46 protein-coding genes and 4 tRNA genes (2 of these 50 only partly in view) are annotated in these 57,671 nt (G+C 42.5%); 33 read left to right on the top strand and 17 right to left on the bottom strand.

What is annotated here, in order from left to right; translation table 11 throughout:
* From FG24_RS10620 to epsA, 9 genes are all read left to right on the top strand, one after another.
* Window positions 1-894: the 3' portion of a glycosyltransferase family 4 protein gene (locus FG24_RS10620; protein WP_036303325.1), read on the top strand. It extends 324 nt beyond the left edge of the window; the window shows 894 of its 1,218 coding nt (coding positions 325-1,218); its start codon lies off the left edge, out of view; the stop codon is at window positions 892-894.
* 9 nt (window positions 895-903) lie between these two features.
* Window positions 904-1,758, top strand: a complete 855-nt coding sequence (locus FG24_RS10615; RefSeq protein WP_036303323.1) for a dTDP-4-dehydrorhamnose reductase family protein — start codon at window positions 904-906, stop codon at window positions 1,756-1,758.
* A gap of 27 nt (window positions 1,759-1,785) precedes the next feature.
* Entirely contained in the window at window positions 1,786-2,796 is a 1,011-nt protein-coding gene (locus FG24_RS10610) for a polysaccharide biosynthesis protein (RefSeq protein WP_036303321.1), read from the top strand.
* Entirely contained in the window at window positions 2,789-3,919 is a 1,131-nt protein-coding gene (wecB, locus tag FG24_RS10605) for a non-hydrolyzing UDP-N-acetylglucosamine 2-epimerase (protein ID WP_036303319.1), read from the top strand. Before FG24_RS10610 ends, wecB begins: the two co-directional genes overlap by 8 nt.
* Window positions 3,919-4,869 (top strand): UDP-glucose 4-epimerase family protein, encoded by a 951-nt coding sequence (locus FG24_RS10600; RefSeq protein ID WP_036303317.1) that lies wholly within the window; start codon window positions 3,919-3,921, stop codon window positions 4,867-4,869. Before wecB ends, FG24_RS10600 begins: the two co-directional genes overlap by 1 nt.
* Window positions 4,870-5,009: 140 nt before the next feature.
* Window positions 5,010-5,570, top strand: a complete 561-nt coding sequence (locus tag FG24_RS10595) for a sugar transferase (protein ID WP_036303315.1) — start codon at window positions 5,010-5,012, stop codon at window positions 5,568-5,570.
* Between the two features lie 43 nt (window positions 5,571-5,613).
* Window positions 5,614-7,503 (top strand): polysaccharide biosynthesis protein, encoded by a 1,890-nt coding sequence (locus FG24_RS10590; protein ID WP_036303313.1) that lies wholly within the window; start codon window positions 5,614-5,616, stop codon window positions 7,501-7,503.
* Window positions 7,504-7,660: 157 nt separating this feature from the next.
* Window positions 7,661-8,203, top strand: coding sequence for a hypoxanthine-guanine phosphoribosyltransferase (locus FG24_RS10585; protein ID WP_036303311.1), 543 nt, complete (start codon window positions 7,661-7,663; stop codon window positions 8,201-8,203).
* 215 nt (window positions 8,204-8,418) lie between these two features.
* Complete coding sequence (gene epsA, locus FG24_RS10580; protein ID WP_036303309.1) at window positions 8,419-9,243, top strand: XrtB/PEP-CTERM-associated transcriptional regulator EpsA; 825 nt, start codon at window positions 8,419-8,421, stop codon at window positions 9,241-9,243.
* A 160-nt stretch (window positions 9,244-9,403) separates the two neighbouring features.
* Here epsA and FG24_RS10575 read toward each other — a convergent pair.
* Window positions 9,404-9,488, bottom strand: a tRNA-Leu gene (locus FG24_RS10575).
* Between the two features lie 64 nt (window positions 9,489-9,552).
* On the opposite strand from FG24_RS10575, the gene rnr reads away from it, so the two are divergent.
* Window positions 9,553-12,060 (top strand): ribonuclease R, encoded by a 2,508-nt coding sequence (rnr, locus tag FG24_RS10570; protein ID WP_051901521.1) that lies wholly within the window; start codon window positions 9,553-9,555, stop codon window positions 12,058-12,060.
* Complete coding sequence (rlmB, locus tag FG24_RS10565; protein WP_036303307.1) at window positions 12,057-12,809, top strand: 23S rRNA (guanosine(2251)-2'-O)-methyltransferase RlmB; 753 nt, start codon at window positions 12,057-12,059, stop codon at window positions 12,807-12,809. Before rnr ends, rlmB begins: the two co-directional genes overlap by 4 nt.
* Window positions 12,810-12,938: 129 nt before the next feature.
* Here rlmB and mqo read toward each other — a convergent pair whose 3' ends face one another.
* The 6 genes from mqo to FG24_RS10535 form a co-directional block, all read right to left on the bottom strand.
* Window positions 12,939-14,420, bottom strand: a complete 1,482-nt coding sequence (gene mqo, locus FG24_RS10560) for a malate dehydrogenase (quinone) (protein ID WP_036303305.1) — start codon at window positions 14,418-14,420, stop codon at window positions 12,939-12,941.
* Window positions 14,421-14,689: 269 nt separating this feature from the next.
* Entirely contained in the window at window positions 14,690-16,336 is a 1,647-nt protein-coding gene (locus tag FG24_RS10555) for a cytochrome c3 family protein (protein WP_036303303.1), read from the bottom strand.
* Window positions 16,337-16,440: 104 nt separating this feature from the next.
* Window positions 16,441-17,271: a hypothetical protein gene (locus FG24_RS10550; RefSeq protein WP_036303302.1), complete on the bottom strand. Its 831-nt coding sequence runs from the start codon at window positions 17,269-17,271 to the stop codon at window positions 16,441-16,443.
* Between the two features lie 12 nt (window positions 17,272-17,283).
* Window positions 17,284-19,785, bottom strand: coding sequence for an FAD-dependent oxidoreductase (locus FG24_RS10545; protein WP_036303300.1), 2,502 nt, complete (start codon window positions 19,783-19,785; stop codon window positions 17,284-17,286).
* A gap of 67 nt (window positions 19,786-19,852) precedes the next feature.
* Window positions 19,853-20,695, bottom strand: a complete 843-nt coding sequence (locus tag FG24_RS10540) for a sulfite exporter TauE/SafE family protein (RefSeq protein WP_036303298.1) — start codon at window positions 20,693-20,695, stop codon at window positions 19,853-19,855.
* Window positions 20,696-20,731: 36 nt separating this feature from the next.
* A complete protein-coding gene (locus tag FG24_RS10535; protein ID WP_036303293.1) occupies window positions 20,732-24,709 on the bottom strand; it encodes an EAL domain-containing protein in 3,978 nt (1,325 codons plus the stop codon).
* Window positions 24,710-25,115: 406 nt separating this feature from the next.
* Here FG24_RS10535 and FG24_RS10530 point away from each other — a divergent pair, with 406 nt between their 5' ends.
* The 6 genes from FG24_RS10530 (at window position 25,116) to FG24_RS10505 (ending at window position 30,574) form a co-directional block, all read left to right on the top strand.
* Window positions 25,116-25,541, top strand: a complete 426-nt coding sequence (locus tag FG24_RS10530) for a c-type cytochrome (protein WP_036303292.1) — start codon at window positions 25,116-25,118, stop codon at window positions 25,539-25,541.
* Window positions 25,542-25,565: 24 nt separating this feature from the next.
* Window positions 25,566-26,939: a cbb3-type cytochrome c oxidase subunit I gene (locus tag FG24_RS10525; protein WP_036303291.1), complete on the top strand. Its 1,374-nt coding sequence runs from the start codon at window positions 25,566-25,568 to the stop codon at window positions 26,937-26,939.
* 123 nt (window positions 26,940-27,062) lie between these two features.
* Complete coding sequence (locus FG24_RS10520) at window positions 27,063-27,647, top strand: cytochrome c oxidase subunit 3 family protein (RefSeq protein ID WP_036303289.1); 585 nt, start codon at window positions 27,063-27,065, stop codon at window positions 27,645-27,647.
* A 2-nt stretch (window positions 27,648-27,649) separates the two neighbouring features.
* The gene (locus tag FG24_RS10515; RefSeq protein ID WP_051901520.1) at window positions 27,650-27,910 is read left to right on the top strand and encodes a cytochrome C oxidase subunit IV family protein; all 261 of its coding nucleotides are present in this window, start codon (window positions 27,650-27,652) and stop codon (window positions 27,908-27,910) included.
* 37 nt (window positions 27,911-27,947) lie between these two features.
* The gene (locus tag FG24_RS10510; protein ID WP_036303288.1) at window positions 27,948-28,742 is read left to right on the top strand and encodes a CbbQ/NirQ/NorQ/GpvN family protein; all 795 of its coding nucleotides are present in this window, start codon (window positions 27,948-27,950) and stop codon (window positions 28,740-28,742) included.
* Window positions 28,742-30,574 carry a nitric oxide reductase activation protein NorD gene (locus FG24_RS10505; protein ID WP_036303284.1) on the top strand — a complete coding sequence of 611 codons (1,833 nt, stop codon included), beginning with the start codon at window positions 28,742-28,744 and terminating at the stop codon, window positions 30,572-30,574. Before FG24_RS10510 ends, FG24_RS10505 begins: the two co-directional genes overlap by 1 nt.
* Here FG24_RS10505 and FG24_RS10500 read toward each other — a convergent pair.
* Entirely contained in the window at window positions 30,571-31,212 is a 642-nt protein-coding gene (locus tag FG24_RS10500; protein WP_235189765.1) for a Crp/Fnr family transcriptional regulator, read from the bottom strand. The two genes, FG24_RS10505 and FG24_RS10500, sit on opposite strands and share 4 nt — an antisense overlap.
* Window positions 31,213-31,394: 182 nt before the next feature.
* Here FG24_RS10500 and FG24_RS10495 point away from each other — a divergent pair, with 182 nt between their 5' ends.
* The 3 genes from FG24_RS10495 (at window position 31,395) to msrB (ending at window position 34,127) form a co-directional block, all read left to right on the top strand.
* Window positions 31,395-31,895: an Rrf2 family transcriptional regulator gene (locus tag FG24_RS10495; protein WP_369797036.1), complete on the top strand. Its 501-nt coding sequence runs from the start codon at window positions 31,395-31,397 to the stop codon at window positions 31,893-31,895.
* Window positions 31,896-32,013: 118 nt separating this feature from the next.
* On the top strand, window positions 32,014-33,216 hold the full coding sequence (hmpA, locus tag FG24_RS10490) for an NO-inducible flavohemoprotein (RefSeq protein WP_036303281.1): 1,203 nt from the start codon (window positions 32,014-32,016) through the stop codon (window positions 33,214-33,216).
* A 470-nt stretch (window positions 33,217-33,686) separates the two neighbouring features.
* Entirely contained in the window at window positions 33,687-34,127 is a 441-nt protein-coding gene (msrB, locus tag FG24_RS10485; protein WP_036303279.1) for a peptide-methionine (R)-S-oxide reductase MsrB, read from the top strand.
* 150 nt (window positions 34,128-34,277) lie between these two features.
* Here the strand turns inward: msrB and FG24_RS10480 are convergent.
* The 4 genes from FG24_RS10480 to queF all read right to left on the bottom strand — a co-directional run bounded on the left by FG24_RS10480 (window position 34,278) and on the right by queF (window position 35,296).
* Window positions 34,278-34,353: transfer RNA gene (locus tag FG24_RS10480), tRNA-Glu, on the bottom strand.
* 94 nt (window positions 34,354-34,447) lie between these two features.
* Window positions 34,448-34,523, bottom strand: a tRNA-Glu gene (locus FG24_RS10475).
* Between the two features lie 77 nt (window positions 34,524-34,600).
* Window positions 34,601-34,676, bottom strand: a tRNA-Ala gene (locus tag FG24_RS10470).
* 173 nt (window positions 34,677-34,849) lie between these two features.
* Window positions 34,850-35,296 (bottom strand): preQ(1) synthase, encoded by a 447-nt coding sequence (gene queF, locus FG24_RS10465; protein WP_036303277.1) that lies wholly within the window; start codon window positions 35,294-35,296, stop codon window positions 34,850-34,852.
* Between the two features lie 76 nt (window positions 35,297-35,372).
* Here queF and smc point away from each other — a divergent pair, with 76 nt between their 5' ends.
* From smc to FG24_RS10425, 8 genes are all read left to right on the top strand, one after another.
* Complete coding sequence (gene smc / locus FG24_RS10460) at window positions 35,373-38,924, top strand: chromosome segregation protein SMC (protein WP_036303276.1); 3,552 nt, start codon at window positions 35,373-35,375, stop codon at window positions 38,922-38,924.
* A gap of 34 nt (window positions 38,925-38,958) precedes the next feature.
* Window positions 38,959-40,470, top strand: a complete 1,512-nt coding sequence (locus tag FG24_RS10455; RefSeq protein ID WP_036303275.1) for a cell division protein ZipA C-terminal FtsZ-binding domain-containing protein — start codon at window positions 38,959-38,961, stop codon at window positions 40,468-40,470.
* Window positions 40,471-40,488: 18 nt separating this feature from the next.
* Window positions 40,489-42,516: an NAD-dependent DNA ligase LigA gene (gene ligA / locus FG24_RS10450; RefSeq protein ID WP_036303272.1), complete on the top strand. Its 2,028-nt coding sequence runs from the start codon at window positions 40,489-40,491 to the stop codon at window positions 42,514-42,516.
* 2 nt (window positions 42,517-42,518) lie between these two features.
* Complete coding sequence (gene cysQ, locus FG24_RS10445) at window positions 42,519-43,331, top strand: 3'(2'),5'-bisphosphate nucleotidase CysQ (protein WP_036303269.1); 813 nt, start codon at window positions 42,519-42,521, stop codon at window positions 43,329-43,331.
* Window positions 43,332-43,366: 35 nt separating this feature from the next.
* Window positions 43,367-44,269, top strand: coding sequence for a tetratricopeptide repeat protein (locus tag FG24_RS10440; RefSeq protein WP_036303267.1), 903 nt, complete (start codon window positions 43,367-43,369; stop codon window positions 44,267-44,269).
* Between the two features lie 167 nt (window positions 44,270-44,436).
* Complete coding sequence (gene msrP / locus FG24_RS10435) at window positions 44,437-45,435, top strand: protein-methionine-sulfoxide reductase catalytic subunit MsrP (protein ID WP_036303266.1); 999 nt, start codon at window positions 44,437-44,439, stop codon at window positions 45,433-45,435.
* A 17-nt stretch (window positions 45,436-45,452) separates the two neighbouring features.
* Window positions 45,453-46,118, top strand: a complete 666-nt coding sequence (locus FG24_RS10430) for a sulfite oxidase heme-binding subunit YedZ (protein ID WP_036303263.1) — start codon at window positions 45,453-45,455, stop codon at window positions 46,116-46,118.
* A 69-nt stretch (window positions 46,119-46,187) separates the two neighbouring features.
* A complete protein-coding gene (locus FG24_RS10425) occupies window positions 46,188-46,712 on the top strand; it encodes an HvfX family Cu-binding RiPP maturation protein (RefSeq protein WP_036303260.1) in 525 nt (174 codons plus the stop codon).
* Window positions 46,713-46,801: 89 nt separating this feature from the next.
* On the opposite strand, the gene FG24_RS10420 is transcribed toward FG24_RS10425, so the two are convergent.
* Entirely contained in the window at window positions 46,802-47,626 is an 825-nt protein-coding gene (locus FG24_RS10420; protein ID WP_235189764.1) for a DUF3034 family protein, read from the bottom strand.
* Window positions 47,627-47,796: 170 nt separating this feature from the next.
* Here FG24_RS10420 and FG24_RS10415 point away from each other — a divergent pair, with 170 nt between their 5' ends.
* Genes FG24_RS10415 through FG24_RS10405 form a run of 3 tightly spaced genes read left to right on the top strand, consistent with a single transcriptional unit; the run spans window position 47,797 to window position 51,249 of the window.
* Window positions 47,797-48,234 carry a group I truncated hemoglobin gene (locus FG24_RS10415; protein WP_036303259.1) on the top strand — a complete coding sequence of 146 codons (438 nt, stop codon included), beginning with the start codon at window positions 47,797-47,799 and terminating at the stop codon, window positions 48,232-48,234.
* A gap of 40 nt (window positions 48,235-48,274) precedes the next feature.
* A complete protein-coding gene (locus tag FG24_RS10410; RefSeq protein WP_036303255.1) occupies window positions 48,275-48,883 on the top strand; it encodes a methylamine utilization protein in 609 nt (202 codons plus the stop codon).
* A gap of 20 nt (window positions 48,884-48,903) precedes the next feature.
* Window positions 48,904-51,249 carry a bifunctional diguanylate cyclase/phosphodiesterase gene (locus tag FG24_RS10405; RefSeq protein WP_036303253.1) on the top strand — a complete coding sequence of 782 codons (2,346 nt, stop codon included), beginning with the start codon at window positions 48,904-48,906 and terminating at the stop codon, window positions 51,247-51,249.
* 429 nt (window positions 51,250-51,678) lie between these two features.
* Here FG24_RS10405 and FG24_RS10400 read toward each other — a convergent pair whose 3' ends face one another.
* The 4 genes from FG24_RS10400 to FG24_RS10385 form a co-directional block, all read right to left on the bottom strand.
* Window positions 51,679-52,698, bottom strand: coding sequence for an NADP-dependent oxidoreductase (locus FG24_RS10400; RefSeq protein WP_369797035.1), 1,020 nt, complete (start codon window positions 52,696-52,698; stop codon window positions 51,679-51,681).
* Between the two features lie 31 nt (window positions 52,699-52,729).
* Entirely contained in the window at window positions 52,730-53,110 is a 381-nt protein-coding gene (locus tag FG24_RS10395) for a hypothetical protein (RefSeq protein ID WP_036303248.1), read from the bottom strand.
* A gap of 8 nt (window positions 53,111-53,118) precedes the next feature.
* The gene (locus tag FG24_RS10390) at window positions 53,119-53,952 is read right to left on the bottom strand and encodes an oxidoreductase (RefSeq protein WP_036303246.1); all 834 of its coding nucleotides are present in this window, start codon (window positions 53,950-53,952) and stop codon (window positions 53,119-53,121) included.
* A gap of 106 nt (window positions 53,953-54,058) precedes the next feature.
* A complete protein-coding gene (locus FG24_RS10385) occupies window positions 54,059-54,634 on the bottom strand; it encodes a TetR/AcrR family transcriptional regulator (protein WP_235189763.1) in 576 nt (191 codons plus the stop codon).
* Window positions 54,635-55,160: 526 nt separating this feature from the next.
* On the opposite strand from FG24_RS10385, the gene FG24_RS12830 reads away from it, so the two are divergent.
* Window positions 55,161-56,495, top strand: a complete 1,335-nt coding sequence (locus FG24_RS12830) for a CHASE domain-containing protein (RefSeq protein WP_036303241.1) — start codon at window positions 55,161-55,163, stop codon at window positions 56,493-56,495.
* Window positions 56,440-57,671 carry the 5' portion of a diguanylate cyclase domain-containing protein gene (locus FG24_RS12825; protein ID WP_235189762.1) on the top strand. The gene runs 337 nt beyond the window's last position, so 1,232 of the gene's 1,569 nt are visible here — the first part of the coding sequence; its start codon is at window positions 56,440-56,442; its stop codon lies beyond the right edge, outside the window. The genes FG24_RS12830 and FG24_RS12825 overlap by 56 nt, the downstream gene beginning before the upstream one ends.

The raw sequence follows: 57,671 nt of genomic DNA, 5'->3' as shown, positions 1-57,671 counted from the left end.
GTTTATGCCCCGTCACCAATATTTCAGGCTATTCCAGCTTCATTTTTAGGGTGGATAAAAGGTCTGCCAGTAGTGCTGTGGGTGCAAGATTTATGGCCCCAGAGCGCGGAAGCTACAGGCTATGTAAAGTCTCATTTTTTATTAAAACTATTAGAGAGGTTTGTGCAGTTCACTTATCTGCATACGGATTTATTGTTAGTTCAATCTAAAGCTTTTATTGAGCCTGTATCAAAGCTGGCGCCCAACATACCCATCGCATATTATCCAAACTCTGTTCAAAAAGAGTTTTACTCACCACAAGCTATTGATACTCCACATGTTGAGTCACTTCAATCAGGATTTACAGTTTTATTTGCTGGTAATGTAGGCGCAGCGCAAGCCATGCAGACTATTGTCGCTGCAGCAGAAAAACTACAGTCATACGCTGAGATTAAAATAGTAATTTTGGGGAGTGGTAGCAAATTAGATTGGGTTGCAGAACAAATCGTTGAAAAAAAATTAACTAATTTGTATCTGGAAGGTAGGTTTCCAGTTGAAACCATGCCTATATTAATGAGGCAGGCTTCCGCCTTACTGGTTACTTTAACAGACCAGCCAATTTTTGAATTAACTGTACCTAATAAAATACAGGCTTACTTGGCTGTAGGTAAGCCTGTTATCGCTTGTTTGAACGGTGAGGGGGCGCGGTTGGTAGATGAAGCAAAGGCTGGAGTTGCCGTACGAGCTGAGGATGGTGAAGGGTTGGCTAATGCAATTGTAAGCCTTTATCAAATGTCAGAACTTGAGCGTGAACAAATGGGTACTAATGGCCGAGCCTATTTTAAGCAGCACTTTGATGAGGAAATGTTAACGACTGTACTAATTAAACATTTTGAAAAGTTGATTTTAAGTTAAGGGTGGAAATTGAAAGTTTTAGTGTTGGGATCAAGTGGATTAATAGGTAGCACTACTTTACATGTGATGTCAGAACGTTCTGATTGGCAAGTTTACGGCTCAATTCGCTCAGATGGCATAAGGCCTTTTTTACCTAAGATTAGCGCAGACAAACTTATCAGCAATTTAGATGTAGATAATTTGTCTTCAATTATTCAGACCATCAGTGAAATAAGACCTGATGTGGTAATTAATTGTATAGGGGCAACAAAACATAAAAAAGAGGGAAATAGCCCATTCAATGCCATAGCATTGAATGCCTTGTTACCACACCAGTTAGCACAAATATGTGATTTAGCTGGATCAAGATTTATTCACATTAGTACAGATTGTGTATTTTCAGGTAAGGATGGTTTTTATTCAGAATCAGCTTTTGCTGATGCTGATGACGTATATGGCAGAAGTAAAGCGCTTGGTGAGGTGACTTACGGTGGTGCCTTGACATTAAGAACCTCAACAATTGGACATGAATTACAGTCAAATTATGGATTGTTAAATTGGTTTTTATCTCAAAAATCATCTTGTAAAGGTTTCAATAAAGCAATCTTTTCAGGCTTACCTACAGTCGTGTTTGCTCAAGTAATTAGAGATGTTGTGCTAAAAAATACGCAATTAACAGGTTTATATCATGTCGCCGCACAGCCTATTAATAAATATGATTTACTTAAAATGATTGCTAAGGTATATAAAAAAGAAATTAATATTGAAGCTGATGACAGTTTAATTATTAATCGTTCTTTAGACGCAAGCATGTTTAATCAAGTAACAGGGTACAATCCGCCTACTTGGCAAAGTTTGATTGAAACAATGTATCAATACAAATAAATTTAAAACAGTTGGACTCAATATTATATGTTTAATAATAAAGTATTAATGATTACTGGTGGCACAGGATCATTTGGCAATACTGTGCTCAAACGATTTTTATCTACGGATGTGCGTGAAATTCGCATTTTTAGTAGAGATGAGAAGAAGCAAGAGGAAATGCGAATTGCATTAAATGACCCTAAACTTAAGTTTTATATAGGTGATGTCCGTGATTACGACAGTGTTTATCACGCGATGAAGGGTGTTGATTATGTATTCCATGCTGCGGCACTGAAGCAGGTTCCATCTTGTGAGTTCTATCCATTGGAAGCTGTGCGCACTAATATTTTGGGTTCTGAGAATGTGATGGAAGCCTCAGTTGCACGAGGCGTGTCAAGAGTTGTAATGTTAAGCACAGATAAAGCTGTTTATCCAATTAATGCAATGGGAATATCTAAGGCAATGATGGAAAAGTTCATGGTCGCCAAAGCTCGCATGCAGAACGAAGGTGAGACCGTGCTGTGTGCAACAAGATATGGCAATGTTATGGCCTCAAGAGGCTCTGTTATTCCACTCTTTGTTTCACAACTTAATGAGGGGAAGCCCTTAACTGTTACAGACCCGAATATGACTCGTTTTTTGATGTCACTTGAAGACTCCGTGGACTTAGTCCTCTATGCATTTGAACATGGTCAGCAGGGTGATATTTTTGTTCAAAAAGCACCTGCCTCCACTGTTGCGGATTTAGCTCAGGCATTAAAAGAGTTGCTAAATAAAAATAACCCGATTCATGAAATTGGAACTCGTCACGGTGAAAAGCTTTATGAGTCGTTAATCTCACGTGAAGAGATGGCTAAGGCTGAAGATATGGGCGCATACTACCGAATTCCAGCTGATAATCGAGATCTTAATTACGCACAATTTTTTAGTGAAGGTGAAGAAAAGATTTCACATCAAGATGATTACACTTCACACAATACTGAGCGCCTGAATGTGGATCAAGTAAAAACACTATTATTGAAACTAGATTTTATTAAGGAAGAACTAAATGCTTAAAGTGATGACCATTGTGGGAACAAGGCCAGAACTAATTAAAATGAGTCGTGTGATAGCTGAGTTTGATCAACATACTAAGCATTTGTTGGTACACACAGGGCAGAACTATGATTATGAGTTAAATCAATTATTTTTTGATGATCTAGGTATCCGTAAGCCAGACTATTTTTTAGAAGCAGTTGGTGAGAATGCAGCTCAAACAATTGCAAGAGTAATAGAGAAGTCTGATGAAGTAATGGAAAAGGAGATGCCAGACGCGGTGATGCTTTATGGCGACACAAACTCTTGTTTGGCTGTTATTGCGGCGAAAAGGCGCAAAATTCCTGTATTTCATATGGAAGCAGGAAACCGCTGTTTTGATGAGCGAGTGCCGGAAGAGCTTAACCGCAAAGTGTTAGATCATTTAAGCGATATTAATTTAGTGCTTACAGAGCATGCAAGACGGTATTTAATAGCTGAAGGCGTTCGCCCAGAAACTATTATTAAAACTGGTTCTCATATGCGTGAGGTGTTGGACTATTACATGCCAAAGATTGAGAAATCAGATGTATTAGAACGCATGAATTTAGAGGCAAATAAGTTTTTTATTGTTAGTGCTCATCGTGAAGAAAACATCGACAGCCCAGAAAACATGAAAAATATGGTGGAAACACTAAATGCTTTAGCAGAGACATATAATTATCCTGTGATTGTTTCTACACATCCTCGAACAAAAAAGCGATTAGATACAATGGAGTTGGGTAATCTTAATAGCCATGTTCAATTTCTTAAGCCTTTTGGTTTCTGTGATTATATTAAATTACAAATGGAAGCATTGTGTGTTGTTTCAGACAGTGGGACCATTTCAGAAGAAGGATCATTACTTAATTTACCTGCTATCACAATTCGCAATGCCCACGAACGTCCAGAGGGGATGGATGTTGGAACGCTTATCATGAGTGGTCTTAAAAAAGACAGAGTGTTGGATGCGATACGTGTGATTGTTGCTCAGCATGATAAATCAAAGCGTGTGATGTTGCCTGTGCAAGACTATGAGGCAGGTCCTGTCTCCAAACAGTTACTTCGTGTAGTGATGAGTTATGTGGACTATGTAAACCGCACTGTGTGGTCTAAAGCTGTTTGATGAGTTCGCATATCCTTGTAACAGGCGCAAGTGGTTTTGTCGGAAGAGTGTTATGTAAAGAGCTATTGAAGCATAACTACTCAGTGCGAGCAGCAATACGTCATGATGCAGCCTTTTGCGATGGTTTCGATATTGTTACTACCCCGTCAATAGATGCAGACACTGACTGGAGTGTTGCGCTTTTAGATGTGGATGCTGTGGTGCATCTTGCTGCTCGTGTGCATGTTATGAATGATTATGAATCCAATTCACTCGAAGAGTTTCGTAAAGTTAATGTTGACGCCACCCTAAATTTGGCACGACAGGCATTTAAATCAGGCGTAAAACGTTTTATTTTTGTGAGCTCAATTAAGGTTAATGGTGAACTTACGCAAATAGATAATCCTTTTACAGCCTCAGACATAGCTTGTCCGCAAGACGCTTATGGCATTTCAAAGTGCGAGGCAGAGCAAGGGCTCCTAAAGCTGGCTGGAGAAACTGGGCTGGAGGTAGTGGTTATTAGACCGCCATTGATTTATGGTGGTGGGGTGAAAGCAAACTTTGCTAGTATGATCAAAGCTGTAAAAAGCGGTATTCCATTGCCTTTGGGGGCGATTAATAACAAGCGTAGCTTTGTGTATATTGGCAATCTGATTAGTTTAATTTTGAAGTGTATTGATCACCCAGTTGCTGTAAATCAAGTTTTTTTGGTTTCTGATGGGCATGATCTTTCTACTACTGAGCTATTAAAGGCGTGTGCACAATCTTTAGGTGTAAAGTCTAGACTACTACCAATACCGCAAAATTTTCTTGAGTTTGTTGCAAAAGTGCTTGGTAAAAGAGACTTGGCGCAACGATTGTGCGGTAATTTACAGGTGGATATTACTAAAACTCGTCAATTGCTTGATTGGGAGCCACAGTTCACTGTTGCAGAGGGCCTTAAAGACGTCGTCGCTGGTGTGCAAAATTAACTAACTTTTAGTAGTTGAATTGCTTAACCTTAATGGTTGGTAATTCGAACGTATGGGTATGTGAGGTGTTTATAATACATACTTATATATTTGTCTTAACTATCTGCTTTATAGTGTTGTAATGATATGACTGATGAATAATGAAACGTTTATTTGATTTATGTTTGGCTTTATGTGCGGCATTATTTTTTGCGATACCATTTTTATTTGTTTGGTTGATGGTACGGGGCACTTCCAAAGGTCCTGCTTTATATTGGTCTGAGAGAGTGGGGCAGAATAATGTCATTTTTAAAATGCCTAAGTTTCGTTCTATGCGTGTTGATACGCCGGCAGTTGCGACACATTTACTAGCCAATCCTGATCACTTTTTGACACCTATTGGTTCTTTTTTAAGAAAGACTAGCCTTGATGAACTGCCGCAACTGTTAAGTATCATTAATGGTGATATGAGTTTTGTAGGACCTCGTCCTGCATTGTTTAATCAAGATGATTTAATTAACTTACGCACACAACATGGTGTTGAAAAGCTTTTGCCAGGTTTAACTGGCTGGGCACAGATTAATGGGCGTGATGAACTGCCTATTCCGGATAAAGTTAAGTTGGATGTAGCCTACATGCAGCAACAGTCTTTTTGGTTTGATGTGAAAATAATTGTTTTAACTTTTTTTAAAGTTTTGAGAAGAGATGGTATTCAGCATTAGAATAGCTGTAAATTAACGTAATCCATAATGAATAAATTATTAGATGAAAACAACAATTACAAATCCACGCACTTTTTTGGCTTTATCTCACGACATTGTTGCTGCGTCTGTAGCATGGGTAGTTGCTTACTTATTACGTTTCAATTTCGCAATTCCTCCTAATTATGAAGCAGAAATGCTAGCCACTTTAGGGTGGGTGGTTTTGTTGCAAGTTGGCGTATTTGTATTTTTTGGACTGTATCGAGGCGTTTGGCGCTTTGCCAGTGTTTCGGACCTTAAACGTATCTTTTTAGCTGTTGGTTTTTCTGCGGTGTTGTTAAGTGCGTTGTTTTTTATGGTAAAAACAAATGTAGCAGTTCCACGCTCAGTGTTGGTGCTTGATCCTTTGCTGTTGATATTATTAATGGGCGGGAGTCGTTTTGCATACCGTGCTTGGAAAGAGCATGTGCTTTACGGCATGACTTTAAGGCAAGGTGAGCCTGTGATCGTGCTTGGGGCAGGTGATGCGGCAATTGCACTGGTTAAAGTCCTAGCGCGCAGTACGCAATGGAGAGTGGTGGCGTTGTTAGATGATGACTTAACAATGCAAGGGCGTGAAATTTTTGGTGTAAAAGTTATAGGCACAATAGAGCAGTTGGCCTCGGTAAGTGGGCATCTAAGCGTTGATTATGTCATTGTTGCGATGCCATCTGCGAATCATCAGAAACGTCGACAAGCGATTGAACTAGCAAATGCGCTTGAATTACAAGTAATGACCGTGCCAGCGATTGACGATTTGATGAGCGGTAAGGTGAGCGTTTCTCAAATCCGTAAGGTAGATGTTGAAGATTTGCTAGGGCGCGATGCTGTGAAGCTTGATAGCTCAGGCTTGCAGATGCTGATTGATCATCAAACTGTGCTTGTCAGTGGGGCAGGTGGCTCTATTGGTTCTGAGTTGTGTAGGCAGATTGTTAAGTATCATCCTGACACTTTGATTTGCTTGGATATTTCTGAGTTTTCTCTGTATCAATTAGAGCAAGAGTTAACAGCGCTGAAGTTAGACACTAAATTAGTCTATTTTACTTGTGACGTAAAAAACAAAGTGCGGATTAATCATATCTTGGCGCAGTATCAGCCATCTGTGGTGTTTCATGCTGCTGCCTACAAGCATGTGCCAATGATGGAAAATGGGAATGTATGGGAAGCGCTGTCTAACAATGTGATTGGTACTCATACGTTAGCGCAGGCTTGTAAGGGTAATGGCGTTAGTAAGTTCGTATTAATTTCTACAGATAAAGCGGTGAATCCAACCAATGTCATGGGTGCTAGTAAGCGTTTGGCAGAAATGGTGTGCCAAGGCTTGCAGAGTGATAGTGGAACACGTTTTGTGATTGTGCGTTTTGGTAATGTATTGGGCAGTAGTGGCAGTGTCATCCCAAAATTCCGCGAGCAAATTGCTAAAGGTGGCCCGATTACGATCACGCACCCTGAAATAACGCGCTATTTTATGTCGATTCCAGAAGCGGCGCAGTTGGTAATGCAGGCTGGATTGATGGGAAAAGGTGGCGAAATTTTTGTGCTGGATATGGGTGAGCCAGTTAAGATTGCCGATTTAGCAGCGGACATGGTCAGGTTGTCTGGTTTTAATACAGACGAAATTAAAATTGAGTATGTTGGATTGCGCCCTGGAGAAAAGCTTTATGAAGAGTTGCTGGCTGATGATGAACATACGATGCCAACACCTCATGAGAAATTGCGTATTGCGCAGGCCAGAACGGCAGATGTTAGCTGGGTAAACAGTCTTTTGTTATGGATTGAAGGTTTGCACGGAACACATGAGGCTCAAATGAAATTAGAGTTGTCTGGCTGGGTAGAGGAGTATAGCCCGCAAATTGTTAATGTGACTGATGGTCATGCTCCTAGTCTTTCGCAGCAACATATAACATTACACTAGCAGCTTGGTGATTGTTGTAAACTCAAGGCCTAATGTAAAGTCGTTAGACATGGCACTATCATAGATTGGTCAAAGCTTATTGCTGTGTGAGTATTTGAGCGCAATGCGGTATCAATCTTTCTTTGTTTTCATGATTTACTTAATGGATTGCTAATAATTGAATACTTTGCCCCCACAAAAGCTCCTTGAGCAATCATATGTCATTCACCAAACAGAGGTTGTGGTTGGTGCAATTACAAAAATGGCGACTGAAATTACTAGCTCACTGGAAGCTACCTCGCCTATTGTGATATGCGTGATGGGAGGTGGTGTTGTGTTCTCCGGTCAGTTACTTACGCAGTTGCATTTTCCATTGGAGCTGGACTATGTGCATGCGAGTAGATATCAAAATAAGACTGTAGGAAAAACCTTGGAATGGAAGGCTTTGCCAAAGTCAGATTTGACTGGTCGCACCGTGTTGTTGCTGGATGATATTCTTGATGAAGGTATTACATTAAAAGAGATTCAAGATAAGTGTCTCGCATTAGGGGCAATTAAAGTGCTGACAGCTGTGCTGATTGAAAAGAAACTGGATCACGATAAACCAATAAAGGCAGATTTTGTTGGTCTTGAAGTGCCTAACGAATATGTTTTTGGCTATGGAATGGATGTTTATGGGTGGTGGCGAAACATGCCTGCCATCTATGCTTTACAGGCATAGTGTCATATTTTAAACATCTGTATTTCAAACTAATGTAGTTGTTTGCCATTTAAAATGTGTCGTAATTCTGACACTACAGTTGGCGCTATAACAACATCTCCCATCTTAAGTTACCTAATCTTTGTAACTACCTGATTTTAATATAAATTATATTTGGCATCCAATTTGCACGTATCAAGACATGAGCAATAGTGTTCATGGATAGGTGCAAAGTGATGAAAAAAGAATCTACAACTCAATATTTGAATATAGCGAGCGCTATTATTGAGCGGTCGTACCAAATTAAAACGCATTTAGATTATTTTGTGTGGCTACAAAATAGTGTCGCTGAGCTAATTCCGCACGATATGTTGTTAGCTGTTTGGGGTGATTTTAGGCAGCAACAGGATGGACAGTTGCATTATGATGCTGCTTCTAATTTAAAGGGGCTAACTACGCCTGCCATCATTGACGCTACGGATAAAGTTAGTCATATTTTAAATGATTTATATAGACTTCGTTTAATCTCTGGTAATGATTGCTTTGCAATTAATGCGCTAGAAGAGACTGAAATCTACCATAGAATAAAATCAACTTTCCCGGAGCAGCTCGTTGAGATAAGTTCTTTGCTGGTTTATGGTATGAAAGATGAACGAAATGGCGATGAGTGCCTGTATATATTCTTCAGTAAAGAGCATGCGCTGGACGTGAGGAAGCAAATGATGGATTTCATCATGCCGCACGTAGATCATGTATTAAGGAAAATAAAACCTTTAATGCAGTTTGATGGGATTGAAAAGGCTGACGATGTATTGAGCTTATCAACGTTAAGTGAGCGTGAGATAGAGGTGATTAGCTGGATTAAAGCAGGGAAAACTAATCAAGAAATTGGCATGATATTAAGTATTAGCCAAAATACGGTGAAAAGTCACCTTAAAAGAATTTTTCAGAAGCTGAATATTGGGCGAAGGGCTCAAGCGGTTGCTTTGTTGGCGAATGTGCCCTCAACCAAACTGAAGCAACTTCAATTGCAGCAAGGTGTTCATGCAGTTTATAGTTAAAAACACGTAAGCAAAGCGTGATTGATTTAATCTTTTTGCACGATTATTGAGATTACGTATTGATATGTCACACCTAATCGCCATTGTTAGCGTTACAATGTGGCTTGAATGCAATCAAATGATTGCAGAATCGTCAGCTATTTTGTAGCCAGATAACACATGGTGCCCGGAAGAGGACTCGAACCTCCACATCTTTCGATACTAGTACCTGAAACTAGCGCGTCTACCAATTCCGCCATCTGGGCATTTGCTACAATAAAGCTCAGCAAGTCAAGGCGTTGAATTTTATATAAAAGGTAAGCTTTGTCAATGACAAACCATAAAAATACTCACAAAAGTAAAAGAAGTAATGATCCTCATGCAGCACGTGAGGCTAGCCGATATGAAACACCGCTCCCTAGTCGTGAACTGATTCTTAGCACCATGAGCGATCAAGGCGTGCCATTAAGTGTAGAGCAATTGTACTTGCTGCTGGACATCAGTGATGCTGAGCGCGATGTTTTTAATAGACGACTGAATGCGATGGAACGTGAAGGTCAGATTATTAAAAATAGAAAAGGTGCGCTTTGTATTGCAGATAAGTTGGATTTAATTGCAGGCGTTATCCAAGGCCATCCTGATGGCTTCGGTTTTTTGATTCCAGATGATAAAACCAAGAGTGAGGATTTGTTTTTAAGCCCGAAAGAAATGTCGCAAGTGATGCACGGTGACCGTGCAATGGTGCGCATGAGTGGTTTGGATAGAAGAGGCCGCCCTGAAGGTAAAATTGTAGAAGTACTGGAACGTAGAACACAACGCTTGGTAGGACGCGTCATCCGCACGGCTGGTGTGACCATTGTGGCTGCGGAAGATAAGCGCATTAATCTGGACATTTTGATTCCATATCATTTGGATATGCAGGCTAAGCCCGGCCAAGTGGTGATGGTAGAGCTCACCGAGCAGCCTTCATCATATGCGCAGCCTATGGGTAAAGTAGTTGAGATTTTGGGTAATTATGCCGATAGTGGCATGGAAATTGAAATTGCTTTGCGTAAGCATAATCTGCCTCATCAGTTTACCGCTGAGGCAGTAAAGTTGGCCGAATCTTATCCTAAACTAGTACAGCCTGAAGATTATAAAGGTCGTATTGATTGCCGCGAAATGCCATTGATTACCATTGATGGTGAAACAGCGCGTGACTTTGATGATGCGGTGTATGCAGAGCCGCAGGGTAAAGGTTGGCGTTTAGTGGTGGCGATTGCTGATGTCAGTTTCTATGTAAAGCCACATGATGCATTAGATAAGGGTGCGCTAGAGCGTGGTAACTCGGTTTATTTTCCTCGACGCGTTATTCCAATGTTGCCAGAAGCATTGTCGAATGGATTATGTTCGCTTAATCCAGACGTAGAGCGACTATGTATGATTTGCGATATGCAATTAGATGGCGCGGGCATTGTTAAGCAGTATAAATTTTACCCGTCGGTGATGCGTTCAAAAGCACGCATGACTTACAACCAAGTATTTGAAATACTGCAAAACCCAGAAGGGGAATTAGCACAAGAGTATGCTTGGCTAGTGCCACATTTGCAGCATTTGTATAGCGTGTATCAGTTATCACAAACGCAGCGCGAAAAGCGTGGAGCGATTGAGTTTGAGTCCTCTGAAACCATTATGATCTTTAATGATAAAGGTAAGATTGAGCGTATTGAGCCTAGCACGCGCAATGAAGCACATAAGCTGATTGAAGAGTGCATGCTTGCGGCAAACGTTTGTGCGGCTGAGTTTCTTAAAAAACATGAACATCCAGCCTTGTACCGCGTACACGAAGGACCAACCCCTGAAAAATTAGAGCTTTTACGTACATTTATGGGTGAGTTTGGTTTTGGCGTGGGCGGTGGTGACTCACCACATGCTAAAGACTATGGCAAACTGTTAGAGCGCATTAAAGACCGCCCAGACGCTCAGCTATTGCAAACAGTGTTGTTACGCTCAATGCAGCAAGCTGTATATAGCCCAGATAATGTTGGCCACTTTGGTTTAGCTTATGAGGCGTATGCGCACTTTACTTCGCCAATTCGTCGTTACCCAGATTTATTGATTCACCGTGCGATTAAGGCCGTGCTGAACGGGGAGCGCTACAAAGCTGGTGATTGGAATAGCTTAGGTGAACAATGCTCAATGACTGAGCGCCGTGCAGATGATGCAACCCGTGATGTGACCAATTGGCTGAAGTGCTTCTATATGCAAGACAAGATTGGTGAAGTATTTGAGGGTACTGTTGCTGGTGTGACTAGCTTTGGTTTGTTTGTGGCATTGGATGGCGTGTACGTTGAAGGTTTGTTACACGTGACTGAGTTAGGTAATGATTATTTTATCTATGACAAAGCACGGCACGAGATGGCTGGCGAGCGTACTGGTGTACGTTACCGCCTAGGTGATCGATTAACCATTAAAGTCGTGCGCGTGGATTTGGAAACTACGAAGATAGATTTTACTTTGGTAAATAAAAACAATGAATTAGATGATGAATCTAATGTAGGTTCAAAAGTGAAAGCTGGCGCGAATAAATCAAGTGCTCGCACGCAATCTGCTGTAAAATCCACCCCTAAATTTGAAGGGGCAGGTGCGCTAAGTCCAAAAGCAGACAATGTGAAATTTGGTGATCCGTTTGGTAAAAAGCCTAAGCGTGGTCCTAAGGCAGATTTTTCGGATAAACCTGTGAGTACATCTAAAGCCTCACCTAAACCAAAAAATAAAACTAAAGCCAGTAAACCCAAAAAAGTGGCAAATAAAGCAACCGTAAGTAAAGCAACCACAAAACGTAAGGTAAAAAAATGAGTGACGCCCGTATTTTATTTGGCTTTCATGCAGTATTGAGCCGATTACGCCAGCACAGTGCTAGCGTACAAGAGATTTTAATTGACCGTGACCGTGTTGATGCACGTATGAAAGATTTGCTTAATATGGCAGAGGCATCAGGTGTGCGCACAATGCAGGTTGAACGTAGCCGCCTAGATGGCATGGCTGGCATGAATGGCCGTCACCAAGGTGTGATTGCGCGCGTGGTGGATACACCTATCCCGTACAAAGATATTCATGATATTTTAGAGTCAGATTTAACTGAACCAGCGTTCTTTTTGATTTTGGATGGTGTAGAAGATCCGCATAATCTAGGTGCTTGTTTGCGTGTTGCTGACGCAATGGGCGTACATGCGGTGATTGCACCTAAAGACCGTGCGGCAGGCCTGAATGCTACCGTGCGTAAAGTAGCCTGTGGTGCAGCAGAAACGGTACCGTTTATTGCTGTCACAAACTTAGCTAGAACGATTCGTGAGCTAAAAGACGCTGGTGTGTTTGTAGTTGGCACCACGATGGATGCACCAAGTACATTGTTAAACACAAAGCTTAATGGTCCAATTGCGATTGTTTTAGGTGCAGAAGGTGACGGCATGCGTCGTTTAACTGCTGAAACTTGTGATGCGCTGATGACGATACCGATGTTTGGCTCTGTCGAGAGTTTGAACGTCAGTGTTGCGAGTGGTATGTGCCTATATGAAGTAAGGCGTCAACGAAGTTTAGCTATCTAGTAAGGCTTTAGCCGTTGTAGGTGATGCTTGCTTGTGCAATAACTCAATAGGGCTGTGATTATTCAATCACAGCCCTATTGCATTTCGGCTTTGCAAGAGTCTCTTAAAAAAGCCTTATATTGTCTTGAATTAGCGTAAATTCAGCACTTGTAATGTGCGGTTGCGCACTTGCGCTAATAGCTGACTATCATCGATTAACGATTCACCATAGCTAGGAATTAATGCTTTAATTCTGCTGTGCCATTGTTCAGTTTTGATTTTGTCTGCAAAGCAGCGTTCGATAACATTAATCATGGCTTGTACCGAAACCGAAGCGCCCGGTGAGGCGCCTAACAAGCCGGCAATGCTGCCATCTTTTGCGGCAACGATTTCTGTACCAAACTCTAACTTCCCGCCTTTTTCATCACATTTTTTAATAATTTGTACACGTTTTCCCGCGCTTTCTAAGTGCCAATCTGCGTCAGTGGCTAGCGGGTAAAACTCGCGCAGGGTAGTAACGCGTGATGAATGTTTTTGCAGCGCTTCGCCAATTAAATAGCGAGTTAGATCCATATTGTGGCGACCTGCACCTAATAAAGATTTTAGATTGCTGGGCTTAACGGATTTAAATAAATCTAGGTAAGAGCCTTTTTTCAAAAACTTGGTGGTAAACCCTGCATATGGACCAAATAACAAGGCTGGTTTGCCGTTGATAATGCGGGTATCTAAGTGAGGAACTGACATCGGTGGTGCACCAATGGCGGCTTTTCCGTATACCTTGCTGTTATGTTGTTTGATGACTTCAGGGTTGTTGCATACTAACCATTGGCCACTGACTGGGAAGCCACCATAACCTTGGCTTTCTGGGATGCCTGATTTTTGCAGTAGCTTTAATGCGCCGCCGCCGGCCCCTAGAAACACAAAGCCGGCCTCAATTTTCTGGTGCTTTTTGGTGGTAAGGTCTTTAATGTTGACCAGCCAGTGACCGTTATCTAGCTGTTTAAGGCCAGTGACTTCAGTACTTACATTTAATTGGAAGCTGGGGGTTTGTTGCAAGTGTTTAACCAGCTCACGTGTGAGTGAGCCAAAATCAACATCTGAACCATAGCTGACGCGTGTTGCTGCGACTTTTTCATCGTTAGTGCGTTGTTGCATCATCAACGGCATCCACTCTGTCAGCTGCGCCATGTCATCACTGAACTCCATGTCTTTAAATAATGGATGTGCCTGTAGCAGGCTGTGGCGCTTGCGTAAAAACTCCACATTATCCTCACCCCAGACAAAGCTGAGGTGAGGGGTTTTGTTAATAAATTTAGCTGGTGCTGGCAGTGCGCTTTTTTCTACCAAGCTTGCCCATAACTGTAAAGAGACTTCAAACGAAGCGTTGATTGCCAGTGCGCGATTAATGCTGATATTGCCAGCATCGTCCGTAGGCGTGTAGTTTAACTCGCAATAACCAGCATGGCCTGTGCCGGCGTTGTTCCAGGCATCGGTACTTTCTGTAGCAATAGAGGGTAGGCGCTCTACCATCATCATGCGCATTAATGGGTCTAGCTCATTGAGTAATGTGGCTAATGTGGCACTCATTACGCCACCGCCTACTAAGAGTACATCTACTTTTTTAACGGTCATATTGTTTCAGTGTGATATGTGTGAATTTTATTTAGAGAGCTTTGCACGAATGATATTTTCTCATCAATACTTCTTATATCGTCATTCCCGCAAAAGCGGGAATCCATTTTAATTAATCAGTTAGATAGATCCCCGCTTTTCGCGCTTCCACTTGGCACTTTAGTGCTTAGTGGAGCGGTGAAGACCTTCACGGTCTCGCGAGGATGACGGAGTTGTAAGCTCTTAAGGTTAAAGCTACTTCGTGCAAAACTCTCATTTAATATTAACAACTATTGCTTCTCAGTAGCTGTTGGTAATGTGCTTAATATATCTATGTCTTTAGTCTCTACTTTTGCACCAGTAATTAAATCATAGCCTTGATGTGCATTGTGGAAGGTATGGCAAGACATGCAAGTGCTAGCAATGCGCTTATGCTTTTGTGTGTTGCCAGAGTGACAGAGCAAGCATGATTGTCGGTTAGGGATTGCAACATCGGCACTGCTTTCTGACTTTTCTACTTTATGGCATGAAGTACACTGCTGTGTGCGATGAGCTGCATGGTTAAACTGAGCCTTAGTGAACCAGTCGTTGTTTAAGCGCAACGGCATGACATGCCAAGGCGATTTATCTCCGGCTTTTGTGGGCTGTATTTCGTGGCAATAAGCGCAGCCGTTGTTTTTGAGCTGGTCTGAATAACGATCAAACTCTTTAGGTGCGTATAGTTTTAAGGCGTTGAAAATGTTTTGTTCTTCACCGTGCGGTAAGGTTAATTTATTATCTTTAGGGCCGATTTTAAGTTCGCTCGTATGGCAAGTGCTACAGTTGTTTTTGAAAGAGAGCGCTTTAAAACGCATTTCTTTACCTTCAGCCTGATGGCAACTGGTACATGCAAGCTCACGGACATCCCAAATGCCATTAGGCCCTTGTACTTTTCCAATATGCTGATCATGCGGAAATTTTAAACCTGATTGCTCAATCAGTTTAGATTGGTCTGATTGCGGAATGCGCTCGATATCTTTAGCATCTGGGCCAGTCTTAAAGCTTAATTTAAAATCTGGGTGTTTTTTCTCGAAATCACGGATATTGGGTAGCTTTGTTTCTGGGTCTATGGTCCTAATGGCGCCATGGCATTTAATGCACATATTATTGTCTTGACGTGCAAGTGGATGTGGCGCCTTGTGCTCTTGATGACACTCTGCACAGCGCATACTGCCAATAAAGCGGTGAGCGGCCTTTAAGGAGCGCTTTTGTAGCTCTGGATCCGCAATATGAGGTGCAGTATCCTGATGGCAGTTCACACAGGCTTTGTCTGAGACTTTTTTAAGTGGTGCTTGATGGCAATTAAAGCATTGAGAGCCAAAATGGCGATGAGCCGTGGAGATGCGACCAGAGCTCCAAACGCGGTCAAAACCAAATGGTAGTTCTGACATTGATGTTTGCAATTGCGGTATTAGATTTTGGGCTAGAGGTAATACCAAAAAGACTAGCGATATAATGCCGATTAACCACATTGATAAACGCCATTTGAATTTAAATGCGCTTGGTAAAGGCTCGTGTGTGCGTGCTTTAAGGTCTTGATAGTCATCAGCAAGCGGATTAACAAGTGTCAGCGAAATCGATAAGTTAACATCAGGGGGTGCAGGTTCAACATTTAACTGATAAGGGCCAATCATGACCTGCTTGCCAGGAGTGAGCTTGATGTTCTGCAACATTGCGCCGTCGACTTCAATCTCACCGTTTAAACTAACAACGTAAATATGCCCATCTTCTAACTCTTTAATCACTGCATGATGCATAGCGATACGAGGGTCAGCCAAATGAATATTGCACTCTGCACTGCGGCCAATCATTAACTCTGCGGCGTTGAGTGTGCGGTAATTGCGGACAGGAAGTCCACGAGAGTTATTGGTGATTTTTATTAACAAACAATTAATCATAAAAAGTTCTATTCATCTACTTTTGCTTTATTTGGCATTGTTATTTTTATTTCAAATGCATTGGTAAGTGTTAGGTTTTTTAACACATGGATTTAAGTTTGCCATTACCAGTAGACAAATACGGCAATGATGTGCGCCAGCATGGCGACTAATAAGCCCACGGTAAATGGCACATGCAAGTATAGCCAGATACCAAGCCTGGCGCGGTACATGAGGTCTTGACGTGCTCGTTTAACTAAAGACTCACGGCGCACCATGATTGAATACAGCTCACGATATAGTTTGCGTTGCTCTACGGCTAAATTTTGACCCAGTATCGTCAGTTCTTGTACGGCTCTTGCAGACGGGCAGTTCGGTTGAAAGCCGCTTAGTTGGTCAATTAAGCTTAATCCAATGGAGGTCTCACGACACGCGCGTAATACGACGTTATTGATTTCATCTGGCATTAGTAAGGCAATTTTACGTGCTAACTTATCTGCCTCGGCAATTCTTAACAGTAGGCCATCTAGGCTATCTTCACCCATGTTTTCTGTCATTTTTCGTGGGTAAATCATGTAAGTGTAATTGCCAAAAAAACCGCTGATGACAACAATCAACAGTAGGGCGTAGGCTAGTGTATGAATATTAAGCCCAAAATGAAAGCCGCTATGTAATGTTACAAAAACTGTGAGCGCTGTGCCTAAGTAAATGTGGGCTGATAGCCAGCCCTGTGTTGCGCCAGTGCCACGGTAGCGACGTTTTCTGATGCCATACCACGTCATCCATAGCACCATGAGTGCTGATATGGTACCTAGTGTATAACCAAGCCAGCTGCCGCCATAATGACCGACTGCAGGCTCAAAAAATAAAAAAGCAGCGAATGCAATTAAAATAATCACGACGGCTATTTTAAAATAGCGATAGTTTTTATAGTCGAACATATTGCTTTGTTGCATTAAATATTCCCTCTATGCATCATCTAGCCCTAGTAAGTTGTGTTCATCAGCGCTATTAGCAGCATTGTTGCTTGCGTAGCCTAAAAGCTCTTCAGGATTTACCCGCAAGGCAGCGCCAACGGGGCAGGCGCGTACGCATACCGGTCCATCCGCAATGTCTTTGCACATATCACATTTAACCGCAACTTTTGTATTGTTAGTAGAAGCAACTTGCTTAGGTTGAATGCCCAGTAGCATTTGCCATAAACTTTGTTCGGGCTGATCCTGAATCACAGCCATTTGGATCACATCATATGGGCAATTTTGCTGGCAGTTGCCGCAACCAATACAGCTATCATCAATATAGACTTCGCCATGTGGTGCGCGATGAATCGCGTCAGGCGGGCAATCCTTCATGCAGTGAGGGTGTTCGCAGTGGCGACAAGACGTAGGCACCCGAATGTTGGCATATATGGGGCCAGTATCGCGATCTAGCCGTGTAGCGCCACCGTGTGTGTCAGCACAAGCTTGTTCGCAGTGGTTGCAGCGCACGCATAATGACTCATCAATCAATAAAACGTCAGTAGCTTCACCCACGCCTTGTTGAATTAAAAATGAGATCAGGCTTGATTGCGTGGTTTGGTTTGCAAAGCTACTGCCACTTTCTGACGAGGTTTCTAATTGCTGCCTTTTTTCTTGTTCTTGCAAGTGTTGTAAGTAACGAGCATCAAGTGATGCGCGAACTTCAGGATTACGCGCAATGATGCCTTGCATGCGCGCCACATCAATTAAAATGGCTTCAGTCGCAATGGCTGCGCGTACAGTCGCGTAGCGAGGTTCGCCAGAAATCAATGACATTTCACCAACGTAATTGCCTGCGGCCACATAGAACAAAACAACTTCTCGACCTGTCATCATGCGTGAAACCGTGACAGAGCCACGCCTGATTAGATAAAGTCCATCTGCTTCATCGCCCTCATGAAACAGCTCTTCACCCGCTGCATATTGTTTAATAATGGCATGCGACGCTAGGTCATTGAGGTCATCTTCACTCAAAGAAAGGCCAATACTTGCATGTACGATACGTTTAATTGCCACTTCATCCAGTGTCCTACGCATGGCTTGCACTGAATTAATGAGCTTTAATATGACGCGACGTGGTGTTTCAATCAGTGCGCAATGTGTTTTGGCTCTTACTGTGGCAATTCTACGGCGACCCGACAACAAGCCCATTTCGCCAAAAAATTCACCGCTTTTAAAGGTGTCGTCAGGGATATCATCTTCATCGATGAGCATTTCGAGCTCACCTTCAATGACAAAAAAGAAGGAGGTGCTGTAGTCGTTACGCTCAAAGATAATATCAGCCGGTGCAGGCTGTAAAATATTACTTTCGAGAATCAACTCTCTTAGTTGTAATGAATTGAGTAGCCGTAATAGTGGAACGCTACGCTGAATCTTATCCAGTACATCTTCAATGCCGCGATCAGAGCAAAAACTGGAAAATTTCTCTCGTAGCAACGCTGTATCAGCGGCTTCAACTGGGTTGCCTAGAATATGCTCAATAACCTCGTAACCTTGGTTAATCCCTTGTTTGATCAGAGGATAACCTGCAAGTGCGCCAATGATATACAAGCCCGGCACATTAGATTCGTAACGAGATGACAGCACAGGAAGGGCGGCTAAGTCTGCTGTAGGAAAAGCAACCCCGAAGCTTTCAAGTAAAGGCCTAGAAGGGAGTGCACCAAGGCGCGCAATAATCCGATGACATGGAATGCGCTCTACACCTTTGGGTGTATCGGCAAATAATGTGATTGGAAACTCACCCTTGCTGTTTTGCTCAATAGATTGTGGGCGTGTTTCTAACAGCCAGTCTAAAGCGCCTCTTTGTCTTGCTTCCGTTAATTGGGTAAGGTTGCTTTCCTTACAATTACTAAAGTCTTCAGCACGGTTTAATACAATGACCTGATTGCGGCCAGTGAGTGCCAGCGCATTTTCAACCCCAGTATCGCCACCACCAATCACAACGATGGTTTCGTTCTGGTAAGCCTCAGGGTCATCTAGTTGATACTGAATTTGAGGTAAGTCGCCGCCTGGAATTTCTAGTTTACGTAAATTGCCTTGTACGCCAATTGCTAATATGACGTTATCTGCGGTGAATGCGTCACCATCACTCAATTCAACCTTTAATGGTTCCAGTTTGCCACGTGCACCTTTTTTATCAGCCTCGCCTTCACGCGAGATCGCCACAACTTTGGCACTGTATCGTATATTGATTTGATAGTTTTCGATTAAGCTTTCCCATGCGTCTAATACAGATTCGCGTAGTGAAGCAGCAAAAGGTAGGGGGCTACGTAATGGTAAGCCGCGTGGCTCAGCCATGACCAGTTTGCGACGCTGGTAATTGCGAATCGTATTGGCGGCAGCTTCTGCGGCTTCTAATACAAGATAAGATAGCTTTTGCTCGGACGCACGTGCTGCTGCTGATAAGCCACTGGGACCCGCACCAATAATAATGACATCAAAGTGATTGCGCATGAAAACGTGAAGAAAAGCGATTATGTAAGAACTAGATTATATGCCAAAACATCTGCTAAGACTGACGTTAAAAGTTGCAGCAAGGCAATAATTGCAGGTTCCAAAGCATTTTTAGACTTAATATTGCGAGCAGTAATGCAAAGATTTTTTTCAGCGTCCTGACAGGTAGTTTTTGCGTAAGATTTGCTCCGGTGGGGGCAGCAAGAAAACTGGTGATTGAAATGACCAGCACCGCAGGTAAGTTAATAAAACCATAGGTGTACGGAATAGATGGCGTATGTGACCAGCCGCTTAATAAGTAGCCAAGGCTACCTGCAATTGATAATGGAAAGCCAATAGCCGCTGACGTACCGATGGCCTTTTTGATATCTATCTTGCGCCAAGTGAGGTATGGCACAGTAATTGAACCGCCACCGATGGAAACGATAGCCGAAATAGAGCCTATGCCTACTGACGCGAGCATGAGTTCAAGCCGATTGATTTCATGATATGTCTTGGATTGGCTGTCTTTGTGATTGCTTGATTTTGAGTTGGAGAACATCTGAATCGCTACGTAGCCCATAAAGCATGCGAAAAATATTGCCAGTGCTTTTGAGCTAATCATAGACGCGATAAAAGTGGCGGAGAATGTACCAATGACAACACCTAAGGTCATTAGTTTTACCAGTGGCCAAACCACTGCGCCGTTGGCATGGTGCGCACGTAGGCTAGATAAAGAGGTGACCATGATGCAAGCCATGGATGTCCCTAGTGCCAAATGCACAACTTGATCAACTGGGATATTCTGGCTTAAGAATATTGCAGTAAGCATCGGTACCAATACGCCACCACCGCCAATGCCCAATAGACCAGCGGCTAGACCTACAAAAGCACCAAGTGCCAGAAAAATTAAAATCAAATCAAAGTTCATGTGCTGTGTTATTTAGTTAGATTGTATAAGGAGCGATTATTTTGAGAGAAGTCTAGCGACTTCGTCACTCGGTAGCGGTTTACTAAAGTAGTATCCTTGGATTTCGTCGCATTCATGTTGAATTAAGAAGTTTAGTTGCTCCAGTGTCTCAACCCCTTCTGCAATGGTTTTAAATCCCAAACTTTTTGCCATGCTGATGATGGCTGTGATAATTGCCGCATCTTGAGGGTGGCTCCCTAGGCCTTTTACGAAAGATTGGTCAATTTTAAGTTTATCAATCTTGAATTTTTTCAAATAACTGAGAGAAGAGTAGCCTGTACCAAAGTCATCGATAGAAAGTCTGACACCTAGCGCATTCAATTGGTTTAGCATATTGAGTGTGCGTTCGGAGTCTTCCATCGCGATGCCTTCAGTGAGCTCTAGCTCCAGCATGTTGGGGTCGACTTTGGTATCTCTGAGGATTTGACAAACGCTACCGTAAAGGGTCTCTTGATGAAACTGAACCACAGATAAGTTGACTGCGACAGGCACGGCTTTTAAGCCTGCACTTTGCCAAGTAGCGAGTTGCTGGACAGCTGTACGTAAAACCCAATCGCCAATTTCAGTAATGAGGCCACTTTCTTCCGCAATCGGGATAAAAACAGCAGGGGAAACTAAGCCTTTTTCTGGGTGTTGCCAGCGTATGAGTGCTTCTAAGCCAACAATTTTTGATGTTTTGCTATCGTATTGCGGCTGGTAGTACAACAAAAACTCTTGATGCTCTATGGCATTGCGTAGCTCGTTTTCGAGTAGCAGAACATCATTGGCTTGCTCGTGCATTTGACGTGCAAAGAACTGAAAGTTATTACGGCCTTCATGTTTTGCACGGTAAAGTGCAGCATCTGCGGATTGTGCTAACTGTTCAAAGTTATCACCATCTTGTGGATAAGCTGAGATACCAATACTAGCAGTCAGCACGATTCTTTGACCATTGAAATTAAAGGGTTGGGCAATCACATCCAGTAGCTTTTTAGCGACGTGTGCGGCAGCTTCAGCATCAGTATTGGGCAGTAATATAATAAACTCATCGCCACCTTGGCGACATACGGTGTCTTCTGGGAGAACATTTCTTAGCAAACGTTCAGCCAGTTCTTTTAACACTCGATCACCAGCGGTTGGGCCTAATGATTCGTTAATAAATTTGAAACGGTCAAGATCAAGATACATTAACGCCACTGTACTTTTAGTACGATTGGCTGAGGCTAGGGCAAGCGTCGTTCTATCATTTAATAGATTTCGATTGGGTAGATTGGTTAGTGAATCAAAGTTGCTTAAGAACTGTATGCGTTCTTCCGCTACTTTACGCTCTGAAATGTCGGTGATAATGCAGATATACTGAGAAACTTTTCCAGTTGAGCCTTTAATGGTGCTAATAGAAAGCCATTGAGGGTAGAGCTCACCATTTTTTCTGCGATTTGCGACCTCGCCTTGCCAATAGCCAAATCTGCTAATGTTTTCCCACATTGCATCATTAAAGGCTGGCGTTGTATTGCCAGAAATCAGAATATCTGGCGTTTTCCCAATGACATCATCAGATTCATGACCTGTAATTGTAGTGAATGCTCTGTTGACTGAGAGAATATGATTGTTTTCATTGGTAATCAGAATGCCCTCACGGCTGGATTCAAACACTTTGGCGTTGATGCGCAATTTTTCTTCGGCATGTAATCTTTCTGTTATATCCAGCCATGCACCTACAACCTCTACAGGCTTGCCGTTATCATCACGCACCAGCATGACTTGATCTTCAATCCATATGAACTCACCGTTAGCATGGTTAAAACGATAATGGTGGTTTAATGTCCCTGTTTCAAATAGACTTTCCTGTGCAGCCAGCACTCTAGCCATGTCTTCTGCATGAATATGGTTTATCCAAAAGTCATGACTCACCCATTTTTCTTTAGGATAACCAGTCATTTTGTAAACGTTTTCACTAATGAAATCAATGGTAAAGCCATCGTTTTCATTAGCCTTTAGTGTATAAATCACTGCGGGGCTAAGGTTGACTATTTGATTAATATGTTTGTGTGCGTGATCAAGCGCTAATACTAGTTTTTGTTTTTTCGCCTCTCTGTCAAAGTTATCAAGTGCAAAGCTGATATCTCCAGCCATTTCCAGTAACAATGCAATCGCTTCTTCATCAAAAGAGTTTTTATGTTCATGATATACATTGAGTACAGCAAACGGTTTTTGATCACGCTGAATAGGGATAGCAACAGATGAACCCCATCCAAATGCTTTCGCTTTATCATGCCATAGTGTTGTGATTGGGTCGGTAGAAAAGTCGTTAACAATAATGGTTTGATTATCTCTTAAGGCTTTGCCTGTAGGGCCTTGGCCCTCAGGCAGGTCTGCACTCGCTGATATAAATAAACTATCAACATAATCAATGCCATCACCATAGACGGCTACGGGTAAAATGCGTTGGCTTTCTTCATCAAGCTGGCCAACCCAAGCCATTTTCATGCCCCCAAAATTAACAGAGCAACGGCAAACAACTGAGAACAAGTCATTATCATCACCCATGCGTACAATCGCCTGGTTTACCTCACTTAAGGCTTGGTAAAGCTGGGTAAGATGTCTGATGCGATATTCAGCCAACTTTCGATCAGTTAGGTCTCTGATAATGGCGAAATAGTAGTTTTTGTCTAGTTTGCGGCAATTTACCTCAGCGATGAACTGGGTACCATCTTTGCGTAGATATTGCCACTCACCTTTGATGGAGTTATCTGATGTTAGCTTAGTGATAAATTCTGATTGGTCGGTAACATTTTTCACCAGCACATCTTGCAAACGCATATTTAAAAGTGTTTTTTGCTGGTATCCCAGCATGTTCATGGCGGCCAAGTTTGCCGCTATAAAACGATGTTGGTAATTTAAGACTAAAACACCATCACCAGCTTGGTCAAAAAGCTTTTGATAGCGATGTTCTGCACGCTGCCGACTACTTAAAAGAAACCATGCTAAAAATGCAGATAGTATTGTTAATGTTGAGCCAAGTAGCGCGACAAGCATTGGTTTGCTATAGGGCAAAATACGTGCTTCAAACGTTGGTGTTGTTTGAAAAAACAGCAACCATTTGCTACTGCCAGTATCCAGAGTTCTTTGCGTTGTGATGCTTTGCTCTGACGCACTGCTTTTTTCATGATGATCTACAGTGTTATACAGCAGCGTATCTTCTGTGGCTTTTAGCCCTTGATAAATTTTGATTTCAACATCAGCGTCAATTTCGCCTTTAAATCCATTCATCAGGTCAGTCATGCGGAATGGCACGTCTACCCAACCGATGATTGCATTACGTCTAGCTTCTAGGCTATTGATTAATGCATGTTTTCTATAAATTGGCAGGTACATCACAAAAGAGTGCTGATTTTTTTTACCTACATCTTGTTCAAGTGTTAATCGTGTAGAAATGCGGACATCGTTGCTGTCTCTTGATTGCTCAAGAGCCATTAAAGCACTGGGTAATGCAAGCACGTCGAGACCTAATGCCCGAATATTGGCTTCATCTAACGGCTCTATTAAGGTGATGGGTGCATAGCGCTGCCGGTTTCCTGCAGGTTTTATTTGATAATCAGAAAGTCCTCTTTTTCTAATCTTGCTAAGATGATTTTCTTTATCTTCATTATCAATCAGTTCTGCGAGGGCAATGCCTCGAACACCAAACTTGTCATCTAAATTAAGTGACTTGATGTAAGTATGAAATTCTTCTGGCTGAACTGTATCGGATGCGTCAATAAACCCTTTAACCCCACGCATAATGACTAGAATGGCATCAAAGCGTGCTCGTAAATTGCTAACGGTGACGTCTGCGGAGTCTTCTAAAGCTGAGTTAAGTTTTTGTAAGTTGTCCTGCTGTGCGTTGGACCATAACTTATGCGTGATAACGAAACCGATTAACAGTATTGAGCCTGTGAATAACCACAGGATAATTTTGTGTCTGATTAAATTGGTTGGTTTGGTGTTAACTTGCATTTAAGTGATTAACTGCCAATTAATTATTTTAATTGCAGTGTACATGAAACATTAGTTGATGTAATGAATAGTTGCTTTTTATACAGGGTTTTAATTTGCTGATAGCGCACTAGGGAGACTGGCAATTTTGACGGAATAAATATTAGTCATTTGGACTGTATTTCATGTGGTTAACAAGTGCCAGCATACTTAATTTTCATTATTAAAATAATACGTGTGAAAGTAAATGGTTTGCATAAAGCTTGCATGCTAAAGCTATAGCTTAAATGAGGATAATGTTAGAAATAAGCATGATTTAGTTTGAGTCTATCATTCATGGTGACTTCTAAAGTTGACCTAAATCAAGGATGCTTGATAGGCAATACTGTACATTCTCAACGTCATTTACATTAATGGGGAGGTCGCAATGGCTACGAGATTTACTAAATCCATGGCGCGTAATATTTTTTTCGGGGGGTCGCTGTTCTTTTTCTTGCTGTTTCTCGCACTGACTTTTGATACCAATCAGAAGTTACCAAAACGGGATAATAGCCAAAATCTGACAGCTTCGGTGATTCATGGCAAGAAGTTATGGGAGACCAATAACTGTATCGGTTGCCATACTTTACTAGGAGAGGGGGCATATTTTGCACCAGAGCTAGGCAATGTATACAAACGCCGTGGCCCAGACTTTATTAAAGCATGGATCAAAGGTCAGCCGACTGGTGTACCAGGTAGAAGACAGATGCCGCAGTTCAACTTTACGGAGCAGGAGTTGGATAGTATCGTTGATTTTTTGAAATATACCTCAGAGATCAACACTAATAACTGGCCTCCGAACATCGAAGGTTAACCGTCACAATTACCAGGAGGTATTATGCAATATCAATCTCAGGCAGTGGCGAAGCCTTATTTTATCGCCGCAATCGCTCTATTTTTTGGCCAGATTATATTCGGCTTAATCATGGGCTTGCAGTACGTAGTGGGGGATTTTCTATTCCCTGAAATTCCGTTCAACGTAGCACGTATGGTACATACCAATTTGTTGATTGTGTGGCTGCTGTTTGGCTTCATGGGTGCAACCTATTACCTGATACCGGAAGAATCCGAAACTGAGCTGTTCAGTCCTAAGCTGGCCATCATCACTTTTTGGGTGTTTTTAGCGGCAGGCGCTGCAACTGTACTTGGCTACCTGCTGGTGCCTTATGCCTCATTGGCAAAGTTCACTGGCAATGATCTATTGGCAACCATGGGGCGAGAGTTCCTAGAGCAACCTTTACCGACTAAAGTTGGTATCGTTGTGGTAGTGCTGTCATTTATCTTTAATGTAGTCATGACCATGCTGAAAGGCCGTAAAACTGCAATCAGTTTAGTGTTGGTGCTTGGTTTGGTAGGTTTGGCTGTGTTCTTTCTGTTCTCGTTCTATAACCCGCACAATTTGGTGAAGGATAAATATTACTGGTGGTGGGTAGTGCATTTATGGGTAGAGGGCGTATGGGAGCTTATCCTTGGTGCGATTCTGGCATTTGTGCTGATTAAAGTGACAGGCGTTGACCGCGAAGTGGTTGAAAAATGGCTGTATGTGATTATCACCATGACATTGATTACCGGCATTATCGGTACTGGTCACCATTACTATTGGATTGGTGCACCTGCCTACTGGCAAGTGTGGGGTAGTGTGTTCTCTGCGCTTGAGCCCATACCGTTCTTTATGTTGACGATCTTTGCGTTCAATATGGTGAATAAACGTCGCCGCGAGCATCCTAATAAGGCTGCAACATTGTGGGCACTTGGTACTGGGGTGATGGCGTTCTTAGGCGCTGGGGTATGGGGCTTTATGCATACATTAGCACCAGTTAACTATTACACACATGGCACGCAACTGACCGCAGCACATGGCCATATGGCGTTTTATGGTGCTTATGCCATGGTCGTGCTGACGATTATTTCATACGCAATGCCTATCCTGCGTGGCCGTGCTGCCAACAGTAATAAAGCACAAGTGGTTGAGATGTGGTCATTCTGGCTAATGACGGTGGCAATGGTATTTATTACCTTGTTCCTGACAGCGGCTGGCGTATTGCAAACATGGTTGCAACGTATCTCTACAACACCAATGAGTTTTATGGCGACTCAGGATTCAGTAGCGATTTTCTACTGGATGCGTGAAGCTTCTGGCGTGGTGTTCCTGATAGGTTTGATTGTTTATATCACTAGTTTCTTTATTAAGGGCGAAACGAAAGTGAGTTAATTGCTCACTGATTTTTACAACAGTTCTTATATCACAGTGCTGGTATAACAGTGCAGGGCAGAAGAAGGAGGCTTGCCTCCTTCTTCTAATTAGGCTGGTGAATATGACACTTTAGGTAACTTGATGAATACAAACATAACATTAGTGAATGAAACAGAAGATTTGCCCGGTGATTTTGCCATCTGGATATTTATTCTGGCAGAAATGCTGGTGTTTGGCGTGATGTTTATCGTATACGCCTTTGCGCGCTCTAACCAGATTGACGTGTTTAATACATCTCAGCTTACCTTAAGCCGTGGCTTGGGTACTCTAAATACGATTATTCTGATTACCAGCAGTTATTTTGTCGTGCGTTCGGTATCTGCGATTAAGTCAAACAATTCGAAGCAGTCTGCGCATTGGTTAATCGGCACTATTTTAATGGGTGGCATGTTTGTCGCTGTAAAGTTGTGGGAATTTAATCAGAAATTCTCAGCGGGCATTACGCTGGAAACGAACGATTTTTATATGTTTTACCTGACGCTCACTTTTTTCCACCTGATGCATGTGCTGATGGGCATGATTATTCTTGCATGTATTGTGTACAAATTAAAAAACGGCGTCTACAGCGCACAAGAGCATTTTGGGGTTGAAACCGGCGCCTCGTTTTGGCACATGGTAGACCTGCTGTGGATTATCCTTTTTCCATTGATTTATATTATTCGATAACCATGAATACACAACTCAACCGTTTTGCTACATTAATCTGGCTAACGCTGGTAATGCTCACTATTGGTACCTTTTTAATCGGCGAAGAAGTAAGCGCTGGAAAAACCGTAATGCTGAGTGTGCTAGTAATCTCTCTAATTAAAGGGCAACTGATTGCTAATTATTTTATGGGTTTGCGCTATGTAGGCTGGCTGTGGCGCGGCGTTATTCTAGGTTACTTTGTTATTGTCGGCAGCATGATTGCCATTGCTTACCTGAACTAGCATGGCCTGCTCAGCAGGCTGAATTGAAAGCGTTTACATGGATACAAAAACAAGCAATACCCCATTTTATGAACCAAGCGGTGATGAGTGCGAGCTATTTGAGCGCGCCTGGAAAAACCGCCTGCCATTGTTGATAAAAGGTCCTACCGGCTGCGGGAAAACAAGGTTTGTGTCGCACATGGCGGCACGTTTAAACCTGCCACTGTATACCGTGGCTTGCCACGATGACTTGACCGCAGCGGACTTGGTTGGTCGCCATTTAATCGGTGATGGCGAAACTATCTGGAACGATGGACCACTGACGCGTGCGGTGCGTGAAGGCGGCATCTGTTATCTGGATGAAGTGGTTGAAGCGCGTAAAGATACGACCGTGGTACTGCACCCGCTGGCGGACGATAGGCGTATGCTGCCGATTGACCGCACAGGAGAGTTGCTACAGGCGCCGCCGTCTTTCATGCTGGTGGTTTCTTACAATCCTGGATATCAGAACTTTTTAAAAGGCATGAAGCCTTCTACCCGGCAGCGGTTTGTGTCATTGACGTTTGATTTTCCGACTGCTGCACAGGAGGAGGCTGTACTGATTGGTGAAACAGGTATTGATACCATGACAGCCAAGCGTCTAGTTTCTATTGCCGGAGCATTCCGTGCCTTGCGTGACCATGATCTGGAAGAAGTCGCCAGTACGCGTCTGCTGGTATATGCAGCTACCTTGATTAAAGATGGTTATGATCCAGTGCGCGCCTGCCGTGCTGCTTTGGTGGAGACGCTGACTGATGACGCTGAAACAGCAGTCGCTTTGAATGAAGTGGTCAGCGCCACCTTCGGACGTTAATGGAAGAGTACGTAGGAGCGCTGTGGGATCGCCTGATTACCGGGGCGGCAGAGAAGCGTCATGCTGCAGTGACCGTTAAGCTGGATGATATTGCCAAATCCGCTGCGATATTTTTCAGGGCATTAGGCGGCGACCCCGGGCTGGGTATTTCCGCAGCACCGGCAGTGCGTCATGGAGCTCGTCGGCGTTTGCTGCAGCGCGTGGCCGGTAGCGGTGAAAAGGTAGAGCTTTCATGGCGTGACGGCGAAGTGCTGCGGCTGCCATCGCAGATAGACCTGTTTGCAAAGCAGACACTGAACCGCGACCTGTATTTCTGGCTGGTAGCTTTAGCTGCAGCAGAGTCAGATAACAGTCAGCCATGGATAATCAGAAACCAGTTAGCTACCCAGGCCACACTTGAACGTTTCCCTGGTTTACAGAGCCGCTATGACTGGCTGGTAGAGGCCGTCATCGCGCTGCGCATTCCAGCGGAAAAACTGCCAGCAGATGAAGCAGCTCAGGAAAACACTATCCGCCAAGCATTGCAATATCCGGGTACGGTGGATGCTATAGCGCTGACAGCGCGCCCGTTCCAGCCGGTACCACTATGGCCGCATCCACATCCTCCTGTGAATGCCGCAACATCAAGTGCTGCAGGCTTAGGCTCGCCTGAACAAAGCGGTAACGCCGCCAATAAAAAGAGCCGACGTAAACATCTGGCAGAGCGCACCGATGCAAAGGAAGATAAAAATGGCTTTCTGATGATGTTCCGCGCCGAGAGCCTGTTCTCATGGTCTGAGTTCGTGAAGGTGAACCGCCCGCAGGATGAGGAGGACGATTCGGAAACCGCGCAGTTAGCGGCTGAAGATATGGATAACCTCACCATCGCACGCGATGGTAAAACCAGTGCCGCCAATGTGAGGTTCGATCTTGACTTACCAGCCGGTGCTGTGGATGATACGCCGCTGGGTGAAGGCGTTTTATTGCCAGAATGGCACTGGAAAAAGCAGGTGTTGCAGCCGGATTACTGTAGTTTGCAGCAGCTGATTGCCACCGATGCCAAACCGTGCGAGCTCCCGCACGCATTAAAAAACACAGCCAATCATCTAAGGCGCCAGTTTCAGGCGCTTACGCCGACTAGGCATTGGCGTAAAGGTCAGCAGGATGGCGATGAGCTGGATATGGATGCATGGGTGCAGCTGGTTTCTGAGAAAAACAGCACGATGCCAACCTCAGAGCATGGGCTTTACCGGGTACAGGTGAATCAGGAGCGTGATCTGGCATGTCTGCTCCTAGCCGATTTATCCCTTTCTACTGATGCTTATGTTTCAAATCACTCACGCGTGATTGATGTGATTCGCGATAGCCTGCTTTTGTTTTCAGAAGCGCTCACTGCAACTGGTGACAGTTTTGCACTATACGGTTTTTCATCGCTTAAGCGTAGCCATGTACGCTTTCATTACATCAAGGGTTTTGAAGAAAAATATAGCGGTCAGGTGCGTGGTCGCATTGCCGCGATCAAACCCGGCTATTACACCCGCATGGGCGCAGCAATCAGGCAGGCATCAAGCTTATTAGTGCAGCAGAAAAAGCATCAACGCCTATTGCTGATACTGACAGATGGTAAACCAAATGATCTGGATCAGTATGAGGGGCGCTATGGTATTGAGGATACGCGCATGGCGTTATTGGAAGCTAAAAAATTAGGGCTGCGGCCGTTCTGCGTCACCATAGATTCCGAGGCCAGCGACTATTTGCCGCATCTTTTCGGCGCAGGTGGTTATGTGGTGATTCGTAACCCTGAAGACTTGCCGAAAGAGCTGCCGTTGCTATACGCGCAGATGACACGCTAAACTGTTAAATCGTAGCTTCTCAGTTTTTTCACATCGGTAATCATCACCTCTTTGCCGTGCACTTCAATTAACTCCATTTGCTGAAGTTTTGCCAAAGTGCGTGAAAGTGTTTCTGGGGTCAGGTTCAGCAATGAGGCAATGGTGGTTTTACTCGTAGGCAACGTGATGTTACTGGCATCGGGCGCATCAGCGCTGATTTGTAGTAGATAGCCGATGAAGCGCTGTGTGCATGATTGCAACGATAGCATTTCAATATCTTGTACCAGTTGGTGCATTCTGACAGACAACCCAGCTAGCATCTTACGAGAGAATAGTGGGTCATTATCTAGCATGGAAAATATCAGGCTCTTTGGTATGAGTAATACCTGAGAATCCATGATAGCTTGTGCGTAGACAGGAAATTTCCGCTCTAGAAACAAAATGGCTTCACCGAAGCTTTCTCCGGGTGTCACAATGCTGATGATTTTTTCACTGCCTTGCGGAGAGGTGACTCCTAGTTTTAATTGGCCTTCTAATAAAATATAAAGACCAACCGCCGCATCACCACGATTAAATATCGACGTCCCTTTTGGAAAGTCAATGAGTTGAGCATGTTCTGCAATCACGCCAATTTGCTCTGGTGCTAATTCCTTAAACATAAAAAAGTTAAAAAGAGTTTGTGAAATGACGGATTTATTCATTTGCAGATACCAATAAAAGCTGAAGTTTGATAATGTAATTAACAATTATTGCGTCACGTAGATATATTTCATCGTGAAAGCATTGGTAGTTACCAACAAGTTTTACCTTATACTTGTTTTCACTAATTTTTATTCTATATATGTTGCATATATTATGCAACATATATAGAATTCATCACTACTATGCAAATTACCAAACTATGCAAATTACAAAGTTCACTGATTTAGGGCTAAGAGTTCTAATGTATCTCACACAAGAGGTGAATACGTCCACCGTCACCATTAATGAAGTGGCTAAGCAGTTTGATGTCCCAAGAAACCACCTGATTAAAGTGGTGACAAGGTTAAATAAATTAAATTGGGTTGTTGCCACACGCGGTAGGACTGGAGGCTTAAAACTTGGAGTTAGACCAGCGGAGCTAAAACTAGGCAATGTTTTACGAGAGCTAGAGAATAAAACTTCTCTGATTAATTGCGCTGAGCCGCTTTGTGTTTTAAGTGGTCAATGTAATTTAAAAGAGATATTAGATCACGGCTTAAATAGCTTTTATGAGGAAATGAACAAATACACATTGCAAAGTATTGTGGATCATAAAACACAGCAAGCCGTTATTAAGTTGCATCAACGATATGTAGCTTGATCATCATTCAGATGATTGGCTGATAGCAGTATTCATTCAGCAAGATTTACCAAGCACTCATCCGAGTGTTTTTTTTGAACATAAAAGTAGTATTTTAAATGCAAGTTAAGGAGATGTCATGTTATCAATGTCAGCAAAACCATATATAGAGGCGAGTGTTCCTGTGTTAAGGCAGCATGGATTAGCCATTACCACACTATTTTATAAAAATATGTTCGAATCACATCCTGAGCTTAAAAACCTATTCAATATGGGAAACCAGGCTAATGGGTCACAACAGCAATCTTTAGCAGCGGCAGTGTTTGCTTATGCCGCAAATATAGAAAATAGTGCAGCATTAGCACCAGTGATTGAACGGATTGTGCATAAGCATGTATCGGTTGGCATTAAGCCTGCTCATTATCCAATTGTTGGTCACCACCTAATTGGTGCAATCAAGGGCGTGCTTGGTGATGCTGCCACCACTGAGCTTTTAGCCGCTTGGGAAGAGGCGTATGGTCTGTTGGCAGATGCGCTGATTGATGCAGAAAATAGATTATACAAGCACAATAACCAACAGCCAGATGAGTGGCTGAAAGTAAAGGTTGTAGAGAAGCGACATGAGTCAGACGATGTGGTTACCTTTATCTTGCAAGCCACAGATTCATTAATATTGCCAAGCTTTAAGCCTGGCCAATACATCAGCGTGGCAGTGCATGTTGAAGACTTAAACCTAAGGCAGATTAGGCAATATAGCCTGTCTGACGCTAATCAGTACAACACTTACAGAATTACAGTAAAGCGAGAAAAGGGGGATGAATATAAACCTAGTGGCAACGTATCAAACTGGCTACATCAGCATGTTAGGGTTGGCAGTGTGATCGATATTAGCTATCCATGTGGAAATTTCACGCCTGACATTCTAGACCAACAACCTATCGGGCTAATTTCTGCAGGCGTAGGCATCACACCCATGATATCAATGGTAAAAGAGATTTCTGTGAATAATCCGACTCGAAAAGTTTTATTCGCGCATGCGGCAAGAAACAGAACTAGCATTGCACATATAGACGAGATAATACAAATAAAGAATGATTTAAGCCACTTAGAGACTATTTTCTTTTTGAATGAGTCAATAAAGAAGAATATTGACGAGCGGGAAGGGCGTATGGATTTAACCAATCATGTATCGGATGAATTTAAAAATGGTGTTTATTATATCTGTGGGCCGCAATCATTTATGGATGATCAACGCGATGCTTTGCTAGAACTTGGCGTAGACGCTAATAAAATTCATAGGGAAGTATTTGGTCCAGAGAGCTTGAGTCATATTATTTCTTAAGTAATATTATTGAATGAGAAGTTGATTCGGTGGGTGTTGACTTTAACGCTCACCAATCTAAAGCTATTGATATATTGGTTTTATTTACCATCTCAAAAGATACAAACCGCTACTGCTATCTGAGTGCAGAGGTTAGGAGCTAACTATTAAACTAGCTGTAGCATTTGCTTTCTGCCTTTAATTATATGTGTGGCGATGCGAGTAAATGCCAAAGACCTAGCCACCTTGCACGAAGTGATGCAGACGCGTGGTAAAGTAGTTAAAAAAGCCTATGTGTAAAAGCTATCTATCGATAAACGTCCAGTTATCTGTGCTGTGTAGTTAAATTCCAGTGTGCAACTCTCAAAAATATCGCTTAACTTGTTTATGCAACTAAACTAATCTATGCAGCTATATTTTATGCAACTAAATAAAGTTTAGTTCACTCACACAAACAACCACCATAAAAAGTAGCTATAAGGAGAAGCGCCATGCTGAAATGGAATGATGTATTGAAGCTTGCAAATCAGGGCAATCTTACCCCAGATAAGAGAGTGGCCAAAACAGAAGCTGAGTGGCGAGGGCTGTTAAGTGACGAAGAGTATTGGGTAACCCGAGAAGCAGGTACTGAAAGGGCATTTAGTTCTGCGTTATGCTCACTACTTGAGCCAGGCATTTATGCTTGCCGCTGCTGTGATACATTGCTGTTTGATGCCTCAGAAAAGTTTGATTCAAGAACGGGCTGGCCATCTTTTAGTCAACCAATCAAACCCAATGCCATTGCTTACCGTTTAGATAGCAGCCATGGCATGACCCGCGTTGAAACTACTTGTAATGCCTGTGATGCGCATTTGGGTCACGTTTTTCCTGATGGGCCTGGTGAGAGTGGTTTGCGTTACTGTATGAATGCGATTGCGCTTCAGAAAAAATAAGAGATGACATTTGCCAATGTTAGTGTAATTAACGTTTGCAAGAAAATATCAGGTAGCTAGGACTATAAAATGTGACGGGCACGATGAATAGTGTACTAATGCTTAGATTGACTAGTGAATTTTGCTTGAGTCATTGATTTTTATGACTTTTGGCGTCCCCACGGGGATTCGAACCCCGGTCGCCTCCGTGAAAGGGAGGTGTCCTAGGCCTCTAGACGATGGGGACCTAAGAAAGTATTGCTCTTTAAACAGCGCGTTATATTTCAAACACACTTTTTAATCATTGCCTGTAAATAGTTAAAGTAACAGTTTACATTTATTGGCGTCCCCACGGGGATTCGAACCCCGGTCGCCTCCGTGAAAGGGAGGTGTCCTAGGCCTCTAGACGATGGGGACCTAAGAATTTACCGCTAAACTACAAGTGCAGCATTTTACTACAATTTGCTAATAAATCGAAGCTATTTCTAACACTTTGGTGGAGGTAAGCGGGATCGAACCGCTGACCTCTTGCATGCCATGCAAGCGCTCTCCCAGCTGAGCTATACCCCCAAAACCTACTTGCTTTTGCTTTAAAAGCGTTGCAGCGTTAGCGAGGCGCAATATTAAAGATGGGCGCGGGCCTTGTCAATCACTTTCATTCTAATTTGCTCAAAAACTCAAAAAATAATGCATGTGCCCGGCTCACCTTATGCGGCTTGCTTTGTGCAACTTACTTTTTAAACTTAACCGCGAATGTTCGATTGACTCTCAAACTGGGTCAACTCAACACGTGGTTGTGGTTGCCATCCTTGTTTACGATGTTCAGCAATGACATTGGTAAATACACCACCTCGTACATAAAATTTAGCAGTGACTCGCATAAACTTAGGTTGTGTTGCTTCAACCAGGTCATCCAGAATGCTGTTTGTAACAGCCTCATGGAAGCAGCCTTCATCGCGAAATGACCACATGTAGAGTTTTAAGCTTTTAAGCTCTACACAAAGCTGGTCTGGGATGTAATCTAAATAAATGACAGCAAAATCGGGTTGGCCCGTTTTAGGACACAAGCAAGTGAACTCCGGAATTTCCATATGAATATGAAAGTCACGTTTCGTGTTTGGGTTTTCAAATGTCTCTAGTGTTTTAGAGGGTTGCGCAGTTGGTTTGGTACCTAAGGAGAGTTCAGTCATGATAGATAGTAGAGCTTTTGGCTTAAAAAACGTTATTATAACGTTCTAAGTCAAACCTAATTAGTAAAAGTTCATTTTGCGTTTAACTCACCTAAAACTCTCTGGTTTCAAATCTTTTGTTGACCCCACAACATTGTACATACATGGGCAGCGTGTTGGCGTGGTTGGCCCTAATGGTTGCGGAAAATCCAACGTCATGGAGTCTGTACGCTGGGTGCTGGGGGAGTCTTCTGCCAAAGAGATGCGTGCAGATGCAATGGATGCGGTTATTTTTAATGGTTCCGGTAATCGAAAGCCCATCTCGCGCGCCAGTGTTGAATTGGTGTTTGATAATAGCGAGGGCGGTGCGTCAGGGGAGTGGTCTCAATACGCGGAAATTTCTGTAAAGCGTGTCATTGAGCGCGATAAAGGCTCAACTTACTATATTAACAACACCGTTGTGCGCCGTAGGGATGTAGCCGACTTATTTTTGGGCACAGGCTTAGGTGGTCGTGCTTATGCAATTATCGGTCAAAATACCATTAGCCGCATTGTAGAAGCACGCCCTGAGGAAATGCGTATCTTTCTTGAAGAGGCCGCAGGTGTTAGCAAGTATAAAGAGCGGCGTAAGGAAACCGAGCAACGCTTACGTGACACACGTGAAAACTTATTGCGTGTAGAAGATATTTTACGTGAGCTGGATACGCAGATAGTACGCTTGCAATCACAGGCGATGGTGGCTGCACAATATAATCAAATGCAAGAAGCTTTGAATATTACAAAAGCGCAGATTTGGTTATTAAAGAAACGTGATGCAAGTACACAATGGGAAAAGTCGCAACGCACGGTTGAAGGGCTGGTCAACGCGCTTGAGGCGCAAATGGCCGGTTTGCGAAGTAGTGAAAGCACGCTAGAAACATTAAGGCAGCAGCATGTTGCCTCAAGTGAGGCGGTTAATACGGCCCAAGCGGCTTATTACGAAGCGAATGCAGAGGTTTCTAATCTTGAGAATCAAGTGAAAAATACTGCTGATGCCAGAGAGCGTTTACAACTTCAATTACAGCAATTACTTACCCAGTTAGAAAAGAACACTAATCAGCGTCATCAAGTGGAAGAGGCGCACACGCTGGCGCAGGCTGCTCTAGTTCAAGCCGACGCTGATTTCATAAGTGCTGAAGATGCCGTGAAGGCTGCAAGTAGTGATGTGCCATTAAAGTTGCAGGAGTACCAAGCGGTGCTTTCTGCGTTTAATGCCAGTCAGTCAGCATGGCTAAATGCAGAACAACGCTTGCGATTAGAGCAGGCGAATATGACGCATTTATCTCGTTCCGTCACAGAAACTAGCGAGCAGTTAAAGCGCTTACAGCAGAATTGTGAGTCATTACAAATACCTGCTGACAGTTTAATTGTAGAAAAACAGTCACAATTAAGTGCGTTGGAATTAGAGGTTGCCGAGCTGGAACAGAAAAATGCAAATGCTGTTCAGCAAGAGCAGGCTTTACATTTGGACATTAAAGCTAGCAGAGATGAGACTCATCATCATCAACGAGCTTTGCATGTGCTTGAGGCTGAAATCAACTCATTAGCAAAGCTGCAGCAGTCTATGCGTCAAGTAGACAATAGCTCCGCATTGGGTGCTTGGCTGAGCAGTGTAGGCCTCAATGGCAAGCTAAATGAAAATTTAAGGATATGGCAGGCTGTTCGTATAGTGTCTGGCTGGGAAACTGCATTTGAGGCATTTCTTGGGGCAAAACTTAATGCTATTGCGTGTGACCAATCATTTCTAGCATCTAATCTGGGAAATAGGGCGCCGGTAGCCATGACGCTGGCCGTCACCGCCGATGCTGTACCTACACACACTAAAATATCATCTCCTTTTGCTGAAATGTACTCATTAGTTGAGCATGTGACGCCAGCCCTTCAGGCTGTGTTGCAGGATTGGCTTGCTGGCGTTTATATACTCGACAATGATGCGGATATTACCCAAGCCACTCATTCGTTAAAACAAGGCGAGTGTTTGGTTAATCAACATGGTGACATTTACACGCGGCAAAGTGTGACTTATTTTGGTGAGCAATCTGTGCTACACGGTGTGCTTGAGCGCCAAGCACGCTTAACTAACTTACAAACGCAGTTACCCGAGGTTCAGGCGCAACTCACACTTAAAACTGGTCAGGTATCTTTGCTGGAAAGTAACTTGCAGCAGTTACGGGCGATGCAACATACGCATCAGCAACACTTGAAGCAAGTAACCCAACAGGCGCACCAGTTAAATTTACATTTGCAACAGATTAAGCAGCAGCAAGCTAATGCAATACAGCGGCAAAGGATGTTGCAAGCAGATTGCAATGTGGCGGAAGAAAAGTTACAAAAGCTGCAAATTGAAAGCACTCAAAAGCAAATGGTATTGAGTGAGATTTCAAATAGCCTTGTATCGCTTCAGCATGAGAAGCAGTCAATGGAGTCAAAAAAGCAATCTGCAGAAAGTGTGTTAAATAAGGCGCGTGCGCAGTTGCAGGAGGTAGAGCGCTCGCATCAAGAGAAGAGTTTTAATGTTAAGTTAATTAATAATAATATCAACGATTTAAATTCGAAACTTGGATTTTTACTTGAAGAAGAAAGTTCGCTAAAATTACGTTGTGCAGACGTAGATGGCACGCTAGCTTCTACTAAAATGGAAACTTTAAAAGCGAACTTAGAGGCGGCGTTAAACACCAAGCAGCAACGAGAGGCATCACTAGCAAATGCTCGTAGTGCAATGAGTGAAAGCGAATCTGTTTTGCAACAGCAAGAGCGTCTGAGGCTGCAACTGGAGCAAGAGTTACATCCTTTACGAGATAAGTTAGAAGCTGGTCGCTTGAGTGAGCAGGAGTCGCGTATTTACTTTGAGCAATGCCAAGCCGAACTTGCGGCATCAAACATTGAAGAGGCACTGCTTGATAGTCATCTCAAACAAAATGCGACCACAGAGATTAAAGTCAGAGACCTTGAAAGAAATAAAACAAAGCTTGAGACTGACATTGAAGCTTTAGGCGCTGTCAACTTAGCTGCCATAGAAGAGTTAGCTTCAGAACAGACGCGTAAACACTACATAGATAGCCAATGTCGCGACTTGAATGAAGCGAGCAAAACCTTAGAGGATGCTATTTTCAAGATTGACCGTGAAACCCGTAGTCGTTTGCAACACACTTATGATGAGGCCAATAAACACTTTAATGAGTTATTTACCACGTTGTTTGGTGGTGGGCAAGCTAGGCTAGAGCTGTTAGGTGACGAGATCCTCGACACAGGGATACAAGTGTTTGCACAGCCGCCAGGCAAGAAAAACAGTACGATTCACTTGTTATCAGGCGGTGAAAAGGCGCTCACGGCATTGGCTTTGGTATTTGCTTTATTTAGATTAAATCCAGCGCCATTCTGCTTGATGGATGAGGTGGATGCGCCACTGGATGATAGTAACACTGAGCGATTCTGTGCCATGGTAAAAAAAATGTCAGAAAGAACACAGTTTTTATACGTGAGTCATAATAAAATTACGATGGAAATGGCGCAGCAATTAATCGGTGTTACTATGCAGGAATCAGGTGTTTCACGCATAGTGGACGTAGATATGGAAGAGGCTGTGAAAATGGTTGAAACGGCATCTTAATCGCTGTTGTAATTTAGTTGAGAGTTTAATGTAAATGAACGATTTGCAAATAATATTGATAATTATTGGTGCTTTAATCATTGCTGCTGTACTTTTGTTTAACTGGTGGCAGGAGAGAAAGTTTAACCAGCAAATAGAGAACAGCTTTTCAGAGTCGCAAAATGACGCGCTTCTGAATAATGATACGCACACTAACGCAGCCAATACCTTTGAAAGTGACTTCGAAGAAGATAACTTTTCTATTGATACCGAGCGCTTAAAAGAGCATTTTCATCATGATGTTCATGATGACAGATACGAAGCAATCAGCAATATTGAACCAGAAAATAGCAAAGATGTTTTAGAAGATATTGATGAGGCATACTCAACATTAGTGGCGAGACAACACCATGAGCCTGAGCATCATCTTGATGAGCACTTACATGATGATGTTGAAGCGTCTGCCCATGCCGCCAATATCAAGCCCGCACAGCATGAAGAAATTAAAGCAATTTTCAATGACGCTTTCAACCAGGCAAGCAACCAAGCAAGCAGCCCAGTCAATACAACAGCGACGAATCTCAACCTTAATCATGTGGAAGAGAAAGTTAATGTTGAAAATGTCGCATCAATAGCGCCTACACATACAGCTCAACCCGCTGCTGCTGTTAATGATGTGATGAAATCCAGCTTACCGGCAATGTTGCAATCGCAAATGGATTTAATTGCTGTTATTTATTTAGCCAATGAAACGAGCGTTTCAAACCTGACAGCAAGTATTGGCGGCTTTTTCGAAGATTATGACAAGCCAATTCATTTGCATGCGTTAATTAATGATAGTGATTGGGTTCCACTAACAGCTTTAGCAACGCAGCCTGATATTGCAAATCAAAATACAAGTAAAATTACATGCAGCTTACAGCTTGCTGACCGCGCTGGTGCTGTCACTCGTAGCATATTGAATCGATTTCAATTGGCTGTAGAAACTTTAGGCTTGGATATTGATGGACATGTTGAATGGCAAAGTAATGGTGATCCACTATTAGCGGCTTCAGCGCTAGATGCTTTTTGCATTGACGTTGATAAGACCATGGGGTTCCATTTGGTGCATGGCGACAATGGCGCCTTCACCGGCACCAAGTTAAGAGGCTTGGGCGAAGCGCAGGGTATGGTGTTGGAGGCCGACGGAGCATTCAAGTATTACCATAAAACTGATAGTCAAACACCACCAGTTGTAAATAGCACACCATCAGTTTCTTTTATCATGTTTAATCGAGATAACTATCTATTTAACCCAGAAATGTTAAGAACCAGCGTCATAAAAGCCGTGACTTTTCAGCTGGATATCCCGCATGTCATGCATTGCACTGAGGCATTTAACCAAATGGTGCAAGTGGCAAGGCAAATGGAGCTCGGTTTAAACGCTGTATTGGTTGATGATAACAATAGACCATTAGGTGATATGCAAATCGAAAAAATTCGGCAGCAACTCAAAGTGATTTACGCCACCATGCTAGTGCGAGGTATCGTGCCTGGCTCAGATAGTGCGCGTAGATTGTTTTCATAAGTTTTAAGGTTAGATTTAATGTCGGATTCGAAGTTGAGCAGCGCTGAGCAGCGTGTTTTAGCGTTACGTGAGTTGATTGCGCGTTATGACTATGAATATTATGGTCTAGATGCCCCCTCTGTGCCTGATAGTGAATACGATCAACTTTATCGTGAGCTGCAAACGTTAGAAATCCAAACGCCTAGCTTGATTACCTCAGACTCGCCAACCCAGCGCGTTAGCGGCTCTGCCGCCAATGCTTTTAATAGCATCACCCACCGCCAAGCAATGCTATCACTCAATAATGCTTTTGAACTTAGTGAGCTGGAAGCGTTTGATAAACGCATTCGCGATACGCTAGGAACTGCGCAGGTTGAATATGCCGTAGAGCCTAAATTTGACGGCTTAGCCATTACACTTACTTACGAGCATGGTATTTTTACGCAAGGCGCTACACGCGGTGATGGTTATGCAGGGGAAGATGTCACACATAACCTGCGCACTTTACGTGCGATTCCGATGCGTTTAAATATTGCAAACCCGCCACAGTTGCTCGAAGTACGTGGCGAAGTGCTTATGCTGAAACGTGACTTTGATAAACTCAACCAAACGCAGTTAACCAAAGGTGAAAAGCTCTTTGCTAACCCGCGTAACGCAGCAGCAGGTAGTTTGCGACAACTGGATGCAAAAATAACAGCCACACGCCCACTTACATTTTTTGCTTATGGCTTGGGTGTTGCTGAGGGCATACCAACGCTGACTAGTCATCGTGCTGCAATGGATTATTTGGCCAGCTTACATTTTCCTGTCAGCAATGTGCGTGATGTAGTCTATGGCGTGGATGGGCTAAGTGACTACTATGAAAGAATCGGCCAGTTACGCCAGCAGTTGCCTTTTGATATTGATGGTGTCGTCTACAAAGTTAACCAATTTAATCAGCAGAATGAGTTGGGCTTTGTGTCTAGAGCACCTCGCTGGGCAATTGCGCATAAGTTTCCTGCACAAGAGGCGTTGACAGAAGTAGAAGATATCACGGTGCAGGTAGGGCGTACTGGTGCAATTACACCAGTAGCAAGGCTAAAGCCAGTGTTTGTAGGTGGTGTAACGGTGACGAACGCAACGCTACATAATGAAGATGAAATTCGCCGTAAAGATATTCTAATAGGCGACACCGTGAGTGTGCGCAGGGCTGGAGACGTGATTCCTGAAGTGGTGAGTGTGGTGCTAGAAAGAAGGCCATCTAATGCTCGCCGTTTTGAAATGCCAACTATTTGTCCAGAATGTGGCTCACATATTATCAAACAAGAAGATGAAGCGGTTGCACGTTGCTCTGGCGGCTTGTTTTGCCCTGCACAGCGCAAACAAGCGATCACTCATTATGCATCTCGTCGCGCAATGGATATTGAAGGTTTAGGTGAAAAGCTGGTGGACCAGTTGGTTGAGGCTGATTTGGTGCATACGCTCGCTGATATCTACCAACTTGATATTAGCACGCTTAGTAACCTTGAGCGCATGGCCGAAAAGTCTGCTCAAAATATTTTAGATGCACTTAATGCCAGTAAGGAAACTACACTTGCTCGCTTTATTTACGCCTTGGGTATGCGTAATGTGGGCGAGGCCACCGCTAAAGACTTGGCGAAGCATTTTGGTAACTTAAAAGCTTTGATGGATGCATCTATTGAGAGTTTACTCGAGGTCAACGATGTTGGCCCAATTGTTGCTGAGTCAATTAAAGACTTCTTCTCTGAAGAACATAATAAAGAGGTGATTAAGGCACTATTAGCAGCTGGATTACATTGGCAGGAAACCGAAGGTAGGCAGCAATCAACAGGTAAGTTGAGTGGAAAAACCTTTGTGTTAACTGGCACCTTGCCAACAATGTCGCGCGATGACGCCAAAGCATTAATAGAAATTGCTGGTGGCAAAGTAGCAGGCAGTGTTTCAAAAAAAACAGACTTTGTTGTCGCAGGGGCTGAAGCAGGAAGTAAATTGGAGAAAGCACAGTTATTGGGCATTACGATTTTAGATGAGGCAGGCTTATTAGCAGTATTAGCTGAAAGCGAATAACCATGGTAAATGAAGGCTATCAATTTCAAGATGATGTGATTGCAATCGCCAAAGAAGCAGGTGAGGCGATTATGCAAATTTACTCCACTGATTTTGGCTTTGAAATGAAGTCTGATAACTCCCCACTGACAGAGGCTGATATTGCTGCACACGATATTATCGTTGCAAGACTTCACCAACTTACGCCTGACATTCCTGTGTTATCTGAAGAGTCTGATGCGATTGATATTGGCTTACGTTTGAGTTGGCAAAAATACTGGTTAATCGACCCATTAGACGGCACGCGTGAGTTTCTTAAACGTAATGGCGAGTTCACCGTTAACATTGCACTAGTTAGCCAGCATCAGTCGATTATGGGGGTGGTGTATGCACCAGTGTCAGGCTTAACTTATTATGCAAGTAAAGGGCAGGGCGCATATAAACAAATCGGCACGGCATCTGTACAAAGAATCCATACAAAAAACTTGAATCTGCAACAGATTACAATAGCAGGCAGTCGGTCGCATTCAGATGAAAAGTTCCAGAAATTTATGCATAGTGTAGAGACTGTCACTTTAGCCAAACCTGAACTTATTCGTTTAGGAAGCTCTCTAAAAATTTGCTTAGTAGCAGAGGGTGGTGCTGATGTGTATCCTCGCTTAGGGCCAACTTACGAATGGGATACTGCGGCAGCGCATTGCGTACTGCAAGAAGCGGGTGGAGATATTGTAGATGAGCATGCAGTCACGCTGAGTTACAACAACAAACCATCACTATTAAACCCACACTTTTTTGCAACGGCCGAGCGCTCACAGCAATGGGCAGCTTTCTTATAATTATTAATTACATCATCAAAGAGTAACTATCAACAATGAAACTACAAAAAGCTTTAACTATATTATTTACCTCTTTGTTTTTTAATACGATTCATGCGGCTAGTGATCATGCATTTTCATGCAACAAAGCCTACGATCAAATGGATTTGTCGACAGCGTTAACCTTTGCATCTAAAGCACTGAGTGCCGATAAAAGTGATAAGGAAGCGTTAATATGCCAAGGTCGCGTATATAGCGCACAAGGGAAGCTGGACGATGCTTTATCTTCGTTTAAATTAGCAGACAAACAATCTAAAGACGCATTTGATAAAACGATTGTTGCGCTTGTGACTGGACACGCTTACAAAGACGCTGGCCAATATGAGCAAGCGATTTCAAGCTACGAGCAAAGCTTGCAACAAGCAAAAGTAACGCATAGCAAAGCGTTTGAGCGCGTGGCACATCAAAGCATTGGGAACGTGCATCTTAATGCCAAGCAATACCAATCTGCACTTGATGCATATTTAACCGCCAACACGCTTGCAGCAAATGATAACGAGCGCGGTGAAAGTTTTGAATCTGTCGCGTTTTCTTATCACATGTTAAACCAACATGATGCAGCACTAGAGTATCAAATTAAAGCATTTTTAATGCATGAGAAATCAGGTACGTTAGACCAATATGCACACTCCAGTATTGAGTTAGGTCGCTATTATGCGGCTGTAAAAAACTATGCCAATGCTGAAAGAACGCTGAATAAAATTATTAAATTCGCGAAAGACCAAGGCGGTGCCTATTATGAAGCTTACGGCTACTGCATATTGGCGCAAGTGAAAGCTGCCAATGGTGACACTACAACGGCCAAAACGCTTATCGATCAAGCCAAACTAATCGCTAAAAACACCAAGGATCAGGCGCTAGCGGAAGAGATTGAGAAAGAAACGCAAGGCCTGATTTAATCACATCCTTTTGCATTAATTTTGTAAGGATAATTCATACACTCAGACTAAGGGTTGTCCATTAAACTCATTATGAGTTGCGTGGTCACAGCTAGGTGACAGATTTTCGCATATAGTTATGATGGTTTAATACTTTTAAAACATACACTTTGCTGACTGGGTACCCCATGATTATTCAACAAAAATCCGACATTGTGCCTTCAGATATCACACCTAAAGAGGTATTTGAAAATCGGCGTCACTTTATCAAGCAAGCTGGGTTTGGCTTGCTTGCCACTTCAGCACTTGCTCATAGCAATCTGCTGCTTGCGGCAGATGCTACGCGTCTAAATGGTCCTGCTGGCAAAAGCGCTAAATCAATATTGTCGCTACCAGGGTTTACTAAAACATCTTATGGTAAAGATGAAAAGTTAACCTCATACGAAGATGTCACCACTTACAATAACTTTTACGAGTTTGGCACAAGTAAAAGTGAGCCAGCGGTCAACGCTAAGTTGTTTAAGCCACATCCATGGACAGTTAGCATTGAAGGGGAAGTGAAAAAAAATAAAACCATTAGCATTGAAGACATCATCAAGCTAGCCCCACTAGAAGAGCGTATTTACCGCATGCGTTGTGTAGAGGGGTGGTCTATGGTGATTCCATGGCTTGGCTTTCCCCTTGCTCAGTTAATCAAATGGGCAGAACCTAATGCAAATGCCAAATATATTGAATTTGTGTCCCTTGCTGATTCGCAACAAATGCCGGGCGTTAACTTGCCTATATTAGATTGGCCATATACAGAAGGCCTGCGCATGGATGAAGCAATGAATCCACTGACCCTGATGGCGGTTGGTTTATATGGTGAAAAACTACCTAACCAAAATGGCGCGCCAATGCGCTTGGTTGTGCCTTGGAAATATGGCTTTAAGGGGGCTAAATCAATCGTTAAGATTCGCTTTACTGAAAAAATGCCAATCACCACTTGGATGAAAGCAGGGCCTAAAGAGTATGGTTTTTACGCAAATGTAAATCCTCAAGTAGAGCACCCACGCTGGACGCAATCTTCAGAAAAAAGAATTGGTGCTGGTTTATTTGCTGGTCGTATTAAAACGCAGATGTTTAACGGTTATACCGAGCAAGTAGGGCAGATGTATGCAGGCTTAGATCTACGTAAGAACTTTTAAACGACAGGTCTACCGCTATGCACATTAAACAACTTTTGCGGCGAGTCCCTAATAAGAGGCAAATAAGTTGGATTAAATTCAGTTTATTTACGCTTTGCTTAGTACCGCTTGCCCGCTTAATCTGGTTAGGTATCAGTGATGATTTGACCGCTAATCCTATTGAGTTCATTGAAAGATCAACAGGTTTTTGGGCTTTATTTGTTTTACTGCTGACATTAAGTCTTAGCCCTATCAGGCTACTATGGGGGATTGCGTGGCAGCTACAGTTCAGACGCATGTTTGGACTGATGATGTTTTTTTACGCCAGCATACATATCACTATTTATTTATGGCTAGATTACGGTTTTGATTGGGCTGACATTCTGAAAGACATTATCAAGCACCCATACGTATTGGTAGGGGCCTCAGCCTATTTGTTAACCGTGCCATTAGCGATAACTTCTAATCAATACATGATGCAGAAATTGCGCGAACATTGGAAACAGCTACATCTGTCCGTATATTTAATTGCCATCTTGGCTGTTGTACATTTTTGGTGGCTGGTCAAAAAAGATATAAGAGAGCCATTATTTTACGCACTGGTTTTAGGCTTACTTTTGGGGGTGCGTTTGTTTTATAAATTGCGCCAGATGAAATCAAAGTCAGAAAAAACAAGAAAAATGAAGTTGTCCGTATCTACTTAGCGTTAATTTCTGTAAGTATTGTCAATATTTTCCGACTAATCAACAAGAACAATATTTAGGATAAAGTAAATGTACAAAAGTAAACTGATAAGTTGTGGCTGCGGTATCTATACAAACGGCATTTATCATTTAAATCGCCTTTCTGAAAGCATTCCCCCTTTGTTACTCAGATTAATACTGGCTTACGAGTTTGGTGAAGCTGGGTACAAAAAACTCCATGGAGAGAATTGGTTTGCTGATATTACGTTTCCATTCCCATTTGGCTTGATTCCGCCAGAAATTAATTGGCATATAGCAATCTATTTTGAGTTATTAGGTGCGGCTGCGTTGCTTCTAGGATTTGCAACAAGGTTTTTTTCTGCAACACTCATCATCCTTACCATCGTGGCAATTGCTGCGGTGCATTGGCCTGCTCAATGGTCTAGTTTAAGTGAGTTATGGACAGGCTACCGCATTCTTGATGAGCAGGGCGACGGTTTGGGTAACTACAAATTACCATTGATATATATCATCATGTTTTTACCATTGCTGTTTGGCGGCGCAGGTAAATTGAGCTTAGATTATTTAATCAAACAAAAATGCCAAAGTAATTGATATTAAGAGTCTTTAATACTAAAAAGCATGGATATTAAACGTGGTTAATATTTAAACCACGCGTACTAAGCATTGCTAATTATCAATCCTTAGTACGCGATTTGCCCAGATAAATACCAGCCAGATTGGTTGCTTTTATTCACAATGTTGCCTAGATCCAAATACGCTGCGGTGAGTGATATATTTTTAGCAGGAAACCATGCTAAAAATATATCATGCGCGTTTTCTTCTTTAAATACACTCAAATTATCAGGTTTGTAACGATATTCAGTCCCTAATAACACCTGATCTGTCAGCATCACTGCAATAGACGCAGCCGGTTTGATTTGATAACTATCGCGATTATCCCCACCAAACCCCAAAAAACCAAACTGATTAGCTTTTGTTGCTTGCAACGTACCATTCAGCAGTAAATTTCTACCGAAAATTGCATCTAAGTAAAGTTTTGTAGCCGCAAAATAGACGTCGACACCTGTTTGATGTTCTGCGCCAAGCGCTTTAGGGATATTGCGAAAATCTTCATTGTGTTTAATTTGAACGCCCACTGCCACCTGTGGTAGCAATGTATCCTGATCGTAGATAGCATCGCCAAATAAGCGTAGTTTCACGCCCAATGTGTTTACACGAATACTTTCACCTGGCACCGTATCGCTTAGGCCTAACTTTTGCTGACTTAAAGAAATTTCTAAACGATTATACAAGCCAACGCTAACACCACCTGCGCTAATTTCAAAATCACCATTTGTTTTTGCCTCAGTATAAAAAGCCGTACCGCCCACTTGTTTGTCTGTACCATAACCTGAAATTAAAGCCCATGGCGTTAATCCTCCACCGCCAGCACCTTCCATTTGCATCACGCCGCCAGTAGCCAATAAGCGGTCACCAGCCAATAAAAAGTTTGAATGGCTTAACATTAAAATTGCTAAAGCATTCAACGACCAAGTCAGTAGTTGTTTTTTGTTGGGACTATTCAACACCATATTTGTCTTTCTTATTGCTATTTAAAAATAATAAACACTAAATTACGTAGATTAATCACAGTAGTTATATTAAAGTAAGGATAGATAAAAACCGAGAGCTATTTATGAATAAAAGTGTGTTGATTGTTTTGATATTATTACTTTCCTCTTGTGCGCAAATGCAATCTTCTTTTACAACAGCAAATGCTACTCCATCCCTGTTTGAACGAATTGGCGGGTTGCCTGTACTCTCAGTTGTTGTGTCTGAAACAATAGACAACTCTGTTAATGACCCTAAAATTAAACGTTCGTTCGATGGTATTAAATTAACTACTTTAAAACAAAGCGTTGTAGACCAACTTTGTGTGTTAACTGGTGGGAGCTGTGTCTATGAGGGTGAAACTATGCAAAACTCTCATCGCGATCTTAAAATCACGACAGCTGAGTTCGAGTTATTTGTAGATGCGTTTAGGACATCCTTAAATAGACATGTTGGTGAACGAGAGAAAAATGAGCTCTTAAAAATATTAGCGCCTATGAAGCGTGATATTGTGACGGACTGATTTTTATTTTTTTTAGAGCTAACTTTTTTAGAGCTGACCAATGAATAGCAAAACCCTGAGCAATAGTACAATCTTTAGCTTGTTATTACTTGCAACATCATTTCAAATTCAAGCTGCAGAGTTAGCGGTTCAAGTGTTAGATCAAGCAGGCAATCCTCTTAGTAATGCTGTTGTTTACTTGGAAACCGCAGTTAAATCTAGCGCTAAACCAACTAATGAGGCGAATGTTGATCAAAAGAACAAACAGTTTTCACCAATTGTAAGCGTAGTGCAAGTAGGCACTAGTGTAAATTTTCCAAATAAAGACTCAGTAAGACATCATGTTTATTCGTTCTCACCTGCTAAAACTTTTGAACTAAAGCTTTACTCAGGCGTTCCCGCAAAGCCAGTTGTATTTGACAAACCTGGGACAGTGATACTTGGCTGTAACATTCACGACAACATGCTGGCCTATATTCACATAGTAGACACGCCTCATTTTGGCAAAAGTGATGTGAATGGCATGGTTAAATTGATTGACTTACCAACTGGTCAACACACACTTAAGGCATGGCACTATGCCACTACAAAAGAGAATTTTGTTTCTGAACAAAAAATAACAGTAAAAAGTAATGATACCGTTTCACTAAAGCTCGAAACGCATAACTAATCACTAAAAAACTATCCAATATGCAATTTAAAAGCTTAAAAAGTCGAATTTCAGTTATTTTTCTATCGCTAATATTGGTCATTCAAGTTTTAAGCTCAATCGCCATTAAATTAAGTATTGATAAAAATGCTCGACGTTCTGTTAATCAGCAACTGGAAGTAGGTGAGCGTGTATTTATTAACTTACTACAACATAATGGTGATAGCTTAAGCGTTGGTGCACGCATCTTAGCGGCAGATTTTGGCTTTAAAGCCGCAATTGCTAGTAGTGATCATGAAACGATACTTTCAGCCCTTATTAATCACCAGTCAAGGATTAATGCCGATATTGCCATATTCTACTCTGCAGATCAAAACAGCTTGGTAATCTCTGAGAATCTATCAGAAAGTGAAGTGAGTGAAAAAATAGCTGAAGTTATTTATGCTGCAAAAAATAATATCCAGAAGAATAATTTTACTATTTTCAATAATCAGCCTTACCAACTCGTTGCAGTGCCAGTAAAGGCACCCCTTACTATCGGCTGGGTTGTTATGGGTTTTGAAATTAACAACAGCTTGGCAAATACACTTCATAAGCTTAGTAATCTAGAAGTTACTTTCATTAGTCAGTCTGGCGCCAGCCCTTGGCGCTCCACCGCGGGAACAATGAGTGTTAGATCCAGTGATCAAATTGTGAAATATACCGCAACACAACCTGCATTAAGCACCAATAAAAATTTAGAGCTTACGATTGGCGAAGTCGCCTTTGGCACTAGGTATGTAGCTATATTTAAAAACATAAATGATTCGCTATACGTTGTTTTGCAGCGCTCTATCGACGAAGCAACCGCGCCTTTTCAAGTCTTGTTACTTAATCTTTTAATTTTAAGCATCGTTGGAATGCTTATTTTTATTGTGAGTATCTTATATGTTTCAAGAATAGTCGCTCAGCCAATTGTAGAGCTTGCCAATACCGCTAAAAAACTAGAGGAGGGCGACTATACATTTAAAGTAGATACCTCTAGAAAAGACGAGTTAGGAAAGCTAAGTAGCGCATTCAGCAGTATGCGTACTGCAATTGCTGATAGAGAGAAAAGTATTCTTAAGCTGGCTTACTTAGATGAGATGACTGGCCTACCTAACCGCGCGTCATTTATGAAAGAACTTAATAGCGCCATCTATAAGTCAGAAGCTAATCGTGAGCCACTCTCTGTCTTGGTCATGAATCTGGATCGATTCAAACAAATTAACAATGTGCTTGGCCATGATTTTGGTAATGAGTTGCTACATGCGGTATCAATCCGCATTTCACAAGTGTTTCGTAAAGATAATGACGTCGTGGCAAGAATCTCTGGAGATGAGTTTGCGGTGCTGCTACCAGCAACCAATGCCAATATAGCGGTGAATATTGCACAAAAGCTTTTACAGGCGTTTGAGAAGCCAATTCAACTAGATGATAACTTTGTTGATATTACCGCGGGCATAGGCATTGCAAGCTATCCAGCACATAGTAATCAGATAGAACAATTGTTAAGTTTTGCAGAGATTGCGATGCAGGTTTCAAAAGTAAAGAAATCTGGCCCTGTGATATTTGACCCCAGTTTTGATGCAGGGAGTAATGTTAATCTAACACTAGCTTCAGAGCTTAAAAAGTCTATACAGAACAATGAACTAATGTTGTTTGTTCAACCTAAAATCAATCTTAAAAGTAGGGTAGTGACTTCAGTTGAGGCATTAATCAGGTGGAAGCATCCCGCACGCGGATTGATTTTTCCTGATCAGTTTATCCCGTTTGCCGAGCAAACCGGCCTAATTAGGGATATTACGCTTTGGATGATTACAGAAGCCTCCAAAGTAAGTGCTCAATGGATGCAAAAGGGCATTTTAATCCCAATTGCTGTCAACATCTCCGCGCGCGATTTAATTGACTCGGACTTTCCAAATAAAGTCACTGAGATATTAAAGTCCACGGGCTCTAACACCTCACTCATTTCACTAGAAGTGACTGAAAGTAGCATTATGGATGATCCTCATCGCGCAAAACAAACGTTGCTACACTTATCTGAAATGGGTATTAAATTAGCGATTGATGATTTTGGTACCGGGTACTCCTCATTGTCATACCTAAAAGAACTGCCTGTCAGTGAGCTTAAAATTGATAAATCATTTGTTATGCATATCGAAGATAATCAGAATGATCGTATTATCGTCAGTTCAACCATCGAGCTTGCCCATAATATGGGTTTACATGTGGTGGCTGAGGGCATTGAGAACATTAAAGTCTGGAAATTCTTACAAGACATGAATTGTGATTATGGTCAGGGCTATTATATGTCCAGGCCTATTCCTGTACATGATTTCGAGACATGGTATCAACAGTGGAAATAATATGCATTTCACACCGCATACGCTCTCAATCAGTAACAGTATTCTTAGAGCCTGCTGTGCTTTATATATTCCAACATAAAGCACAGCAGCGATAAAGCTCAATTCGTCAAATTACAATTCAGCATGTCCTTTTCAGAATGTAATACTATCCCTAAGTCATCTTTATAGTTATTCGCGTAATAATTGCGTCTGGTCAAACTGTGCGCCCGTGTAAACGTGCGGACGCATCAAGCCAAATATTAACTTCATCAACAGTTACAATTACATCGCCGAACATGTCAGAGTGGTAGCACATAGGGTTTTTACTCCCTTAATGTGCAAATTAAGTGCCTATGTGTTATTTTACATAATATACATTATACGAACTTACTAAGAATGCGAAGTAATGGCACATTGTGGGTGTGTTGCGTAAAATATGTAAACTACCATTTATAGTGCAACGCTATTGTTAACCTTTACAACCACCTTCCCCTTAGCTCGACCTTTTTCAAGATAGGCAAGCGCCTCTTTTGTTTGACTGAACGGAAATACCTTATCTATTACTGGATGGATATGTCCCGCATCAAGAAGTTTTCCAATTTCTGCGAGTTGGTGGCCGTCGGGATGTACGAACAGGAATGAATACTTGATGCCAAGCTTCCTAGTTTGGCGAATTATCTTGCTGCTAATCAACCTAAACACAAACTTCATGAGGAAGTTCATGTTTCTAGCGCGAGCGAAAGCAGTATCTGGTGGGCCTACGAGTGATACGACGCTGCTATTGGGTTTCAAAATATTAAGAGATTTCTCGATTCCATTACCCCTGACCGTACCAAGTACTAGGTCGTAGTCTCGTAGCACATCCTCGAACTCCTGCTTATTGTAATCAATTACCTCATCGGCACCGAGGCGCTGAACCAAGCCAACATTACTAGTACTAGTTGTTGTTCCCACCGTTGCTCCTAGGTGTTTTGCAAGTTGGATTGCGAACGTGCCAATACCCCCAGAACCTGCAGGTATGAATACCTTTTGGCCTGACTTGAGATGTGCCAGCTCTTTAAGTGCTTGCCAGGAAGCGAGTCCTACCATCGGGATTGAAGCCGCTTGTACGAAGTCCAGATTTGCCGGTTTGATCGCGGCAGCGCTCTCAGGCACAACAGCAAACTCAGAAAGCGCTCCCGTACCAAGGTCGAAGATACTGGCAAAAACCGCATCACCTAGCTTGAAACGCTTCACGCGACTTCCAACCTCTACCACGATACCCGCCAAGTCGCTGCCCATCGTAGTTGGTAGCTGAAACTTAATGATGGCCTTGAATGCTCCTTTCGCAATCATATAGTCGATCGGATTAAGACCGACGGCATAAACTTGAACGAGCATTTCGTTGGGCTTGATTGCAGACAGGGGAATGTCTGCAAACTCTTGTTGATCGGACTTGCCATAACGTTTCAAGATAAATGCTTTCATCATCTCACTCCTGATTTCTTGTTGATCGTGTTGTTTACTTCTTGCAAGCGACGACATACAGAAACGCTAGGACAAGAGCGACTTCGATTAAAACGGCTGTCAGGATGCCGCTAGTTGCATGTCCTATAGAAAGCTCATAAATACCTAGGCATGCCAGTAGCATGCAGCCAGTTATAGTTCCGTAGATAAGGGCTGTACGAGTTGTAGAATGCTCCGCATTTCTAACCATGAAAAACATCACAGACAGCCCGGCATACAGCGCTGCTATTCGTCTTACAACCAGCCCTACTTCGGTTGTTAACTCCACTCCCCATCCTGTTAACATCAAATCTGGTGCAAACATCAAGATGATGGCTAAGACTATAAACAAGATTGAACTAAAAACTGAAAGTAGATAAAAAGATAATAATTTCATGATAGCCTCTATGGTTGATTAGCTATTTTGTGGAGTGAGTCAAGCTTCAACTCTTTTCGAATACCAATATCCACCAATGCAGCAGGTGCAAACCTTCTCAGAAAACTCAAGCGGCACGCTAATTTACCAGCAGCGTAACGTAGCTTTGGTTGTTTAGCATTGGCCGCTTTCAAAACAACATTGGCGACGACTTTTGGGTCATCACCGCCTGCAATAGCTACTTTAATTAATTTTGCGAGTGCTTTGCGCGCAAGGTTGTACTCATCTATTTTGGCGTCAACTTCTTGCGTGTTCGCTTCAAAATGTGTATTGGTATACCCAGGTTCAACCACTGATACACGGATGCCTCTTGTTCTTAGCTCATGGTCTAGCGATTCAGAAAATCCCTCGACAGCATGCTTAGTAGCGGCATAAGTTGCCATGTATGGGGCCGGTATCAGCCCAAGAATGGAACCAATATTGATGATTCGGCCTTCACCCTGCTTTCTCATGTAAGGCACAACAGCACGCGTCATGCGGACGATGCCAAAAAAGTTGGTCTCAAATAGCGTCTTGGTTTGTTCAATTGAGCTTTCTTCGGCCCCACCTGGCGCTACGCCGAAGCCTGCGTTATTAACAACCAGATCAATCCGGCCTTCAATTTTGATTATTTCTTTTAAGGCAGTTTCTATAGATGCCTCACTGTTCACATCTAACGCAATCATCTTGTATGAACGTTGTGCAATTTGCACTCCTTTACGGCTTGTTCCATAAACTTTATAACCAGAATTTGCGAGTAATTCTGCTGTGGCCTCACCAATGCCTGATGATGCGCCTGTCACAATTGCGATCTTACTTTTCATTTTATGTCTCCTGTTTCATTCAAAATTATAAAAAATATGCCATATAAATATGATGGTTATCATATTTATAATCAAAAAAAAGCCAAATTACTGAATAAGAAATTAATCATTTTTTGGCATCGTAGTGTTTTAAAGTAGCTTGGCGGAAAGCTACGCTAAGTTCAGGGTCGTCTATCGCACGAGCTAATAATAATGTCCCTACCATCGTTGACAACATTACAAGCGCTTCTGCATGCGCATTTGGCTGGTCTGATAATCTACTTTCAATAAGAGCAATCATTTCCTTGACGCGGCAAGTAGAGGCCCTTTTTACTTCTGGTGCTTGGCGAGGCATTTCTGAACCTAAGGCCACTAAAGAGCACCCTGATTCAATGTTAGCCATATGCTCATTTGATAAATAAGCATTCATCAATGCCTGCAATGCTTGATTATCAGGGACATTAGCGAATATTTTTTTTGCAATAGCAATAGTATCTTCCCCAGCTCGATCTGCAGCTTCGGCGAGCATTGCATCGCGTGACGCAAAATGCGCGTAAAACCCGCCATGCGTGAGGCCTGCTTCTTTCATGATATCAGCAACACCAGTTCCATCATAACCACTTCTACGAATTGCTCGGGCAGCGGTTTCTACAATGCGCGTATGCGTGATTTCTTTACGATTGGAAGCATTTGGTTTATTCATATCATTTTTCATGATGACCATCATATATGACAACCATCATAAAATGCAAATGAAATTTCTATTTAGCAGTTGATGATGATCATTTGAAAGGAAATTACTTACACAAAGTGTTGCGTTTTTAACACCCATCATTGCAACAAGTCAGCTTAAACTTTATTCGCAACGAATAAAGTTTATAAAGTGATTGAATCTAACATTGATGGTCTGTTTAGAAATAGCAACATGTTCCGAAACTACCAATAATACAAAGCAAACTAAATATATATTCTTAACCAATGCGCTTTACGTACAGAAACTAACTTTATAACTTTTATATAAAAACACTACCCTGTAAAATGTTATTGAGTTTGCGATGGCACTGTGGCTGCAGCTTATGGTTTTGTGCAGAGGTTAAACACAATGACAGGTAAATCACCAGAAACTAAATCCATCCGATAACGGGTAAACACTTTATTAATTACCATCACTGCTTCAATAGTCTTAACTAAAAAATTTAGCGCTAATTTTTATTTATATAATTTCATCAATGGTTAATCAATTAACAAAAACAAACAAAATACTAGCTTATAGCTTAGTGCTAATTTTGGCGTATGTGATAACGGGCAAGCTTGGTTTGATGCTGGCAATACCGCCGGGCTATGCTTCTGCCATTTTTCCACCAGCAGGTATCGCCGTAGCGGCTGTATTTGTTGCAGGAAGATCGCTGCTACCTGCTATCTTTCTGGGCTCTTTATTGCTTAATATTTGGGTCGGTTATAGCGCTCAACATCAAATCAATATCACTAATCTAGAAGTCGCGTGTTTAATTGCAACGGCCTCTGTACTACAAGCCTATGTAGGCGGCTGGTGGCTGAAGCGTAAAATTGGCTATCCCACCTCGTTAGATAATCCTATGGATGTGGTAACGTTTTTTATTGCGGCCCCCGCCATCTGTTTAATCAGCGCTACAATTTCCGTTAGCGGTTTGTATGCGCTAGGCTTAGTTGGGCCCTCACTGTTTTTTACAAGCTGGGCCTCATGGTGGATTGGTGATTCATTAGGCGTTATCGTGATGCTGCCGCTATGTTTAGTGGCTATTGGGCAACCCCGCAGCCTTTGGAAAAAGCGTCTGTACACTGTCGCCGTGCCTATGACTGTTATTTTCGCACTGTTGGTCGTGATTTTTGTAATGGTCAGCCGATGGGAACGTAAAGAATCTCTTGTTGAGTTCGACGCTTTATCAAACCAATTGTCCGAACATCTACGCTTACGCTTTGAATCTCAAGAGGCTGTATTAAAGCAAACAAGTGCGTTATTTAACTATCGAACTAACGACAAAGTAACTAGGCAAGATTTTCATCATTTCGTCAGCGCAACCTTAACCGGTTACCCCATGATACACGCCATAGAGTGGGCGCCGAGTGTCAGCCAGCAAGCTCGGCATTCATTTGTAAGGCAGCAGAGGCAACATTCACCTACCTTTGAAATTAGGCAGTTCAACACCAACAAACAAATGGTGACAGCTACTCAGCGCGATGAGTACTTCCCCATTACCTATATAGAGCCTAACAAAGAGACTGCACGTGCAATATTAGGGTTTGATTTAGCTTATTTATCAGATCGCAAACAGGCTATTCTGACAGCGATTCAAACAATACAAGCCGTTGCCACCCCGCCCGTACAGCTCATTAACGATGGCGGCACAGAGCTTGGTTTTCTGCTGATGTATCCAATCACAGGAACTAAACAAGATGGGGTACTTTGCATCATATTTAAAGCGGAGCGTTTTTTTGGAGAGCTGTTCACCCCTACTAAAAGCGCCATCGATGCACGCCTCATTGATGTTCAGTCAGGAAAAACCTTACACGATGGTGTTTGTTGAGAAAAATGCTGAAGTTTTATATTCCAGAGAGTTTAAATTTGGCTCAAGACTGTACCGCTTAGAAACCACACCCACAGCGCTGTATTATCAACATCATCGTGGCTGGCAAAGTTGGAATATGCTGGCTATTGGTCTGTTTGGTACTGGCCTGATGGGTGCATTATTGTTAATGGGTACGGGCTACACCGTACGTATCGAAAACTTAGTGAAACAAAAGGCTGAAGAGCTTAAAGAAAGCTTTTCTCGCTTTCAAGAAATTACTTCGACGCTAGGCCAAGGGATTTATGTGATGGACACCAATGGCATGATTACGTTTACCAATCCTAAGGCGCAAGATTTGTTAGGTAGAAGTGAGCATGAGTTATTGGGACAAAATGCGTATTTGCTGTTTCACAATAAGCATCTTGATGAGACACCATATCCTGAAAGTGCGTGCCATATCCGTAATGTAATGTATTCAAAACAATCTTATAAGTCCGCAGAAGAAATATTCTGGCATAAGAATGGAATGCCTATTTACATTGCTGTAAGCGCCGTTCCATTGTTCAGAAGCAATGAAGTTGTTGGTGCTGTGGTGGTTTTTGATGACATTTCAGAGCGTAAAAAGATAGAGCACGCGCTGCGAGCCAGTGAAAAAAGTTTTAGAGAAATTATTGAGTATGCGCCTATTGGTATGGCTATCGTATCATTGGAGGGAAGGTTCACAATCGTGAACCAAACGCTATGTAATATTGTAGGTTACACGAGTGATGAATTAACAAGGCTCACCTTTCAAGAAATCACCTATGCAGAGGACTTATCTATCGACCTTGAGTACGTTCAGCAGCTAGTCGATGGCAAAATTGACACGTATCAAATGGAGAAGCGCTACATACGTAAGGATAAGAAAATTGTATGGGTTCAGCTTTCTGCCAGTGTATTTAGAGATGAAGAGCAATCACCACAATACTTTATTGCACAGATTGAAAATATTACAGACCGTAAAATCCGAGACAACGAAATCAAGCAAGATGCTTATTTTGATACACTGACTACCCTACCCAATCGCAAAATGCTGATGGATAGGCTACAGCATGCACTAGCACAGGCTGAGCGTTACCAACGTACTGTTGCATTGTTTTTCTTAGATTTAGACCACTTCAAAGCAATCAATGACACGCTAGGTCATGATGTAGG

This window comes from Methylotenera sp. L2L1, from assembly GCF_000744605.1.
GTDB lineage: Bacteria > Pseudomonadota > Gammaproteobacteria > Burkholderiales > Methylophilaceae > Methylotenera.
The sequence above is the reverse complement of the archived record's forward strand: the minus strand, read 5'-3'. Positions and strand labels throughout refer to the sequence as shown.

Bases quoted from the DNA above. Each gene is read 5' to 3' on its own strand.
- FG24_RS10515 (WP_051901520.1), top strand. From the start codon at position 27,650: ATGAATACACAACTCAACCGTTTTGCTACATTAATCTGGCTAACGCTG.
- FG24_RS10510 (WP_036303288.1), top strand. From the start codon at position 27,948: ATGGATACAAAAACAAGCAATACCCCATTTTATGAACCAAGCGGTGAT.
- FG24_RS12830 (WP_036303241.1), top strand. From the start codon at position 55,161: ATGGTTAATCAATTAACAAAAACAAACAAAATACTAGCTTATAGCTTA.
- FG24_RS10545 (WP_036303300.1), bottom strand. From the start codon at position 19,785: ATGCGCAATCACTTTGATGTCATTATTATTGGTGCGGGTCCCAGTGGC.
- FG24_RS10405 (WP_036303253.1), top strand. From the start codon at position 48,904: ATGCAATTTAAAAGCTTAAAAAGTCGAATTTCAGTTATTTTTCTATCG.
- FG24_RS10610 (WP_036303321.1), top strand. From the start codon at position 1,786: ATGTTTAATAATAAAGTATTAATGATTACTGGTGGCACAGGATCATTT.
- FG24_RS10440 (WP_036303267.1), top strand. From the start codon at position 43,367: ATGAAACTACAAAAAGCTTTAACTATATTATTTACCTCTTTGTTTTTT.
- FG24_RS10520 (WP_036303289.1), top strand. From the start codon at position 27,063: ATGAATACAAACATAACATTAGTGAATGAAACAGAAGATTTGCCCGGT.
- FG24_RS10535 (WP_036303293.1), bottom strand. From the start codon at position 24,709: ATGCAAGTTAACACCAAACCAACCAATTTAATCAGACACAAAATTATC.
- FG24_RS10420 (WP_235189764.1), bottom strand. From the start codon at position 47,626: ATGTTAAGCCATTCAAACTTTTTATTGGCTGGTGACCGCTTATTGGCT.
- hmpA (WP_036303281.1), top strand. From the start codon at position 32,014: ATGTTATCAATGTCAGCAAAACCATATATAGAGGCGAGTGTTCCTGTG.
- cysQ (WP_036303269.1), top strand. From the start codon at position 42,519: ATGGTAAATGAAGGCTATCAATTTCAAGATGATGTGATTGCAATCGCC.
- FG24_RS10550 (WP_036303302.1), bottom strand. From the start codon at position 17,271: ATGCAACAAAGCAATATGTTCGACTATAAAAACTATCGCTATTTTAAA.
- ligA (WP_036303272.1), top strand. From the start codon at position 40,489: ATGTCGGATTCGAAGTTGAGCAGCGCTGAGCAGCGTGTTTTAGCGTTA.
- FG24_RS10385 (WP_235189763.1), bottom strand. From the start codon at position 54,634: ATGAATAAACCAAATGCTTCCAATCGTAAAGAAATCACGCATACGCGC.
- FG24_RS10590 (WP_036303313.1), top strand. From the start codon at position 5,614: ATGAAAACAACAATTACAAATCCACGCACTTTTTTGGCTTTATCTCAC.
- FG24_RS10495 (WP_369797036.1), top strand. From the start codon at position 31,395: ATGTTGCATATATTATGCAACATATATAGAATTCATCACTACTATGCA.
- msrB (WP_036303279.1), top strand. From the start codon at position 33,687: ATGCTGAAATGGAATGATGTATTGAAGCTTGCAAATCAGGGCAATCTT.
- epsA (WP_036303309.1), top strand. From the start codon at position 8,419: ATGAAAAAAGAATCTACAACTCAATATTTGAATATAGCGAGCGCTATT.
- rnr (WP_051901521.1), top strand. From the start codon at position 9,553: ATGACAAACCATAAAAATACTCACAAAAGTAAAAGAAGTAATGATCCT.
- FG24_RS10455 (WP_036303275.1), top strand. From the start codon at position 38,959: ATGAACGATTTGCAAATAATATTGATAATTATTGGTGCTTTAATCATT.
- FG24_RS10595 (WP_036303315.1), top strand. From the start codon at position 5,010: ATGAAACGTTTATTTGATTTATGTTTGGCTTTATGTGCGGCATTATTT.
- FG24_RS10525 (WP_036303291.1), top strand. From the start codon at position 25,566: ATGCAATATCAATCTCAGGCAGTGGCGAAGCCTTATTTTATCGCCGCA.
- queF (WP_036303277.1), bottom strand. From the start codon at position 35,296: ATGACTGAACTCTCCTTAGGTACCAAACCAACTGCGCAACCCTCTAAA.
- FG24_RS10540 (WP_036303298.1), bottom strand. From the start codon at position 20,695: ATGAACTTTGATTTGATTTTAATTTTTCTGGCACTTGGTGCTTTTGTA.
- FG24_RS10400 (WP_369797035.1), bottom strand. From the start codon at position 52,698: ATGATGAAAGCATTTATCTTGAAACGTTATGGCAAGTCCGATCAACAA.
- wecB (WP_036303319.1), top strand. From the start codon at position 2,789: ATGCTTAAAGTGATGACCATTGTGGGAACAAGGCCAGAACTAATTAAA.
- FG24_RS10425 (WP_036303260.1), top strand. From the start codon at position 46,188: ATGTACAAAAGTAAACTGATAAGTTGTGGCTGCGGTATCTATACAAAC.
- rlmB (WP_036303307.1), top strand. From the start codon at position 12,057: ATGAGTGACGCCCGTATTTTATTTGGCTTTCATGCAGTATTGAGCCGA.
- msrP (WP_036303266.1), top strand. From the start codon at position 44,437: ATGATTATTCAACAAAAATCCGACATTGTGCCTTCAGATATCACACCT.
- FG24_RS10395 (WP_036303248.1), bottom strand. From the start codon at position 53,110: ATGAAATTATTATCTTTTTATCTACTTTCAGTTTTTAGTTCAATCTTG.
- FG24_RS10415 (WP_036303259.1), top strand. From the start codon at position 47,797: ATGAATAAAAGTGTGTTGATTGTTTTGATATTATTACTTTCCTCTTGT.
- FG24_RS10390 (WP_036303246.1), bottom strand. From the start codon at position 53,952: ATGAAAAGTAAGATCGCAATTGTGACAGGCGCATCATCAGGCATTGGT.
- FG24_RS10530 (WP_036303292.1), top strand. From the start codon at position 25,116: ATGGCTACGAGATTTACTAAATCCATGGCGCGTAATATTTTTTTCGGG.
- FG24_RS10555 (WP_036303303.1), bottom strand. From the start codon at position 16,336: ATGATTAATTGTTTGTTAATAAAAATCACCAATAACTCTCGTGGACTT.
- FG24_RS10410 (WP_036303255.1), top strand. From the start codon at position 48,275: ATGAATAGCAAAACCCTGAGCAATAGTACAATCTTTAGCTTGTTATTA.
- FG24_RS10505 (WP_036303284.1), top strand. From the start codon at position 28,742: ATGGAAGAGTACGTAGGAGCGCTGTGGGATCGCCTGATTACCGGGGCG.
- mqo (WP_036303305.1), bottom strand. From the start codon at position 14,420: ATGACCGTTAAAAAAGTAGATGTACTCTTAGTAGGCGGTGGCGTAATG.
- FG24_RS10600 (WP_036303317.1), top strand. From the start codon at position 3,919: ATGAGTTCGCATATCCTTGTAACAGGCGCAAGTGGTTTTGTCGGAAGA.
- FG24_RS10430 (WP_036303263.1), top strand. From the start codon at position 45,453: ATGCACATTAAACAACTTTTGCGGCGAGTCCCTAATAAGAGGCAAATA.
- FG24_RS10500 (WP_235189765.1), bottom strand. From the start codon at position 31,212: ATGTTTAAGGAATTAGCACCAGAGCAAATTGGCGTGATTGCAGAACAT.